Source organism: Saccharopolyspora sp. MMCC62, assembly GCF_057736575.1.
In genome coordinates this window covers 56333-111697 of the sequence record NZ_JBYKCM010000001.1, presented here as the reverse complement: position 1 = coordinate 111697, position 55365 = coordinate 56333, and the positions used below count along the sequence as shown (strand labels likewise).

The 55365-nt window shown below is 72.8% G+C and carries 54 protein-coding genes (1 of these 54 running past the window's edge); 21 read left to right on the top strand and 33 right to left on the bottom strand.

Annotated elements, in window-relative coordinates; all coding sequences use genetic code 11:
* Both AC29IT_RS00520 and AC29IT_RS00515 read right to left on the bottom strand, forming a co-directional pair.
* Window positions 1–812 carry the 5' portion of an MlaE family ABC transporter permease gene (locus AC29IT_RS00520; protein WP_358446117.1) on the bottom strand. Its footprint begins 49 nt before the window's first position, so 812 of the gene's 861 nt are visible here — the first part of the coding sequence; it begins with the start codon at window positions 810–812; its stop codon lies beyond the left edge, outside the window.
* Window positions 812–1618, bottom strand: coding sequence for an MlaE family ABC transporter permease (locus AC29IT_RS00515; protein WP_358446119.1), 807 nt, complete (start codon window positions 1616–1618; stop codon window positions 812–814). Before AC29IT_RS00515 ends, AC29IT_RS00520 begins: the two co-directional genes overlap by 1 nt.
* 96 nt (window positions 1619–1714) lie before the next feature.
* Here AC29IT_RS00515 and AC29IT_RS00510 point away from each other — a divergent pair, with 96 nt between their 5' ends.
* A complete protein-coding gene (locus AC29IT_RS00510; RefSeq protein WP_488217420.1) occupies window positions 1715–2320 on the top strand; it encodes a TetR/AcrR family transcriptional regulator in 606 nt (201 codons plus the stop codon).
* A 73-nt stretch (window positions 2321–2393) separates the two neighbouring features.
* On the opposite strand, the gene AC29IT_RS00505 is transcribed toward AC29IT_RS00510, so the two are convergent.
* Both AC29IT_RS00505 and AC29IT_RS00500 read right to left on the bottom strand, forming a co-directional pair.
* Complete coding sequence (locus AC29IT_RS00505) at window positions 2394–2840, bottom strand: FHA domain-containing protein (protein ID WP_358444294.1); 447 nt, start codon at window positions 2838–2840, stop codon at window positions 2394–2396.
* A gap of 290 nt (window positions 2841–3130) precedes the next feature.
* Window positions 3131–3445, bottom strand: a complete 315-nt coding sequence (locus AC29IT_RS00500) for a hypothetical protein (RefSeq protein WP_358444297.1) — start codon at window positions 3443–3445, stop codon at window positions 3131–3133.
* An 86-nt stretch (window positions 3446–3531) separates the two neighbouring features.
* On the opposite strand from AC29IT_RS00500, the gene AC29IT_RS00495 reads away from it, so the two are divergent.
* Both AC29IT_RS00495 and AC29IT_RS00490 read left to right on the top strand, forming a co-directional pair.
* The gene (locus AC29IT_RS00495) at window positions 3532–4248 is read left to right on the top strand and encodes a YqeB family protein (RefSeq protein WP_488217419.1); all 717 of its coding nucleotides are present in this window, start codon (window positions 3532–3534) and stop codon (window positions 4246–4248) included.
* Window positions 4248–4856, top strand: a complete 609-nt coding sequence (locus AC29IT_RS00490; protein WP_488217418.1) for a TetR/AcrR family transcriptional regulator — start codon at window positions 4248–4250, stop codon at window positions 4854–4856. The genes AC29IT_RS00495 and AC29IT_RS00490 overlap by 1 nt, the downstream gene beginning before the upstream one ends.
* Window positions 4857–5319: 463 nt before the next feature.
* Here AC29IT_RS00490 and AC29IT_RS00485 read toward each other — a convergent pair whose 3' ends face one another.
* Window positions 5320–6066 carry an SDR family oxidoreductase gene (locus AC29IT_RS00485; RefSeq protein ID WP_488217417.1) on the bottom strand — a complete coding sequence of 249 codons (747 nt, stop codon included), beginning with the start codon at window positions 6064–6066 and terminating at the stop codon, window positions 5320–5322.
* Window positions 6067–6258: 192 nt separating this feature from the next.
* Here AC29IT_RS00485 and AC29IT_RS00480 point away from each other — a divergent pair, with 192 nt between their 5' ends.
* Window positions 6259–7440, top strand: coding sequence for a glycoside hydrolase family 25 protein (locus AC29IT_RS00480; protein ID WP_488217416.1), 1182 nt, complete (start codon window positions 6259–6261; stop codon window positions 7438–7440).
* Between the two features lie 88 nt (window positions 7441–7528).
* Here AC29IT_RS00480 and AC29IT_RS00475 read toward each other — a convergent pair whose 3' ends face one another.
* The 3 genes from AC29IT_RS00475 to AC29IT_RS00465 form a co-directional block, all read right to left on the bottom strand.
* Entirely contained in the window at window positions 7529–10819 is a 3291-nt protein-coding gene (locus AC29IT_RS00475) for an arabinosyltransferase domain-containing protein (RefSeq protein WP_488217415.1), read from the bottom strand.
* 631 nt (window positions 10820–11450) lie between these two features.
* Entirely contained in the window at window positions 11451–13730 is a 2280-nt protein-coding gene (locus tag AC29IT_RS00470; RefSeq protein WP_488217414.1) for a molybdopterin-dependent oxidoreductase, read from the bottom strand.
* Between the two features lie 24 nt (window positions 13731–13754).
* The gene (locus AC29IT_RS00465; protein WP_488217413.1) at window positions 13755–15602 is read right to left on the bottom strand and encodes an AMP-dependent synthetase/ligase; all 1848 of its coding nucleotides are present in this window, start codon (window positions 15600–15602) and stop codon (window positions 13755–13757) included.
* 104 nt (window positions 15603–15706) lie between these two features.
* Between AC29IT_RS00465 and AC29IT_RS00460 the strand changes: the two genes are divergently transcribed.
* Window positions 15707–16798, top strand: a complete 1092-nt coding sequence (locus tag AC29IT_RS00460; RefSeq protein WP_488217412.1) for an AraC family transcriptional regulator — start codon at window positions 15707–15709, stop codon at window positions 16796–16798.
* 123 nt (window positions 16799–16921) lie between these two features.
* Here the strand turns inward: AC29IT_RS00460 and AC29IT_RS00455 are convergent, their stop codons facing one another.
* Both AC29IT_RS00455 and AC29IT_RS00450 read right to left on the bottom strand, forming a co-directional pair.
* Window positions 16922–18232: an MCE family protein gene (locus AC29IT_RS00455; RefSeq protein ID WP_488217411.1), complete on the bottom strand. Its 1311-nt coding sequence runs from the start codon at window positions 18230–18232 to the stop codon at window positions 16922–16924.
* A gap of 354 nt (window positions 18233–18586) precedes the next feature.
* Window positions 18587–18871, bottom strand: coding sequence for a hypothetical protein (locus AC29IT_RS00450; RefSeq protein ID WP_358444323.1), 285 nt, complete (start codon window positions 18869–18871; stop codon window positions 18587–18589).
* An 85-nt stretch (window positions 18872–18956) separates the two neighbouring features.
* Between AC29IT_RS00450 and AC29IT_RS00445 the strand changes: the two genes are divergently transcribed.
* The 3 genes from AC29IT_RS00445 to AC29IT_RS00435 all read left to right on the top strand — a co-directional run bounded on the left by AC29IT_RS00445 (window position 18957) and on the right by AC29IT_RS00435 (window position 21306).
* Window positions 18957–19193, top strand: coding sequence for a DUF397 domain-containing protein (locus AC29IT_RS00445; protein ID WP_358444326.1), 237 nt, complete (start codon window positions 18957–18959; stop codon window positions 19191–19193).
* Between the two features lie 150 nt (window positions 19194–19343).
* A complete protein-coding gene (locus AC29IT_RS00440; RefSeq protein WP_358444329.1) occupies window positions 19344–20204 on the top strand; it encodes a helix-turn-helix domain-containing protein in 861 nt (286 codons plus the stop codon).
* A 232-nt stretch (window positions 20205–20436) separates the two neighbouring features.
* Window positions 20437–21306: an SAM-dependent methyltransferase gene (locus AC29IT_RS00435; RefSeq protein WP_488217410.1), complete on the top strand. Its 870-nt coding sequence runs from the start codon at window positions 20437–20439 to the stop codon at window positions 21304–21306.
* A gap of 24 nt (window positions 21307–21330) precedes the next feature.
* Here the strand turns inward: AC29IT_RS00435 and AC29IT_RS00430 are convergent, their stop codons facing one another.
* The 5 genes from AC29IT_RS00430 to AC29IT_RS00410 form a co-directional block, all read right to left on the bottom strand.
* Entirely contained in the window at window positions 21331–22647 is a 1317-nt protein-coding gene (locus tag AC29IT_RS00430) for an LLM class flavin-dependent oxidoreductase (RefSeq protein ID WP_488217409.1), read from the bottom strand.
* A 13-nt stretch (window positions 22648–22660) separates the two neighbouring features.
* Entirely contained in the window at window positions 22661–23659 is a 999-nt protein-coding gene (locus AC29IT_RS00425) for an ABC transporter substrate-binding protein (RefSeq protein ID WP_488217408.1), read from the bottom strand.
* A gap of 107 nt (window positions 23660–23766) precedes the next feature.
* Window positions 23767–23844, bottom strand: a complete 78-nt coding sequence (locus tag AC29IT_RS00420; RefSeq protein ID WP_358444385.1) for a putative leader peptide — start codon at window positions 23842–23844, stop codon at window positions 23767–23769.
* Window positions 23845–23971: 127 nt separating this feature from the next.
* Window positions 23972–24385 carry a universal stress protein gene (locus tag AC29IT_RS00415; RefSeq protein ID WP_488217407.1) on the bottom strand — a complete coding sequence of 138 codons (414 nt, stop codon included), beginning with the start codon at window positions 24383–24385 and terminating at the stop codon, window positions 23972–23974.
* A 71-nt stretch (window positions 24386–24456) separates the two neighbouring features.
* Entirely contained in the window at window positions 24457–25236 is a 780-nt protein-coding gene (locus tag AC29IT_RS00410; protein ID WP_488217406.1) for an enoyl-CoA hydratase/isomerase family protein, read from the bottom strand.
* Window positions 25237–25752: 516 nt separating this feature from the next.
* Between AC29IT_RS00410 and AC29IT_RS00405 the strand changes: the two genes are divergently transcribed.
* Window positions 25753–26469 carry a dienelactone hydrolase family protein gene (locus AC29IT_RS00405; RefSeq protein ID WP_358444346.1) on the top strand — a complete coding sequence of 239 codons (717 nt, stop codon included), beginning with the start codon at window positions 25753–25755 and terminating at the stop codon, window positions 26467–26469.
* A 268-nt stretch (window positions 26470–26737) separates the two neighbouring features.
* On the opposite strand, the gene AC29IT_RS00400 is transcribed toward AC29IT_RS00405, so the two are convergent.
* The 7 genes from AC29IT_RS00400 to AC29IT_RS00370 all read right to left on the bottom strand — a co-directional run bounded on the left by AC29IT_RS00400 (window position 26738) and on the right by AC29IT_RS00370 (window position 34346).
* Window positions 26738–27658 (bottom strand): AEC family transporter, encoded by a 921-nt coding sequence (locus tag AC29IT_RS00400; RefSeq protein WP_358444349.1) that lies wholly within the window; start codon window positions 27656–27658, stop codon window positions 26738–26740.
* A gap of 316 nt (window positions 27659–27974) precedes the next feature.
* Window positions 27975–28913 (bottom strand): SAM-dependent methyltransferase, encoded by a 939-nt coding sequence (locus AC29IT_RS00395; RefSeq protein ID WP_358444352.1) that lies wholly within the window; start codon window positions 28911–28913, stop codon window positions 27975–27977.
* A gap of 142 nt (window positions 28914–29055) precedes the next feature.
* Window positions 29056–29859 carry an IclR family transcriptional regulator gene (locus AC29IT_RS00390; protein WP_358444355.1) on the bottom strand — a complete coding sequence of 268 codons (804 nt, stop codon included), beginning with the start codon at window positions 29857–29859 and terminating at the stop codon, window positions 29056–29058.
* Between the two features lie 136 nt (window positions 29860–29995).
* Window positions 29996–31300 carry an MFS transporter gene (locus AC29IT_RS00385; RefSeq protein WP_358444358.1) on the bottom strand — a complete coding sequence of 435 codons (1305 nt, stop codon included), beginning with the start codon at window positions 31298–31300 and terminating at the stop codon, window positions 29996–29998.
* A 147-nt stretch (window positions 31301–31447) separates the two neighbouring features.
* The gene (locus AC29IT_RS00380) at window positions 31448–32740 is read right to left on the bottom strand and encodes a glucarate dehydratase family protein (RefSeq protein ID WP_358444361.1); all 1293 of its coding nucleotides are present in this window, start codon (window positions 32738–32740) and stop codon (window positions 31448–31450) included.
* 13 nt (window positions 32741–32753) lie between these two features.
* Complete coding sequence (locus AC29IT_RS00375) at window positions 32754–33716, bottom strand: 5-dehydro-4-deoxyglucarate dehydratase (protein ID WP_488217405.1); 963 nt, start codon at window positions 33714–33716, stop codon at window positions 32754–32756.
* A gap of 480 nt (window positions 33717–34196) precedes the next feature.
* Window positions 34197–34346: a hypothetical protein gene (locus AC29IT_RS00370; RefSeq protein ID WP_488217404.1), complete on the bottom strand. Its 150-nt coding sequence runs from the start codon at window positions 34344–34346 to the stop codon at window positions 34197–34199.
* A gap of 182 nt (window positions 34347–34528) precedes the next feature.
* On the opposite strand from AC29IT_RS00370, the gene AC29IT_RS00365 reads away from it, so the two are divergent.
* Window positions 34529–35044, top strand: a complete 516-nt coding sequence (locus tag AC29IT_RS00365) for a substrate-binding domain-containing protein (RefSeq protein ID WP_488217898.1) — start codon at window positions 34529–34531, stop codon at window positions 35042–35044.
* Window positions 35045–35062: 18 nt separating this feature from the next.
* Here AC29IT_RS00365 and AC29IT_RS00360 read toward each other — a convergent pair whose 3' ends face one another.
* Window positions 35063–35692, bottom strand: coding sequence for a class I SAM-dependent methyltransferase (locus AC29IT_RS00360; RefSeq protein WP_488217403.1), 630 nt, complete (start codon window positions 35690–35692; stop codon window positions 35063–35065).
* A gap of 255 nt (window positions 35693–35947) precedes the next feature.
* Between AC29IT_RS00360 and AC29IT_RS00355 the strand changes: the two genes are divergently transcribed.
* A complete protein-coding gene (locus tag AC29IT_RS00355; protein ID WP_488217402.1) occupies window positions 35948–36481 on the top strand; it encodes an AAA family ATPase in 534 nt (177 codons plus the stop codon).
* On the opposite strand, the gene AC29IT_RS00350 is transcribed toward AC29IT_RS00355, so the two are convergent.
* Both AC29IT_RS00350 and AC29IT_RS00345 read right to left on the bottom strand, forming a co-directional pair.
* Window positions 36478–37002 carry a DinB family protein gene (locus tag AC29IT_RS00350; RefSeq protein WP_488217401.1) on the bottom strand — a complete coding sequence of 175 codons (525 nt, stop codon included), beginning with the start codon at window positions 37000–37002 and terminating at the stop codon, window positions 36478–36480. The genes AC29IT_RS00355 and AC29IT_RS00350 overlap by 4 nt on opposite strands.
* A gap of 110 nt (window positions 37003–37112) precedes the next feature.
* Window positions 37113–38057: a GlxA family transcriptional regulator gene (locus tag AC29IT_RS00345; RefSeq protein ID WP_358444379.1), complete on the bottom strand. Its 945-nt coding sequence runs from the start codon at window positions 38055–38057 to the stop codon at window positions 37113–37115.
* A 235-nt stretch (window positions 38058–38292) separates the two neighbouring features.
* Here AC29IT_RS00345 and AC29IT_RS00340 point away from each other — a divergent pair, with 235 nt between their 5' ends.
* Both AC29IT_RS00340 and AC29IT_RS00335 read left to right on the top strand, forming a co-directional pair.
* The gene (locus tag AC29IT_RS00340) at window positions 38293–38940 is read left to right on the top strand and encodes a DJ-1/PfpI family protein (RefSeq protein WP_488217400.1); all 648 of its coding nucleotides are present in this window, start codon (window positions 38293–38295) and stop codon (window positions 38938–38940) included.
* A gap of 86 nt (window positions 38941–39026) precedes the next feature.
* Complete coding sequence (locus tag AC29IT_RS00335) at window positions 39027–39242, top strand: DUF2277 domain-containing protein (RefSeq protein ID WP_358446991.1); 216 nt, start codon at window positions 39027–39029, stop codon at window positions 39240–39242.
* Between the two features lie 211 nt (window positions 39243–39453).
* On the opposite strand, the gene AC29IT_RS00330 is transcribed toward AC29IT_RS00335, so the two are convergent.
* Window positions 39454–39951, bottom strand: a complete 498-nt coding sequence (locus AC29IT_RS00330; RefSeq protein WP_488217399.1) for a methylated-DNA--[protein]-cysteine S-methyltransferase — start codon at window positions 39949–39951, stop codon at window positions 39454–39456.
* A 111-nt stretch (window positions 39952–40062) separates the two neighbouring features.
* Between AC29IT_RS00330 and AC29IT_RS00325 the strand changes: the two genes are divergently transcribed.
* Window positions 40063–40677, top strand: coding sequence for a TetR/AcrR family transcriptional regulator (locus AC29IT_RS00325; protein WP_488217398.1), 615 nt, complete (start codon window positions 40063–40065; stop codon window positions 40675–40677).
* A 414-nt stretch (window positions 40678–41091) separates the two neighbouring features.
* Window positions 41092–41760 (top strand): M15 family metallopeptidase, encoded by a 669-nt coding sequence (locus AC29IT_RS00320; RefSeq protein ID WP_488217397.1) that lies wholly within the window; start codon window positions 41092–41094, stop codon window positions 41758–41760.
* 94 nt (window positions 41761–41854) lie between these two features.
* On the opposite strand, the gene AC29IT_RS00315 is transcribed toward AC29IT_RS00320, so the two are convergent.
* Together AC29IT_RS00315 and AC29IT_RS00310 are read right to left on the bottom strand one after the other, a co-directional pair.
* Window positions 41855–43462, bottom strand: a complete 1608-nt coding sequence (locus AC29IT_RS00315; RefSeq protein WP_488217396.1) for a flavin-containing monooxygenase — start codon at window positions 43460–43462, stop codon at window positions 41855–41857.
* Between the two features lie 103 nt (window positions 43463–43565).
* Window positions 43566–43769: a hypothetical protein gene (locus tag AC29IT_RS00310; RefSeq protein ID WP_358446976.1), complete on the bottom strand. Its 204-nt coding sequence runs from the start codon at window positions 43767–43769 to the stop codon at window positions 43566–43568.
* Between the two features lie 207 nt (window positions 43770–43976).
* Here AC29IT_RS00310 and AC29IT_RS00305 point away from each other — a divergent pair, with 207 nt between their 5' ends.
* Complete coding sequence (locus AC29IT_RS00305; RefSeq protein WP_488217395.1) at window positions 43977–44897, top strand: polysaccharide pyruvyl transferase family protein; 921 nt, start codon at window positions 43977–43979, stop codon at window positions 44895–44897.
* Between the two features lie 234 nt (window positions 44898–45131).
* Here the strand turns inward: AC29IT_RS00305 and AC29IT_RS00300 are convergent, their stop codons facing one another.
* A complete protein-coding gene (locus tag AC29IT_RS00300) occupies window positions 45132–45662 on the bottom strand; it encodes a GNAT family N-acetyltransferase (RefSeq protein WP_488217394.1) in 531 nt (176 codons plus the stop codon).
* Window positions 45663–45903: 241 nt separating this feature from the next.
* Here AC29IT_RS00300 and paaI point away from each other — a divergent pair, with 241 nt between their 5' ends.
* The 3 genes from paaI to AC29IT_RS00285 are packed head-to-tail and all read left to right on the top strand — an operon-like array spanning window position 45904 to window position 48190.
* Window positions 45904–46296 carry a hydroxyphenylacetyl-CoA thioesterase PaaI gene (gene paaI / locus AC29IT_RS00295; protein ID WP_358447169.1) on the top strand — a complete coding sequence of 131 codons (393 nt, stop codon included), beginning with the start codon at window positions 45904–45906 and terminating at the stop codon, window positions 46294–46296.
* A complete protein-coding gene (gene paaK / locus AC29IT_RS00290) occupies window positions 46293–47591 on the top strand; it encodes a phenylacetate--CoA ligase PaaK (protein ID WP_488217393.1) in 1299 nt (432 codons plus the stop codon). The genes paaI and paaK overlap by 4 nt, the downstream gene beginning before the upstream one ends.
* Window positions 47588–48190 carry a TetR/AcrR family transcriptional regulator gene (locus AC29IT_RS00285; protein ID WP_358447137.1) on the top strand — a complete coding sequence of 201 codons (603 nt, stop codon included), beginning with the start codon at window positions 47588–47590 and terminating at the stop codon, window positions 48188–48190. Before paaK ends, AC29IT_RS00285 begins: the two co-directional genes overlap by 4 nt.
* An 8-nt stretch (window positions 48191–48198) precedes the next feature.
* On the opposite strand, the gene AC29IT_RS00280 is transcribed toward AC29IT_RS00285, so the two are convergent.
* Complete coding sequence (locus AC29IT_RS00280) at window positions 48199–49725, bottom strand: helix-turn-helix domain-containing protein (RefSeq protein ID WP_488217392.1); 1527 nt, start codon at window positions 49723–49725, stop codon at window positions 48199–48201.
* A gap of 395 nt (window positions 49726–50120) precedes the next feature.
* On the bottom strand, window positions 50121–51479 hold the full coding sequence (locus AC29IT_RS00275) for a CitMHS family transporter (RefSeq protein ID WP_358435890.1): 1359 nt from the start codon (window positions 51477–51479) through the stop codon (window positions 50121–50123).
* 201 nt (window positions 51480–51680) lie between these two features.
* Between AC29IT_RS00275 and AC29IT_RS00270 the strand changes: the two genes are divergently transcribed.
* Entirely contained in the window at window positions 51681–53321 is a 1641-nt protein-coding gene (locus tag AC29IT_RS00270) for a sensor histidine kinase (protein ID WP_488217391.1), read from the top strand.
* The gene (locus AC29IT_RS00265) at window positions 53318–53974 is read left to right on the top strand and encodes a response regulator (protein WP_358435886.1); all 657 of its coding nucleotides are present in this window, start codon (window positions 53318–53320) and stop codon (window positions 53972–53974) included. Before AC29IT_RS00270 ends, AC29IT_RS00265 begins: the two co-directional genes overlap by 4 nt.
* 42 nt (window positions 53975–54016) lie before the next feature.
* Here AC29IT_RS00265 and AC29IT_RS00260 read toward each other — a convergent pair whose 3' ends face one another.
* Both AC29IT_RS00260 and AC29IT_RS00255 read right to left on the bottom strand, forming a co-directional pair.
* The gene (locus tag AC29IT_RS00260; RefSeq protein WP_488217390.1) at window positions 54017–54409 is read right to left on the bottom strand and encodes a hypothetical protein; all 393 of its coding nucleotides are present in this window, start codon (window positions 54407–54409) and stop codon (window positions 54017–54019) included.
* A 152-nt stretch (window positions 54410–54561) separates the two neighbouring features.
* Window positions 54562–55311, bottom strand: coding sequence for a bestrophin-like domain (locus AC29IT_RS00255; RefSeq protein ID WP_488217389.1), 750 nt, complete (start codon window positions 55309–55311; stop codon window positions 54562–54564).
* Window positions 55312–55365: the final 54 nt, after the last annotated feature.

Genomic DNA, 55365 nt, shown 5'->3' with positions numbered 1-55365 from the left:
AGGGTCAGCACCATGTCGGTGAAGGTGATCGCCACGATGCTCGCCCGCAGCGCGCGCCCCGCGGCCCGGCCGACGCCTTCCGGCCCACCGGTCGCGTAGTAGCCGTAGAAGCAGTGCACCAGCGTCACCACCATCGCGAACACCACCGCCTTCACCAGCGACAGCACCACGTCCGACGGGCTCAGCAGCAGCTGGAAGTAGAAGTCGTAGGTGCCGCCGGACTGGCCCTGCACCACGACCACCGCGACCCGGGTCGCGAGGTAGGAGGCGAACAGCCCCACCAGGTACAGCGGCACCACCGAGAGGAACGCCGCCGCCATCCGGGTGCTGACCAGGAACGGCAGCGAGCGCACCGCCATCGATTCCAGCGCGTCGATCTCGTCGGAGATCCGCATCGCGCCGAGCTGCGCGGTGAACCCGGTGCCGACCTTCGCCGCCAGCGCCACCCCGGCCACCAGCGGGGCCAGCTCGCGGGTGTTCACCATCGCCGACATCAGCCCGGACATCGGCGTCAGCCCGATCAGGTCGAGCCCCCGGTAGCCCTCCATCCCGACCTGGGTGCTGGCCACGAAGGACATCGCGAAGACCACGCCGATGGTGCCGCCCCCGGCGAACAGCGAGGCCGAGCCGAAGCTGATCTCCGCGACCTGCCGCGCCACGTGCCTGCGGTAGCGCACCAGCGTCCGCGGCACCGCCGCCACCGCCCGTGCGTAGAAGGTGACCTGCGCGCCGAACCCGGCCAGCAGGTCGCCGAGCGCGCGCACCCGCCGGGCCGAACCGCGCCGCACCGCGCGCATCACCGGAACGGCCATCAGAACTCGCCCTTCGGCGGGAGCAGCAGCGGGTGCAGCTCGGTGAGCACCGTGTTCGCCACGAAGACCAGCACGAACGCCATCACCACGGCCTCGTTCACCGCCTCGCCCAGGCCGCCGGGACCGCCGCGCGCGGTGAGCCCCTTGAACGCGGAGACCAGCGCGGCCAGCACCGCGAACACCCCGGCCTTGACCTCGGCGACCAGGAACCCGCCCGGATCGGCGTAGGCGGTCAGCGTCGCGAGGAACCCGCCGGAGGAACCCCCCAGCAGCACGTGCACGAACAGCGTCGCGCCGATCCCGACGGCCATCACCACACCGTTGAGCAGCACCGTCACCACGACCGCGGCGAGCACCCTCGGCACCACCAGCCGTTCCACAGTAGACAGACCCATGACCTCCATGGCCTCGGTCTCCTCGCGCAGCTTGCGCGACCCCAGGTCGGCGCAGATCGCCGATCCACCCACCCCGGAGATCATCAGCGCGCACACCAGCGGCGCGGCCTGGCCCACCACCACGAACGCGACCACCGCGCCCGCGTAGCCCTCGGCACCGAGCTGCCCGGCCAGCGAACCGATGTTCACCGCCACCAGCACGCCCAGCGGGATCGTCATCAGCACCGCGGGCAGCGAGCTCACCGCCGCCAGGAACCAGCACTGCTCCAGGCATTCCCGCCAGGCCAGCCGACGGCCCAGCACGGCCCGCACCCCGGCGCGCGCCGTGCGCGCGGAGAACACCACCAGCAGTCCCGCCTGCGCGGCCGCGTCCGCGACCGGCCCCCGGGCGGGCGGTGTCTCCAGGGCCATCGTCGGCTCCCTCCGCAGTGCGACGCACCACTAGAACGAGTGTTGCGTACCATGCGTTACGCAACAAGTGTTCTGCTTTTCGGGGGAGGAACCGCAGTGCCCAAGAGGATTCGGGACCCGCAGGCGCGCGAGCACATCGTGGCGGCCGCCCGCAGGCTGCTCGCCGAGCGCGGCCTCGCGGCCACCACGGTGCGCGCGGTGGCCGCCGAGGCCGAAGTCTCCACCGGGTCGGTCACGCACTACTTCGAGGACAAGGCTGAGCTGATCGGCGCTGCGCTGCGGTACAACGGCGCGATCGCCACCCAGCGCCTCGTGGCGGCCGTCGGCAAGCGGCGCGGGCTGGACGCGGTGCAGCGCGCCACGCAGGGACTGCTGCCGGTGGACGAGGAACGGCTCACCTGCTGGCGGGTGTGGGTGGCGCTGTGGTCGCACCAGCAGGACGATCCGGCCGGAAATTTCGGGGAGGGCTACCAGGCGTGGCGCTCGCTGCTGCGCCACCACCTCGCCGAGGCGGTCGCGGACGGCGAGCTGCCGGACGGCCTCGACCTGCCGCACGAGATCAGCGTTCTGGAGACGCTCGTGGTCGGCACCGGGATGCTGGCGGGCTCGGACCGGCCGCCCCGCGATCGGCTGCGCAGGCGGGCGCGCCGCATCTTCACCGAGCACTTCGCCCGGCTGGCGCAGCAGAACACCGCGGCCTGAGCCCGGCGGGACAGCAGGAAGGGCCCGACCGGCGGTGGCGAGCGCACCGCCCGGCGGGCCCTGCGAGGCCGGGTCAGCTCCCGGCGCGGAAGGTGAACCGGACCTTGCCCACCCAGATCTCGTCGCCTTCGGCGAGCACCGCGCGGTCCACCACCTGCCGGTTCAGGTAGGTGCCGTTGAGCGAGCCCGCGTCGCGGATGGCGAAGTCGGCGCCCTCCCGGCGGATCTCGGTGTGGTAGCGCGACACGGTGACGTCACCGAGCACGATGTCGCAGTCGCGGTGCCTGCCCAGCACCGTCGTGTCGCGTTCGAGGGGGAACACCGCGCCCTGCTCCGGGCCGCGGGAGACCACCAGCGCCGCCGCACCCGTGCGGGGCCGCGGCGGCACCACCGCACCCGCCTCGTCGGCCCGCGGCGCGGGAACACCGACGGCGCGCTCGTCCTGCTGGGTCGGAACCGCTTCCCGGCCGGCCGGAGCCTCGGAACCAGGGCGGTAGGTGCCGAACGGGGATCGGATCATCGTAGCTTCTCCTTGCGCGGACCACTCAGCTCGTGCACGTCCCACTGTGGCCCCGGAGCCCCGGCCCGCGACCGGGCACTAGGTCCCGAACCGGCCGTGGCCTCCGGCACACCGCGTCACCGCACGACCTCGCACCGCGACCATCCGGGTGACCCACCGCACGCGATCCACCACCGCGCGCCAGGCCCGCCGGGATCCCGGGCGCGCGAAAAGGGGGCCGGTCTGCCGCCCCGACCACGGCAGACCGGCCCCCGCCGGCGTTCCCCGCTGCAGTACCGCCTCGTCCGGTCCTACGCGGGGTGCGCCTCGCTCACGTGCAGCGGTGTTCCCTGCATGCACGTGGTGGGCGCGCCGGGGTCCGGCCGGCCGCGCACCACCAGGTGCGCACCGGGCTTCACCACCGACGGATCGCCGCCGACCAGCAGGTACGGCGAGCGGCCCTGGCCGGGGAGCAGGAAGCAGCGCGGTTCCACGCCCGCTTCCACCCGGCCCGTCACGGTGATCTGCTCGGCACCGGGATCGGCGATCGCGGGCGTGGCCGCTCCCGCCATGCCCAGCACCGACACGAGCAGCATCCCTGCCGTTACCCACCGCGACGTCGTCATGGCGCCCATTGCACAAGGAAGTCCCCGGGAACGCCACTCGAGCACCCCGATCACGTTAAACCGAGCACTCGCTCTACTATTGAGCCATGACCTCGCACTCTCCCCCGGTATCCGGGAAGCCCGCGGTGGCGGTCGAGCCCGCGTGGCTGCGCTACGGCTCCGCGATCGGCCTGCCCGTGGTGGGCGCGGCGATCGGCTGGGCGCTGGTGCTCGCCGCGGGCTGGATCGCCGACCTGCCGTGGGCGCCGTTCCAGGGACCGTTCGAGCTGGTGGCCTCGCTGCCGCAGCCGCAGGGCACGCTGGCCGTGGCCGGGCTCGGCGCGCTGGCCGGGCTCGGGTTCCTGTCGCTGCTGGTGAACGACCGGCTGCGGGTGACCGTGTCCGCGGAGCGGGTCGAACTGCGGCGCGGGCTGCGCGATATCTCCACCGTCGAGGGCACGCGGGTGGACGCGGCGCTGTTCGACCACGGGACGCTGGTGCTGCTCGACGCGTCCGGCGACGAAGCGGCCCGGGCGCGCACCGACATCACCGCGGGCGCGCTGCGGGCGGCGTTCCGCGCGCACGGCTACCGCTGGCTCGACGCCGATCCGCACGACGACCAGTTCGAGCTGTGGGTGCCGGACACCCCCGACGTCGGCCCGCGCGCCGACGCGCTGCTGCGGGCGCGCGAGCACGCGCGGAAGAAGGGCCACCACGCGGAGGCCGACCAGCTGCGCGACGCGCTGGCCCGCGCCGGATTCCTGGTGCGGGACCGGAAGAAGCAGCAGTTCTGGCGCACGCGGCCGCGGCGGGACGCGGACTGATGCGCACGGTCGACCCGGTCCGCTACGCGGCCCGGCGCCGGAACATCGTCGAAGCGGCGGGCGACTGCTTCGCCCGCAAGGGATTCGACCGGACCACGACCGCGGACATCTGCACGGCGGCCGGGATCAGCTCCGGCAGCCTGTTCCACTACTTCCCGAACAAGCGCGCGGTGTTCCTGGCGATCTTCGAGCAGGACGGCCGGGACAACGCCGAGCAGCTGGAGCTGGCCGCGGCCGCCGCGGACCCGTGGTCGGGCCTGCTCGGGCTGGTGGACCACCTGGTGCGGCCGCTGGCGGATCCGGCCGCGGCGGGGCTGGTCGTGGAGCTGATCGCGCAGGCCGGGCGGGATGCGGAACTGGCCGAACTGGTCGTGCGCAACGACCGCGAGCTGCGCGCGGGCATCGCGGTCCTGCTGTCCCGAGCGGCCGAGCAGGGCCGCATCGACGGCTCGGTCGACCCGACGCAGGCCGCGCACTGGGTGCTGGGGCTGGCCGATGCCCTGTTCGCCCGAGCCGGCGTCGACGGCGACTTCGACGCGCAGGCCGAGCTGCCCACCCTCAAGACCATCCTCGCCCGCTACCTCGGAGCGGCGGACCGGATCGGCTGAACCTCCCGGTGGCGCTGCGCGTCAGCGGTTCGGCGCACTCGCGGTGCGAACCGAGGTGCCGAGCACCGGCCCCGACCCCGTAGTGCGGATGCCGCAGCGGCGGGGGCGGCCCTGCCGTCACGACGGCCGCCGTCCCGGCATCGGCGCAGCTCGGCTCACCTGGGGTTGCACCTTCCCGCAGCGTCGTGTGGTCCGGCGAACCCACCTCCCGGCGCATCGAGGAAAGGTCCCCGCGCATGCACTCGTCCTGCACACCACCCCGCCAGGTCGAGATCGGCGACGCGGCGGCCTTCGTCGGCACCACACCCCGGGCCGTCCGCCACCACCACGAAATCGGCCTGCTCAGCGATTTCCCCACCAGGACGGCGGTGTCGCCGCGCGCCGGACGTGCATCGGAAATCGATCCCGCGGCGGGGGACGCCGCGGTCCCGCCGCCCGCCCCGAAGCGGGGCGAGCCGCGAGCTCACTCCTCGAAGAGCGGACCGCGGTGGACCTTGTGCTGGGCCGCCTGGGCCAAGGGGCGCAGCACCAGCTGGTCGATGTTGACGTGCAGCGGCTGCGCCACCGCCATCGCGATCACCCCGGCGACGTCGGCGGCGGTCAGCGGCCGGTCCACGTCGGCGTACACGGCGGCGGCCTTGTCGGGGTCGCCGCGGAAGCGGTTGAGCGAGAACTCGTCGGTGTGCACCATGCCGGGCTGGATCTCGATGACCCGCACCGGCTGCCCAGCGAGTTCGAGGCGCAGCGTCTCGGTCAGCGCGTGCTGCCCGTGCTTGGCGGCGCTGTACCCGGCGCCGCCCTCGTAGTTGACGAAGGCCGCGGTGGAGGTGAGGTTGACGATGGTGCCGCCGCCCCCGGCGCGCAGCAGCGGCAGCAGCGCCTGGGTGACGTGCAGGGTGCCGAGCACGTTGACCTCGTACATGCGCCGCCAGTCCGCGGGATCGCCGCCCTCGACGGAGTCGGAACCCCAGGCGCCGCCCGCGTTGTTGAGCAGCACGTCGCACGCGTCGAGCTCGGCGGCGAAGGCCGCGACCGAGTCCGCGTCGGTGACGTCGAGCGGCAGCGCGCGGCCGCCGATCTCCTCGGCGAGCGCGGCGAGGCGGTCCTGCCTGCGCGCGGCCACGACGACGTGGAACCCGTCCGCGGCCAGGCGGCGGGCGGTGGCCGCGCCGATTCCGCTGCTGGCCCCGGTCACCACGGCGGTCTGCATCACACGATCTCCCCTGCTCGAAGCCGGCCTGCAGATCAACCCTAGGAGGCGGTGCCGACCGGGCGCGCAGCGGGCCCGTCCGTCCGGTTTTTCCCAAAGACCCACTTCCGGACCCAAGATCGGCTACCGTGAGTAGCAGTCCACTCCATCCACGGCGAGTTCCGCGCACCACCCGCCGTCGACTTACGCGAGGTGAGGCCGGCCGTGCTCTACGGCATCGACATCTCCCACCACCAGGGCGCGTTCGACCTGGGCCGCACACGGGCCGAGGGGTTCGAGTTCGCCTTCCTGAAAGCGACCGAGGGGAGCTCCTTCGTCGACAGCAGGTTCGGCGCCAACCTCGCCAACGCACGGGCCGCCGGGCTGCTCACCGCCGCTTACCACTACCAGCGCGCCGATTCGAGCGCGGCCTCGCAGGCAGGGCACATCGTGAACACGGTGCCCGCCGACGTCCCGGTGATCCTGGACGTGGAGGACGGCGGGGGCGGCGCGGACCTGACGCGCGACATCATCGGGCGGCTACTGGCCGCCGGGTATCGATCACCGCTGCTGTACCTGCCGCGCTGGTACTGGGAGCAGATCGGCTCGCCGTCGCTGGCCGGGCTACCACCGCTGTGGTACTCGCGGTACGCCAGCAACGAGGGCGGGTACGCCAGCGAGATCTACGAGCGCTACCGGGACTTCTACGACGCGCAGTGGGGCGGGTACGGCGGTCTCGGCGTCGCGGTCCTGCAGTTCACCAGCTCCGCCACCGTCGCAGGGCACCGGCCCGTCGACGCGAACGCGTTCCGCGGTACCCGCGAAGAGCTCGCGGGGCTGCTCAGCTCAGCTACTCCGGAGGACGACTTGACTCCCGAACAGGCGCAGAAGCTCAACGAGATCCACCACGAGCTGTTCGGCCCGCGCGGGCCGCAGGGCCAGATCGTGGGCTGGGGCACCGAGGCGGGCAACCACACCGCCATCGGGCTGCTGGTGCACATGTTCAACGCGCTGCTGGGGCCGCGGCCGTCGCGGGTGCCGGGCGCCGAGCACATCCAGGTGCCCGCGGTGGACGCGATCCGGGACACCAACGGGGTGGTGTACCAGCTCCCGGCGATGATCAACGCGGGGGCGACGGGTGATCCGCAGGCGGTGGCGGAGGCGCTGCGGCCGGTGGTCTCGGAGGTCGCGGGTCCGGCGATCCGCGAATCGGTGACCGAGGTGTTCGGGGCGGACGACCCGGCCCGCACCGAGGCGCTGGTGCTGGCGATCTCCACCAAGCTCGCCGCCCGGCAGGCCGCGCCGCAGCAGATCCCGGCGCAGACCCCGCCGCAGGCCGCGGCCCAGCAGCCGCCGGCCCAGCAAACTCCGGCCCAGCAACCTCCGACGCAGTGACCGCCGCGCCGAGCCGAGCGATCGGCGCGGCGGCGGGAACGACGGCGGCCCACCACCCCGGTCGGGGCGGTGGGCCGCGCTACGTCTCCTACTGGTCGTCGTCCCCGGTGTCCAGCGGCCGGATGTCGTTGCGGTCGTCCGAGCTCGGCACGTCTCCGGGCAGCGAGACGGTGCGCGGCAGGATGCCCGGGGTCCAGTCGCCCCAGTGCGTCTCCTTGTGCACCTGCATCGCGGATTCGGCGGGCAGCGCGCCCGGCTCGTACGGGTCCACCGCGTACAGCGAGCCCCAGTCCCGGTAGAGGTCGTTCTTCAGGTACGTCGGCAGTTCCCGCATGCTGGCCGCCACGTTGAGCCAGCCGAACGGCCCGCCCGCGTCCGGCGAGGACCAGCCCTGGCCGGTGGCCCGCACGGTCTCACCGCCCGCGACCCGGAACCGCGGCATCTCCGAGATGCCGTGGTGCAGCCCGGAGATCTGCAGGCACGGGTGCACCAGCGTCGCGGGCCACTCCACGTAGGCGGGGCTGTCCCCGACGACGTCGGTCATGTTCGTCAGCTGCGGCGCGCGCGGCGCGCTGACCGCCTGCCAGCCGCGCGCGGACACCGACTGGTCGACGGCGACGACGCGCATCTTCGTGGTGCCCTGCGCGTCGCCGTCCACGACGAGCCGGTGGTCCCGCCAGGCGGGGCCGCCCGCCTGCAGCAGGTAGCGGCGGGCGGTGATCTGGAAGCCCTGCGGGGTGTCCTTGCCGAATTCGACGGCCAGCGAGTTCGCGCCGCCTTCGATCCCGGCCATGGCGAGCACGATCGGCACTTCACCGGTCGCGGCGCGTTCGGGCACGTCGTACCACTGGGTGCGCAGCTCGCCGGTGCCCTGCCGGGTGAAGCTGCCCCAGACCGGGGCGTTGTCGCCGCCGAACTGGTAGGGCGGCCGCCACTCGTCGGCGGCGGTGCCGCCCTGCAGGGCGGGAGTGCCGTCGCGGGTGAACCCGGTGAGCTTCGCCCCGAGGTACTCCTGCGGGGTCTCCTCCCCTTCGAGGCGCTTGGACGGCACCGGCACGTCCGGCGAGAACGCCGGGGCCGGGTTCGTCGGCTGGTCCTGGGAGACCTTGAGCATCCCGGCCTGCGGGTTCGTCTCCACGTACACGTAGTCGGAGAGACCGCAGCTGCCGCCGGGGGTGAGCTGCTTGATGTTGTCGGCGCCCATGCTGTAGCCGCCTTCGCGCTCCTGGATCGCCTTCCCGAACGCGGCGAGCTCGCCGAGGATGAGCAGCGCGCAGATCAGCGACAGCGGCGCGGTGCCCAGCCGCAGCGCGCGGCTGCGGTGCTCGACGCCGTTGGGCGGGGCGAGGCTGCGGTCCCCGCGCAGGTGCTCCACGAGGGCGACGATCGCGGCGATGGCGGCGACGGCGAGCAGGATCGTGCTGGCGTTGCGCCCGTTGACGGCGGGCGGCATGTCGTACCAGGGCACGCCCCAGCCGGAGACGTACCACCAGGCGTTCGGCCCGGTCGCGGAGAACGCCGAGATCACCATCAGCCCGGAGAAGAACGCGGCCCGGTTGCGCCGGGACCGCAGCACGGTGGTGCTGGTGGCGAGCGCGGTGAGCGCGGCGACGGCCCCGCCGACGGCGGCGAAGATCCCGAAGTGGTGAGTGTGTTTGGTCTGGGTGAGCGCGAGCGCCACGAACGACATGGCCGCTACCGCCAGCAACCGGCGGCTGGGTCCGAGGGCGGCGCCGCGGATCCGGTTGCGCCGCAGCAGCACGACCGCGCAGGTCGCCAGGCACAGCATCACCAGCAGCACCGGGAACCGGCGGGTCAGCGAGCCGTCCGGGATCTGGCTGAACAGCATGTTGTAGCGGTTGAGCTCCTGGTACCACTTCTCGCTCGGCCCCAGGTCGATCTTCAGCTCGGTCGCGTCCATGATGGACTGCCAGGTCTGGTCCCAGATCAGCCAGGTCAGGATCACGAAGCCGGACGCGGAGATCGGGGCGAGCACCGGGAGCCAGCCGAACTCCCGCGCGCGCCGCAACACCAGCTTGATCAGCGGTTTGAGCCCGGCGATGAACGGCAGCACCGCGACGATGCCGTGCGGTCCGGCACCGACGGCGAGCGCGGCCAGCACCAGCCCGAGCGCGGCGGGCAGCAGCCTGCTGGTCGCGATGGCGCGTTCCACGGCGCACAGCGCGAGCAGCGAGAACACCACGATGACCGGCTCGGAGCGCAGCCCGTTGTTGTAGGGCAGCCAGAACGCGAGGAACACCGCGGCCGCGGCCCACCCGGCGGCGTTGCTGCGCCGCACCTGCTGGCCGAGCCGCGGGAGCACTTCCCGGCTGATCAGCAGCCAGCTGGTGCAGCCCATCAGCAGCGCGGGCAGCCGCACCCAGGGGATCGCGGTGGAGACCTGCACCCACAGCGCGTAGACCTCGTAGAACCAGCCCCACGGCGCTTCGGGGTTGGCGAACCAGCGGTAGTAGTTGCTGACGTACCCGGCGGATTCGCGGGCCCGCGCGATGGCCATCGTGTAGCCGTCGTCGGAGCTCATCGCCCCGATCAGCCACCAGATGGCGAGCGAACCGAGCACCGCCACGTCGCGGGCGGTCGGCTTCCACCAGCCGGGCTGCACCCAGCGCGGGGGACGACGTCCGGCGCGGGCGTCCAGCCGCCGCAGGCAGAGCACGGCGCCGATGAACGCCAGGACGGCCAGCACGCTCACGACGATCTTCAGCGCGGTCGGCGAGCTCTCGAAGCGGTTGTCCACGCGGGCTTCGAAGCGCAGTCCGGCGACGTCGTCGGCTCGGGCGTTGAGGTCGGAGTAGATGCCGGTGACCTGCGGCCGGTGGTCCCCGGCGATGTTGGTGAGCCAGCGGTCCTCGCCGAACCCGGCCTTGAACCCGATGGCGTCGTTGTGCAGCGCGAGGGTGCAGTCCCCGGCGGGGATGGCCATCGTGTTGACCTGCCGCCCCTGCGACAGCAGCGTGATCCGCCCCTGGTCGACGGTGAGGGTCATCCCGGTGAGCCGGCCGTTGTCGGAGTTCGGCGGGTTGGTGCTCAGCAGGTTCGCCGGTCCGTCGGTGCGCGCGTCGAGGCTGCGGGCGGAGACGCAGGGGATGTCGGCGTCCAGCCACACCGGCGCGAAGGTGGTCAGCGGGGCGGCGACCGAGGTGGTGCCGCTGGCGGTGGGCCAGCGCAGCGTGGTGATGTCGTGGTGCACCGGCAGGAACGGGACGGAGAGCGACAGCACCGTGCCGAGCACGCCGAGCACGGTCGCGATCAGCTTCAGCCGTCGGAGCCGCCGGTCGGGGCGCGGCCGAGCCGGTTCCGCGGACGGCGCGGATTCCGCCGCCGCGTGATCGGTGTCGTCTTTCTCCGCATTGAGCACGCCCCGGAGAATAGCGGTCGTGGTCATCACGACGACGCAGCATCAACGTCCGTGTTGGGGTCGCCACACCGGTTAACGACACGGCTGAGGGAATGAGCGGCGGAACTCAGGTTCCTCTCAGTGTCCTGTGATCTTCCGGTTATCAAAGAGAGGCCGAACGTCCAGTTCAGACGGTCGCCGGGCCGGTACCTGCGGTGGTGTGCGGCGGGGAGAATCCGACCGGTTCCAGCGGTGTCGCTCGATCGGGTTGTTCCAGCGGAAATCCGGATTCTCGACGAGTTCGTTACCCGAGTTCCACGACGCTAATCGCATTCCGCCCCCGCGGATCAGGGAGCTCGCCCGGACCGCGGATTGTGCCCGCGGCCTCGGCCCCGAGACGCCGCACAGGTTCCCGAGACCTGTCACGCCCAGCCCCCACCACCTCTCTCCGAACCCGAAGCGGATCTCGTACTTCTCCTGTCAGCGGCGAAGCCGCTGAGCCACCGACCACGCACGCAGGTCGACCACCCGCGGGTTCTCTCGCGAGGACAGCGTTTTCGCCCGTGGCGGAGAGCCACCGGTGAGAACGATCCCGCAGCGAGCCGCTGAGAGGTTCCGCCGCCCCCGGATCGAGGCGAGCCGGGAAAAAGAGTCAGACCAGGCGAGGCGGACGGTGGCAGTGGAGCGGCGGGAGTTCGCCGGTCCAGCGTTCGACCTGCACCCTGGCCTGCTGCCCGGCGCAGCCCTGCGACAGCGGCGAGGTCGGGCGGTCGGCGGTGAGCACGTTCGGATTGCCGTGCACGCACCACGATCCGCCGGGCTGCGCGGGATCGTCGACGGGGTCGTACCAGGCGCCGGTGGCGAGCACCGCGATTCCGGGCGATACCTCGTCGGTGATCAGCGCCCCGGCGAGGCAGGCACCGAGCTCGTTGAACACCCGAACCACCACACCGGTGGTGATCCCGCGCTCCGCGGCGTCCGCCGGGTGCAGCCGGACCGGTTCCCGCCCGTCGATCTTCGCGGCGCGGCTGACGGCACCGACATCGCCCTGGCCGTGCAGCCGGTTCCGCGGCTGGTGCGCGATCAGCCGCAGCGGGAACCGGTCGTCGACGAGGCCGTCGGTCGGTTCCCGCCACACCGGGTGGCCGGGCAGCCCGGCCGCGGCGATGGACGCCGGGCACAGCTCGATGCGACCGCTGGGGGTGGGCAGCGGGCTGCCGCCGGGGTCGGCGCGGAACTCGGCGAACGGGGTGGTGCGCGGCGGGACGGGCAGTTCGAGCTCCCCGGCGCGCCAGAACTCGGTGAACGGCGGCACCCGGTGGCCGTCCGCGGCGAGCCGCTCGCGCCACCGCTCGTAGAGGTGCGCCAGCCACTCCCGCGTCCCGCGGCCTTCGGTGAACCGGGCGCGGGCGCCGAGCCGGTCGGCGAGGTCGGCGAACACGGCGTGGTCGTCGCGCGCCTCCTCGTACGGCTCCAGCACCCGGCGCATCGCGATCAGGTGGGTGTCGCGCCGACCCGCGCCGAGGTCCTCCCGTTCGAGGGTCGTCGTCACCGGCAGCACCACGTCGGCGTGCCGGGCGGTGGCGGTCCAGTGCGGCTCGTGCACGATCACCGCGTCCGGCCGGGCGAAGGCGCGGCGCAGCCGGTTGAGGTCCTGGTGGTGGTGGAACGGGTTGCCGCCCGCCCAGTACACGGCCCGCACGTCCGGGTACCGGTAGCGGCCGCCGTCGTAGTCGAACTCCTCCCCCGGGTGCAGCAGCAGGTCGGCGATGCGGGCGACGGGGATGAAGTCCGGCACCGGGTTGGTGCCCTGCGGCAGCGTCGGCAGCGGCAGCAGCGGCCCGGTGTCGCCGACGTCGCCGATGGAGCCGTAGCCGTGGCCGAACCCGCCGCCGGGCAGGCCGATGCCGCCGAGCATCGCGGCCAGCACCAGCCCGGCCCACACCGGTTGTTCGCCGTGCTCGCTGCGTTGCAGCGACCAGCTCACCGTGATCAGGGTGCGGCCCGCGGCCATCCGCCGGGCCAGGGCTCGGATGTCCGCGGCGGGGATGCCGCACAGCGCACTCGCCCAGTCGGCGTCGCGTTCCGGGCGTCCGGGGCCGCCGCGCAGCGAGCGGGCGAACTCGTCGAAGCCGGTGGTGCAGCGGTCCAGGAATCCGGTGTCGTGCAGCCCTTCGTCGAGCAGCGTGTGCGCGAGCCCCAGCATCAGCGCCACGTCGGTCGCCGGCCGCACCCGGATCCATTCGGAGCGTCGGCCCGGCGGCACGTCGCCGCCGAGCGGCGAGATCACGGCCAGCTCGGGGCCGTCCCAGTCGGCGAGCGCCGCCGCGGTGGCGTGCCGGGTCACCCCACCTGGGGTGACGGAGGCGTTCTTCGGCGCCAGTCCGCCGAACGCGACCACCAGGTCGGTGTGCCGCCGGAGCACGTCCCACCCGTCGGCGCCGCGCAGCAGCGGATCGGCATCGCCCACCAGGTGCGGCAGCAGCACCGCGGAGGTGCCGAAGCTGTAGGTCCCCCGCGAGGAGGTGTAGCCGCCGGTGGCGTTGAGGAACCGGTGCAGCTGGCTCTGCGCGTGGTGGAACCGGCCCGCGCTGGCCCAGCCGTAGGAGCCGCCGTACACGGCCCGGTCGCCGTGCCGCTCGCGGATCCGGCGCAGTTCGGCGGCGACGAGGTCGAGCGCGGTGTCCCAGCCGACCTCGACGAACTCCTCGCGGCCGCGGCCGCGCGACGGCCCGGGCCCGTGTTCGAGCCAGCCGCGCCGGACGGCGGGCCGGGCGATGCGCGTCTCGTGCCGCGCGGTGCCGGGAACGTTGCCGAGCAGCTCCGACGGGGCCGGGTCGGCGGGGTGCGGCGCTACCTCCACCGCACCGTCGGCGCCGCGGCGCGCCAGGTAGGCCCCCCAGTGCGACGTCGTGCCCAGCCATCCGTCCATCCCGCCAACATAGGCGGCACGCGGTCAGCGCTCGTAGAGGGCGTCCAGGTGCTGCTGGTTCTGCTTGACGACGACGGCGCGCCGGATCTTGCGGGTGGGGGTGAGCTCGCCGCCGTCCTCGGTCCAGTCGGTGGGTGCGAATTCCCAGGCCCGGACCTGCTCGACCCGGGCGAGCCTCGTGTTCGCGACCGCCACCGCGGCGTCGATCTCCGCGCGCAGCTTGAGGTCCGCGAGCAGTTCCGCGCGCGGGGCGTTGCGGGGCAGCTCGTTCGCCTCGGCCCACTCGCGCAGCGCGCCGAGTTCCGGCGCCAGCAGCGCCACCAGGTACGGCCTGCCATCGCCGTGCACCAGCGCCTGCTCGATCAGCGGGTGCTCCACCAGCAGCGATTCCACCACGACCGGGCTGATGTTCTTGCCGCCCGCGGTGATGATGAGCTCCTTCTGCCGCCCGGTGATCCGCAGCGTCCCGTCCGGGTCCATGGAGCCGAGGTCACCGGTGCGCAGGAAACCGTCCATGGTGAACAGTTCGCGGTCGTCGTCGGGCAGGTTGTGGTAGCCGGACGCGCACAGCGGGCCGCGCACCAGCACCTCCCCTTCGCGGGTCAGCCGCAGTTCCACGCCGGGCATCGCGGTGCCGACCGTGCCGGGCTTGCGCGGGTCGTCGGGCCGGTGCATCACCGCGGCCCCGCAGGTCTCGGACAGGCCGTACACGCCGGTGAGCCCCATGCCGAGGCCGGCGAAGAACCGCTCCAGACCCGGCGGCAGCGGGGCCGCTCCGACCGCGCGCACCGCGCACCGGTCCAGGCCGAGCGCCACCGGGATGCGGTGCAGCACCGCGCGGTGCGCCAGCCGCGCCAGCAGCTTCTCGGTGGCGGTGGAATCCGCTTCGGCCGCGGTCAGCGCCGCGCGCAACGCCCAGCCGCCGAGCTTGCCGCGCACCCCGTCCTGCTCGGCGAGCCGGTTCTCGATACCGGTGCGCAACCGGTCCCACACCTGCGGGACGCCGAACAGGATGGTCGGGCGCACCTGCGCGAGGCGTTGCGGCAGCTGCTTGATCTCCGGGCAGAAGTGCGTTTCACCGCCGCAGCGCAGCGGCAGGTACACCGACAGCACGCGTTCGGCGATGTGCGCCAGCGGCAGGTAGGACAGGCTCACCACCTGCTCGGGCAGCCCGGCGGCGCGCACCAGCGCTTCCACCTCGTAGAGCAGCGCGCGGTGGCTGAGTTCGACGCCCTTGGACGGGCCGGTGGTGCCGGAGGTGTAGATCAGCACCGCGATGTCGTGCGGGTCGGGTCCCCGTTCCTCCTGCGCGGCCGGGTCGTCGTGCAGGAATTCGCCGTCGTCGACGGCTTCCCCGAGTTCCAGCAGCTCGTCCCAGCTCATGATCCGGCCGTCGAACCCGGGCGGCCGGGCGTCGCCGACCTCGCCGAGGGTGATGACCACGCCGAGTTCGGTCGGTTCCCCCAGCACGGGCAGCCAGCGCCGCCACGCGTCCTCGCCTTCGATCAAGGCGACCTTCGCGCCGGAATCGACCACGACGTGCCGGATCTGCTCGGGCGCCAGCGTCGCGTACAGCGTGGTGGTGGTCGCGCCGAGCGTCGCCGCGCCCAGGTCGGCGAGGATGTGCTCGGGCCGGTTGCTCGCCATCAGGGCCACCACGTCGCCGGGCAGCACGCCGAGGGAGCGCAGCGCGGCGGCGATGCTCAACGCCCGCCCGTGCACCTGGGACCAGGTCCAGCTCTGCTCGGCGGTGGCGAACGCGAGCGAGTCCGGGCTGGTCCGCGCGATGTCCGCGAGCAGTCCGGGGACGGTGCGCCCGGCTATGGCCGCCTCGATCTCCGCTCGTTCGGCTTCGACCTCGGTCGCGGTCATGCTCTCCTCCACCTGGCGTAGGCGTGTCGTCCGTCACGATCACGTTAGGCCGGAACGGGGGTGGGGCTATGACGTCCGCGGTCACGTGATTGATACTTCCGGACATGCCGCATCGTCGCGACGTAAATCACAACACCGGCCCGTCCCCCGCGGCGGCCGTTCCCGACCCCGTCGTGCAGGACTGGGATTTCCCCCGCAGTTCGATCAGCGCCCTGCTGCTCACCAGGTTCGCCGCCGAGCACGGCATCCCGGCGGGCGTGGCCCTCGCCGGAACCGGGCTCACCGAGCCGGAATTGGAGGATCCGGACCTGTCCGTGGACGCGCACCAGGAGCTGCGGGTCGTGCGGAACCTGGTGCAGGCGCTGCCGGAGGTGCCGGACCTCGGCATGCGCGCCGGCTTGCAGTACCACCTGACCGCCTACGGGATCCTCGGCTTCGCGTTCATCAGCAGCCCAACCGTGCAGGACGGCATGGCGGTGGCGCTGCGCTACCTGGAGCTGAGCTTCGCGTTCTGCATCCCGCGGGTCCGCTTCGTCGGCGAGGAGCTGCACGTCGAGCTGGACGCGGCGGCGATCCCGGCGGACGTGCGGAACTTCCTCATCGCCCGCGACCTGTCCGCGATCCACACCATCATGGTGGAGCTGCTGCCCGCACCGATCCCGGTGCAGCGCATCGAGCTGAGCCTGCCGGAGCCGCCGAACACCGCGGAGCTGGGCGAGTTCTTCGGCGTGGTGCCGAAGTTCGGGCTGGGGCAGGACGTGATCGTGCTGGACCCGGCGTTCCTGGGGCGCCCGCTCCCGCAGGCGAACGAGCAGACCCTGGCGATGTGCGAGGCGCAGTGCCGCGACCTGCTCGCGGGCCGCCGGGAGCGCACCGGGTTCGCCAAGCAGGTGCGGGACCAGATGCTCGGCCCGGACGGGGTGCGGCTGGGCATGGAGGACGTGGCGCGCAAGCTGCACACCACGGCGCGCACCCTGCACCGCAAGCTCAACGCCGAGGGGACCAGCTTCCAGTCGGTGCGCGACGAGGTCCGCGCCGCACTGGCCGAGGGGATGCTGCGCGACGGTGCGATGTCGGTGGACGACATCGCGATCCGCCTCGGCTACGCGGAGGCGGCCAGCTTCATCCACGCGTTCAAGCGGTGGACCGGGACCACGCCGATGAGCTACGCGCGACGGCGCGGAGCGGAGCGGTAGACCGAAATTCGGCCCGGTGCCCGGACATCCCGCCGCCGGCCGACGGCCCCTGCGTCGAGCCCGCCCGCCGAGCCGGGATTCCGCTCCCGGCACCGGCGAGGTCGATCCCGCCGAACGGGACGGTCAGCCGTAGTCCACTTCGGCTCCGCGCAGCACCGGGCCCACCAGCAGCGATCCCCACTCCGGCATGGTGTTCGCCGGTACGCCCATCGAGGGCGCCAGCGCCAGCGCCACCGTCGCCCGCTCCCGCGGCGAGTTGATCGCGCCGAGGCCGTGCGAGCCGGACCCGGCCGAACCGGTGGCGGGCGGATCTCCTGCGGCGGGCGGGGCGGAACCGTCCTGGATCGGGCCGTCCGGCGGGTACTGCGGCCGCGTCCCGTCCGGGTAGTCGTAGCAGCGCGGGCCGCGCTCGTCGCCGTAGACCGGTTCGTCCCGGCCCGCCACGTACTCGCCGCGCGGTGCCACCACTTCGAGGGTGATGTGCGCGCCCGGTTCGTCCGTGCCGACGCCGAACACGTCGTCCACCCGCGGGACGGTGTCGGCGAGGGTGCGCAGCAGGCACGGGAATTCCGGCGAGTACTTGGCGAGCAGGTCCGCGGTCGGCCTGCTGGACGCGCCGAAGCGGATCAGGTCGTCCCCGTTGGTCTCCAGGAACCCGGTCGCGTCGTTCGACGTGGTCGTCAGCTGCGCGGTGAGCCCGCGCAGGTTCTCCTGCTGGTCCACCAGCGTCCGCGAGGTCTGCGACAGATCACCCAACGCCGCCAGCACATCCGGCGCCGCCTGCTCGTAGGTCTCCGCCACCCCCACCAACTGCCGCAGGTTCTCCTGCAACTGCGGCAACGACGGGTTCAACCCCGCCACGTACTCGTTCAACCGCGAGATCGTGTCCCCGATCGACTCACCACGACCGTCCAACGCCTGGCTCAACGAATTCAACGTCACCGCCAGATCATCCGGATGGATCGCCTCCAACACCGGCATCGTGTCCGCCAGCACCGTCTCCAGCTCCACCGACGCCGCCGTCCGGTCCTGCGAGATCACATCACCCGAAGCCAACCGCACCGACGACGCCTGATCCGGCACGTCCAACGACACGTACCGCTCCCCGAACAACGTCCGCGGCAACAACCGCGCCGACACGTTCGCAGGCAACAACCGCGCCTTGTCCGGCTCCAACGCCAAGTGCAGCTCGGCACCGCCCGGGGTCGCCCGCACGTCCTCCACCCGGCCCACGGTCATGCCGCGGACCTTCACCTCGGATTCGGGGCCCAGCTGGTTCCCGCTGGACGCGGCGACCAGCACCACGTCCACGCTCGGCCGGAACACGCCCTGGTACGTCGCCACCGTCGTGCTGAGGAACAGCGCGGCGCACAGCAGCAGGGCCAACCCCAGTAATCTGCGCCGCACCGTCGCATTGGTGCTGCTCTCGCTCATCGGACCGCCGTCGTCTCGAACCCGGAACAATTCGACGTGGCCCGGCGCGGTCGGCGCGCAGCTGCGCATCGCTCCCGCGGGGCCCTCGTCGTGGCGTTCCCCCGGACGGAAGACGACCGGAAGCGCCGGACAGGGCAAGAGATTAGAGCGCCGGAGTGACGTGCACCATGAGAACCCCGGTCATCCGATTGACCATTCCGGACAGATCATTTTGCCGCCTGGCGGTCGCGGCCCCGGAGATCACCGCGGAGGGATCTCGACGGGGCCTGCGGCGAGTTCGGGGTGGCGCGCCCGATCCGGCGGATCGGCCGCGGCAGGAGCCACGAAGGCCGAGGGGGTCCGGTTCGCCGCCGGTCAGCCGGCGGAGTCCTCCAGCTGCCGCGATCCGACCGGCAGCGAGGCGACGCAGGAGACGCAGGGCATGCAGCCGCCGGCCGGGACATCGGCTATGGCGTCCCGCCGCAGCCCCAGCCCGCAGGCCGTGCGGGCGACACCGGCGTCCCAATCGACCGAGACGATCGCGTGCGCCTGGCGCAGCGACACGCGGTGGTGCCTGCGCAACACCCACACGCGCTGCTCGGTGGCAGCGGCGGGCTCGCGCCGGAGTTCGGTGGAGCTGTTGGCAACGCTGGGCATCATTGCTCCCTCCTGTGCTTGAGATTAATCCTACTCAAGGATTAATCTCGTTGTCGAGCTGAACTGAACAGTGCGGAGGGAGCGCCCAGTGCAAGCACCGGACCCGGACCTGATGACCTCGTATTTCCCCCGGCACGGCTGGTTCGCCGCGAACCGCTGCGGCCCGAACGGCGGCAACTGCGTCGAGGTCAACCACCCTGCAGCAGGCGGACCCGTCGGTGTCCGCGACAGCAAGAACATCGACGACGGAGTCCTGGTCTTCGACGCCGCACGCTGGCGTTCGTTCCTGACCACGACCCGCACCGGTGCGTTCGACCTGCCATGATCACCATCGGTACCATCGGCCGCATCGATTATTCCCCTTCCGGGTGAAATCTCGATCTGGCCGGTCACCACCGGGCAGCACGCCATCGGGGACTCGCTCGGCTAAGATGATCTGCTTGTCGAGACCCCGAACGTAGAGCGGAGATTCCGAGTGCCGAGCACGGTGACGTCGCGGCGCAGACAGCTCGGCAACGAGATCCGCCGAGCGCGCACGGCGGTCGGGATGACCCAGCAAGAGGTCGCCGATCTGCTGGGCTGCAGGCAGGGCAAGGTCAACAAGATCGAGTCCGGCGCGGTGGCGGTCAAGCAGGCCGAGCTCAAGCAGATGCTGGAGGCGTTCCAGTGCAGCGACGCCCAGGCCGAGCTGATGCTGGACCTGGCCCGGTCGAGCACCGGGCAGCGCGGCCAGTGGTCCGGGTACCGGTCCGCGGTGCCGCACTGGTTCCGCACCTTCACCGACCTGGAGCCCGCGGCGGGCGAGATCCTCAGCTGGCACGGCGAGCGGATCCCCGGCCCGCTGCAGTCCGAGCACTACATGCTCACCCAGTTCAGCGAGGACCGAGCCACGGATCTGACCTCGCTGGTGCGCAACCGCCAGGACCGCAAGCAGGTCTTCGACCTGGACCGGCCGCCCTACTACCGGTTCGTGATCGGTGAGGCCGCGTTCCGCCGGATGCCCGGCGGGCCGAGCCCGTCGGTGGCGCTGGACCAGGTGGAGCACCTGCTGGCGCTGAGCGAGCGGTACTCGCGGGTGTTCGTGCACGTGCTGCCGTTCGACGTGCGGCTGGCCTTCACGCCGAACGACTTCACGATCATGCGCTTCCCGGACGCCACCAAGGACTTCGTGTTCATCGAGCACGCCGCCGGTGGGGTTTACCTCGACGACGAAGGGGACTTCGAACTGTTCGTGGACGCGTGGGACCGCATCCGCGGTGCCGCGCTCGAACTCAACGACTCGGTGGACTTCCTGCAGGAATTGGCCGCCGAATTCCGTTCCAAGCTGACTTTCTGACGCTTTTCCGACCGAACCGGATCGGCGGGGGGACACAGCCCTCCCGTCCAGGTCTTGCTGCCGTGCGAACCCTTTCCCGGACCGCTCGGCCGATTCCGCGCGTTCAGGTGCCCGCAGGCCGCTGACCACGGACATCGGTGTCGAAACGATCTGACGACCCCCGCTCACTGCGAGCAGTCGAGGGGTTACGATTCGCTGCAAGATCACCCGGTTGCGACAAAGGACCATGCGAATGAGCGATCTTGATGAAGACCCGTTCCCCCCGCAGCACGCGGATTTGACCAAGCCGAGCGTCGCCCGGGTGTACGACTGGTACCTCGGTGGCAACGCGAACTGGGCCATCGACCGGGAATTCGGCCAGCACGTCGTCGACCAATACCCGTTGTTACGCCCGATCGCGATCAGCAATCGGCTGTTCCTGCACCGAGCGGTCCGGCACCTGGTGTCCCGCGGCGTGCACCAGTTCATCGACATCGGTTCCGGGGTGCCCACGATGGGCAACACGCACTCGGTGGCCGACGAGGTCGAGCCCGGTTCGAAGGTCGTCTACGTCGACCACGAACCGGTCGCGGTGGCGCACTCCCAGGTGCTGCTGGAGAAGCACGGCGACCCGGAGCGGCACGCCGCGATCAACGCGGACTTCCGCAACCCGGACCGGCTGTGGCAGAAGGCCATCGAGACCGGCGTGCTCGACCTGGAGCAGCCGATCGCGGTGCTGCTGATCGCGGTGCTGCACGTCCAGCAGCCCGGACCGGACGGCGAGGACATCTCGCCGCAGGTGATGAAGCGGTACCGGGAGCTGCTGCCGCCCGGCTCGTTCCTCGCGCTGTCGCACCTCACCGACGACGGGGTTCCGTCCGAACTGGACGAGCAGCTGGTCGGCATCAAGCAGATGTACGACAACTCCTCCAGCCCGGTGATCTGGCGCAGCCAGCAGGAGATCCGCGCGCTGTTCGGCGACTTCGAGATGCTCGAACCGGGCATGGCCTGGACGACCGACTGGCACCCGGAGGACAGCAGCCCGAACCACTCGCCGAAGCTGGACTTCAGCCAGTCCGGCGAGTCGGCGATCTGGGCCGGCGTCGGCCGCAAGCCCTTCTGATCCGCTGGACCGCCTCGGCGCCGGTCAAGGACGCCCGACGCCGAGGTGGTCGCGCAGGGTACGCCCCGCGTACTCGGTGCGGAATAATCCCCTGCGCTGCAGTTCCGGGACCACCTGCTCGAAGAAATCCGTGACCCCGCCCGGCACGTACGGCGGCATCAGCACGAACCCGTCGCAGGCGCCCGCCTCGAACCAGCGCTGGAACTCGTCGGCGATCGTCGCGGGAGAGCCGGCGACCAGCGGGAACGACAGCGTCGCCGCGTACTCGGCACCCAGCTCGCCGAGGGTGATCCCGCGGTCGATCGCGTCGGCGATGACGTGCTGGAAGCGGCCCCTGCTGCCGCGGATCCCGTCCCGGACGTCCGGCACCGGTCCGTGGACCGGGAACCGGGACAGGTCGAGGTTCATGCTCGCGGACATGAAGGTGAGGCCCGCGATGGGCAGCACCAGCGACCGCAGCTCCCGCTCCACCTCCCGCGCCTGCTCGTCCGTCTCGCCGACGACGGGCATGATGCCGGGCAGCACCCGCACCTCGTGCTCGCCGCGGCCCGCCTCCCGCACCTGCTGCTTGAAGCCGCGGTAGAACTCCACCCCGCGCTCCAGCGTCGGCGCGACCGCGAAGACCAGGTCGGCGTTCGCGGCGGCGAGGCGCCGGAACACCCCGGACGCCCCGGCCTGGACGATCACCGGCCGCCCCTGGGGCGCGCGGGGCACGGTGAGCGGGCCGCGGACCTGGAACCACTCCCCCGCGTGGTCGGCGTAGCGGACCTTGCTCGCGTCGGCGAACCGCCCGGACTCCTGGTCCGCGACGACCGCGTCCTCGTCCCAGGTGTCCCACAGCGTCCGCACCGCGGTGAGGAATTCGGCGGCCCGCTCGTACCGCTCCTGGTGCCCGAGGTGTTCGGCGCGGCCGAAGTTGCGCGCTTCCCCATCGCTGACCGAGGTCACCGCGTTCCACCCGGCCCGCCCGCCGCTGAGGTGGTCGAGGCTGGCGAACATCCGGGCCACGTGGAACGGCTCCGAGTACGTGGTGGACGCGGTCGCGGCCAGCCCGATCCGCTCGGTCACCGCGGACAGCGCGGAGAGCAGCACGATCGGATCGAGGTGGGTGTTCGGCCGGTGTTCGAGCACCGCGCCGAAGTCGCCGCCGTGGATGTCGTCCACGGCGAGCTTGTCCGCGATGAACAGCAGGTCCAGCTTGGCCCGTTCGGCGGCTCCGGCGAGCCGCCGGTACAGCGCGAGGCCGTGCTCGCCGGGCGGCACCGCGCGCGGATGCCGCCAGCCGCCGGCGTGGATGCCGTGGTCGTCCAGGTAGAGCGCGAGGTGCAGCCGCCGGGTCATCGCCGCCGCCCGCTCAGTACAGGCCGCGGTCGACGTGCTCGCCGATCACCAGGTGTTGGCGCAGCACCCCGAATTCGAGGTAGTCGTCGGCGACCTCCTGCAGCTGGCCGATCACCTGGTCGTCGACGGGTCCGCCGGTGCGCTGCGAGCGGTCCGAGACGAGCCGGGCGACGTTCGGCGGCCGGTGGCTGAGATCGCCGTAGATCCGCGCGTTCTCCGCCGGGTTGTCCCGCGCCCAGGCGAGGGCCTCGTTGTAGCGGCCGAGGAAGTCGCGGAGGGCGGCGCGGCGGCCCGGGTCGTCGAGCGCGTCCTGGTAGGCGTTGATGAAGCTGAGCCCGTGGGCGAGGCCGGTCGCGTCGCGCAGCACGGTCGCGCCCTGGTCGAGCTGGGCGGCGGCGGTGTACGGGTCCCAGGTGGACCAGGCGTCGATGGCGCCGGAGCTGAGCGCGGCGCTGGCGTTGACCGGTTCGAGGAAGCTGATCCGCACGTCGTCCGCGGACAGCCCGGCTTCGCGCAGCGCGCTCAGCAGCAGGTAGTGGCCGACGCTGCCCGGCGTGGTGGGCGAGACGGTCTTGCCGCGCAGGTCGGCGACCGTGCGGATCGGCGAACCCGGCGGCACCACGATCGCCAGCCCGTACTGCTGCACCGACCGCGTCGCCGAGACGATCTTGATGTCGGCGCCGGAGCCGAGGGCGTTGAGCGTCGGCGCGTCCCCGGCCAGGCCGATGTCGACGGCGCCGCTGCGCAGGGCCTCCAGCAGCGGTGCGGCGGCGGCGAACTGGGACCAGCGCACCTCGTACTGCTTGCCGTCGAGCACACCGGCGGCCTCGACCAGCGACTGCTGGATGCCCGCCTGGTCGCCGATGGTGAGCGTGACCTTGGTCAGGTCGACGCTGCCGTCCTCGCGGACCGCGGGATTCCCGCCGCAGGCGGCCGCGGCGAGCGGGCTCAGGGCGAGCGGGGCGGCGGCGAGCTTGGTCAGGAAGGAGCGCCGCGTGGAGCGGGTCGGCATGGGACCTCCAGCGAGGGGCGCGGCCGCGCAGTGGCCGGGCACGAGGTGAGCAGCATTCGTCCGCGCAGGGCGGGAGAACCGGTGGAACCGGGAGGGGAAGGGCCGGGTCAGCGGGGACAGAGCGCCGACGCCACCCGCGACAGGTCCACATGACCCCGGGTGGTGAGCATCGGCCGCTGCGGCATGTCCGAACGCTAGCCAGGGCGCCGCCGGGGTGTAAACCCAATCCAACAGGTTGGGAATGCGATCACCGTCACCGCGGTGGACGGGCCGCTCAGCCGCTCAGCCGCTCAAACCGCTCAGCACGAGCGATCACCGGTGCTCGCGGACCACCACGACGGGGCAGCGCGCGTGCTGCACGCAGTGCTGGCCGACAGAGCCGAGCAGCGCACCGGTGAACCCGCCGTGCCCGCGGCTCCCGACGACCAGCAGGTCCGCGTCCGCGGCCGCGTCGAGCAGCGCCTTCGCCGGGCCGCCCTGCACCACGACGCGCTCCACGGGCACCCGGGAGTCCCCGGCCACCTCGTGCACCACGTCCTGCAGGGTCCGCGCGGTGCGGTGCCCGGCGTCGTCCGGCGCCCAGCCGTAGATGGGCGAGAGATCCCAGGCCATCAGCGCGGTGATCACACCGCCCGCGAGGTCCGCGTGCCACAGCGCCCAGCGCAGCGCGGCGCGGGACGACGCGGAGCCGTCCACTCCGGCCACGATCCGGTAGGTCTCGGTCATGCGCGTCCTCCCCCGCTGCCGGTCCACCGTCCCGCAGGAGCCGGGTGGTCGCATCGCGGCGCCCGCGGTGGCTACTCGCCGAAGTCGGGGGTCTCCTTCGCGAAGAAGGCGCGGACGCCCTCGCGCGCCTCCGCGGAGGTGAACGCCTCGTCGCTGGCGGCCAGCGAGCGCCGCAGCACCTCCTCGTCCGGTTCGCCCGCGGTGGCGTCGATCAGCGACTTCACCAGCCGCAGCGAGTTCCGCGGCCGCCGCACCAGGACCGCCGCCCGCTCCCGCGCCGCCGCGAGCGCCCCGCCGCGCTCCACCACCTCGTCGAGCAGTCCCCAGGACAGCGCGGTGTCCGCGTCGACGGGGTCGCCGAAGAACATCAGCTGCTTCGCCCGCGCCCGCCCGACCCGCCGCGTCACCCGGTAGGTGCCGCCGCTGCCGGGGAACAGGCCGAGCTTGATCTCCGGCAGGCCCAGCCGCACCTGCGGTTCCGCGATGATCAGGTCGCAGCAGACCGCGAGCTCCAGACCGCCGCCGTAGGCGAGTCCGCCGAGCGCGGCGATCGTCGGCACCGGCAGCCGTTCCAGCCGGGTGAACACCTCGTTCTGCCTGCGCAGCTTCCGCTCCACGACCGCGCCGGGGTGCATCAGGTCGGGGAACTCGCCGATGTCCGAACCGGCGCAGAACGCCCGCTCACCCGCCCCGGTGAGGATCACGGCGCGCGCCCCGTCCCGTTCCACCGCGTCCAGCGCGGCGTCGAGGGCCCGGGTCAGCTCCAGGGTCACCAGGTTCATCGGCGGGTCGTCCACGGTCAGCAGGGCGATCCCGGAGTCGATTTCGTACCGGAGCGGTTCAGGTGCCACGACGCGTCGTCCTCCCGTTCGGATGCTGCCCGCCCATCGTGGATCACCCCACCGCCGGCCCGCCCACCGGTTCCGCCACGACCGCCGGCCCTGCGCACCGGGTCCTGTCGTCCGCTCGCCGGCGGCGACCACCCGGGCAACCGGCGCCGCGGATTCCCCGCCGCGACCACGGCGCTCTCGCGCGCGGCGGACGCCACCGGTGAACGGACCCGCAGCGAGCGACCGGGACTCCGCCACCCCGCTCGAACCGGGAGTCGGGAACCACGCGGTTCACTGCCTGTCGCTGGACTGCCCGGCGGGTCGTGTCGGTCTCCTGTCAGCGGCGAAGCCGCTGAGCAGCGACCACGCACGCACCCGGCACCGCAGCGGGTTCTCAGCCGCTTCCTCGCGAGGACGGCGTTGTCGCCTGTGGCGGAGCCACCGGTGAAAACGATCCCGCAGCGAGGAAGCAGCTGAGGTTCCGCCACCCGAGCACTACGCAGCAGAAGACGCGAGACAAGTGGTTAGGGTGGGCGCATGGCTGAGGAGAGCACCGGGGAGTACGTATCCGTCGGGCGGTCGCGCGCCTACCTGGCGCGACCGGAGGTGGACGCGGGCGGCGCGATGCTGCTGCTGCCGATGCTCACCGGCATCGGCGAGCAGGTGCGCGAGTTCGCCGCCGACCTGGCCGCGGCCGGGGTCACCGCGCTGTCCTGGGACCCGTGGGACGGGCCGAGCGCCGACGACACCGAGCGCGACGAACTGGTGCGGCTGATGGGCGAGCTGGACGACGAGAAGGCGCTCGCCGAGCAGCAGCGGCTGCTCTCGCACCTGTTCAACGAACTCGGCGCGCAGCGGGTCGGGGTGATCGGCTGGTGCCTCGGCGGCCGGTTCGCGCTGCTGCTCGGGGCGCGGGACCGGCGGCTCGCGAACGTGGTGGCCTACCACCCGACGGTGCCGATCCCGCCCGCGCCGAACCACGCGCTGGACGCCGCCGAGCACGCCGCGCGCATCGAGGCGCCGGTGATGATGCACTACCCGGGCGCGGACGACCTGGTGCCGCGGGAGAGCTTCGACGCGCTCAACGCGGCGCTGACCGGCCGCGAGCGGGGCGCGAGCATCGTGCACACCTATCCGGGTGCCGAGCACGGCTTCAGCGCCCGCGCCCGCCAGGAGAACCCGGTGAACGCCGAGGCCTACCTGCACTCCTGGCCGCAGACGTTGAGCTTCGTCCGGACGACCACTCTGCGGTGATCTTTCCACTTCTGCTGCGGAGCACTCTGGTGGCGGAACCCTCAGCGGTCCTGTCCATGCACCTGCCCGGCGGGTCGTTGTTCGTTTCCGGTCAGCGGCGAAGCCGCTGAGCTGCCGACCACCCGGGCGACATGACCACCCGCGGGTTCGCAGCGGCTTCCTCACGAGGACAGCGATGTCGCCGGACATGCATCGGAAATCGATCCCGCAGCGAGGAAGCCGCCGAGGTTCCGCCACTCGACCCACTTCGCAAGCGAAGTGGGGATGTTCAGCCGAGCAGCAGCGCGACGACTCCGATGACGGGCGCGGCGAGGATGGTGGACAGCAGCACCGATTCCCGGGCCAGCACCACCGAGGTCTCGTAGCGGGCCGCGTAGGTGAACAGGTTCTGCGCGGCGGGCAGCGCCGAGGTGACGACGACGGCGAACAGCTGCGCGTCCGGCAGGTCGAAGACGAACCGGCCGAGCGCCCAGGCGACCAGCGGCTGCACCACGGACTTCAGCGCGACGGAGAAGAACACCACGCGCTTCTCCGGGCTGCGGCCGGGCAGGCTGGCGCCGCGCAGCGAGATGCCGAACGCCAGCAGCACGCCGGGCACGGCCATCCCGCCGAGCAGGTTGATCGGGTCGAACACGGCGTCGGGGACGTGCAGCCCGGTGGCGGCGACGGCGACGCCGCTGAGCGAGCCGAGCACCACGGGGTTGCGGAACGGCGTGGTGAGCCGCGCCGTCCAGGAGCTGTGCGCGCCGGGCCGCGAGAGGTCCAGCACGGCGAGCGCGATCGGGGTGACGACGAGCTGCTGCAGCAGCAGCACGGGCGCGACCAGCGAGGCGTCGCCGAGCACGTACACCGCGATCGGGATGCCGAGGTTGCCGGAGTTGACGTAGCTGGAGCACAGCGCGCCGATGGTGGTGCGCCCGACGCCCCAGCCGCGGACCACCCCGGCGGCGACGAACAGCCCGGCGGCGACGAAGGTGCTCAGCGCGGTGATCAGCAGCGGCAGCGAGACGATGACGGACAGGTCGGCGCGGGCGAGGGTGGTGAACAGCAACGCCGGGGTGCCGATGGAGAACGCCAGCCTGCTCAGCACCTCCTGGCCGTGGTCGCCGAGCGAGCCGCGCAGCGCCACCAGGTAGCCGACGGCGATGATGGCGCCGATCACGGCGAACCCGGTGAGCACTCCGGTCACGTCGGGTCCGATCGGCGGACGGGGGCGGTTCCCCGTCGCCCGGCGCGGTGCGCGCGGCTCATCGGTGCCCACTCCGATCTTCGGCAGAACGCGTCCGGCCGCACGAGGGAGGGGCGGGGGACGCCGGTCGGGGCGCCCGCCGGTCGTGCTCGCGGGCGCCGCCATGCGGATCAGACGATAGTCGACCGGACGGCGGACGAGCACCTCCGCGGGCGATGACATATGTCATGCCGCGGGACGTGCGCGCCGGAAGACGCCCACATGATGGGAAATCTGCGTCCCGCAACACTCCACAGAGGACTCATTCGCACCGGGCTCAGCGGAGTTCGGCGACTCCGCACCACGTTTCGGACGCCTCCGGCGCCGGATCGCCGGGCGCGGGCGGCGGGCCGTGCCACTGCGGGGTCCACACCACGCCGGGCTCCACCAGTCGCCAGCCGTCGAACACGGCGCGCACCGCCGCGCGATCGCGGTGGGTGACCTCGGTGCCGGAGGCGGCCAGCACCTCGCGCAGTTCCCGGGAGGCGTCGGGCTGGTGGTCCTGGGTGGTGTGCGAGACGACCAGGAAACTGCCGCGCGAGCAGTGCTCCCGGTAGGCCCGCAGCACCTCGGTGATGCCGTCCGCGTCGCTGACGTAGTGCAGCACCGCGACCATGAGCACGGCCACCGGCCGGTCGAAGTCCAGCAGCCGCCGGGTCGGTTCCGCCGCGAGCACCGTCCGCGGGTCCCGCACGTCGGCCTGCACCATCGCGGCGTGCTCGTTGCCGCGCAGCAGCTGGCGGGTGTGCGCGGCGGCGACGGGCTCGTTGTCCACGTACACCACGCGGGCCTCGGGGTTCCGGGCCTGCGCGATCTCGTGCGTGTTCCCGCGGGTGGGGATGCCGGAGCCGAGGTCGAGGAACTGGTCGATGCCCTCGTCGACGCAGAACTCCACGGCGCGGCGCAGGAAGGCGCGGTTGGCGCGGGCGACGGCGGGGCCGCTGGGCATCACCGCGAACACCTGGTCGGCGACCTCGCGGTCGATCTTGAAGTTGTGGTCGCCGTTGAGGGCGTAGTCGTACATGCGGGCCGCGTTGGCGTGCTTCACGTCCACTCCGGGGATCGATTCGAGCGAGAACCCGGGGTCGATCCGCGGGCCGCCGGACTCGTCGGGAGCGCGCGGCGGGACCGCGATCCAGGACGCCTCCGCCCCGACTCCGGTCGTGACCGGATCGGTGCCGGTCCGGTCCGCGTCGTTCCGCCCGTTCCGCCCCATCGAACTCTCCCCTCGAGCCCGGTCCCCTGGTCGAGCTCCCGCTCCCGAGCGTGGCGAGGCGCGGGCCCGGCCCGCAAGAGCCGCTCGGCGGAACCCGGTGCGCTCCTTCGGCGGAGTCGTGATCACTCCACTGTGGACGGCGTCAGCGCCAGGACACCTGCGAGGTGGGCCAGCGCAGCGCGGCGCGTTCGATCTCGTCGCGGGCCCGCAGCATCCGCTGCACCGCGCGCTGCTCGAACTCCGGGGTGAGCCGGGCGGTCGGCACCGAGCAGCTGATCGCGTCCTGCACCGGGTTGTCGTAGCGCAGCGCGACGCCGATGCAATGCACGCCCACGTTGCTCTCCTCGACCTCCACGGCGTAGCCGCGGTCGCGGGTGGCGGCCAGGTCCCGGCGCAGGCCGGCGCGGTCCAGCGTCGAATCGGTGAACCGCGGCAGCGGATCCGGCAGCAGCGCCTCGACTTCGGCGTCCGGGCGCTCGGCCAGCAGCGCCTTGCCCAGCGCGGTGGCGCTGGCGGGCAACCGGCGGCCGACCCGGCTGAACGGGCGCAGGTGGTGCTTGGACTCGCGGGTCAGCAGATACACCACGTCGGCACCGTCGAGCCGCGCGAGGTGCACGGTCTCGCCGAGGTCGGCGACCAGCTCGTCCAGGTGCGGCGTGATCTCGGCGACCCGCAGGTCACCGTCGATGTAGGAGGTGCCGACCAGCAGCGCCCGCACCCCGATCCCGTACAGCGAGCCGGTGGCGTCGGTGCGCACCCAGCCGCGGGCGACCAGCGTCTGCAGCAGGGCGTAGAGGCTGCTGCGCGGCACCTGGGTGCGCTCGGCCAGGTCGCGGAGGTTCACCGGTTCGCCGTCGAGGCCGCCCAGCACTTCCAGGACCTCCACCGTCCGGGCCGCCGATTTGACGTCCCGCACGCCCCGCTGCCCGTCCGCCATGCCACTCATCTCGCGCTCCCGCGACCGGAAAACCCCCGGCCACCATGCCTTTTCCGCTGAGCAACACGGTACACACCGGGCGCTCGGCGGCCCGTCGAAGGCCCCGCGCCCCGGGCGTCCGGCGCGAGGACGCCCGGGGTTCGGGTCAACGGGCGGCGCGGCGCCCGCCGATCAGGGTGGCGAGCGCGGCGGCGAGCAGCGAGGCCACCGACAGCCCGTAGAGCCCATAAGTGGTGGAGCCGGTGGTCTCCTCCAGGAAGCCGATCGCGGTGGGGGCGACGAAACCGCCGAGGTTGCCCAGCGAGTTCACCAGCGCGATGCCCGGCGCGACGATCTTGGCCTCCAGCCCCTGCTGCGCGATGGGCCAGAAGATCGACGCCGAGCACTTGAACCCGACCGCGGCCACGCACATCGCCGCCACCCCGAACCACGGGGTGCCGAGCGTGGCCAGGAAGGTGCCGATCGCGGCCACCACCAGTGCCACCGAGACGTACGGCCGGCGGACGCCGGTGCGGTCGGTGAACCGGCCCATCAGGTACATCGCGGCGATCGCGCACGCCCACGGCACCGCGCTGACCAGGCCGACGCCGAAGTCGGGCAGCCCGGCGATGCCGTCGACCAGGCTCGGCAGCCAGAACGTGATCGTGTACCCGGTCAACGAGACGGCGAAGAAGATGAAGCACAGCAGCAGCACCTGCGGGTTCAGCAGCAGGCGGGTCTTCGACACCCGCTCCCCCGCCGCCGCCCGGTGCGCGTCGTCGGCGGCGACGGCCGCGGCCAGCGCCGACTTCTCCTCGGTGCTCAGCCACTTCGCGTCGCCGATCCGGGAGACGAGCAGGAACGCCGCCGCGACGCCGATCAGCACCGAGAGCACGCCCTGCGCCAGGAACATCCACTTCCAGCCGGCCAGCCCGGCGACGCCGTCGAGCTCCAGCAGCGCGCCGGTGATCGGCCCGGTGACCACGTAGGCCCCCGCCGAACCACCCAGGAAGATCGCGACGGCGCGCCCCCGGTACCGGTCCGGCAACCAGCGGGTGAAGTAGTACAGGACGCCCGGGAAGAACCCGGCCTCGGCGACGCCGAGCAGGAACCGCATCGCGTAGAAGGTGGTGGTGTCGGTGATGAACGCCATCGCGAACACCACCACGCCCCAGCTGATCATGATGCGGGTGAGCCAGACGCGGGCGCCGAAGCGCTCCAGCAGCACGTTGCTGGGCACTTCGAACAGCGCGTAGGCCACGAAGAACAGCCCCGCCCCGAGCCCGTAGGCCGCAGCGCCGATGCCGAGATCGGCTTCGAGGTCGTGGCGCACGAACCCGATGTTCGTGCGATCCATCTGGTTCACGACCAGCATGACCACCAGCAGCGGGACCACGCGCCGGAAGAACTTGCCGACCGCGCCGCGCAGCACGGGATCGTCCGAAGTGGACTCCGTCGGTACCGTCACCATCGACGCCTCCGAGTGCAGGGAAGAACCACCGCCCACCGCGACACTCGCACGGCAGGTCCTGTCGTATTCCTGTCAGCGGCGAAGCCGCTGACCGAACGGCCACGCACGCCACCGGCCCACCAACGCAACGGGAGAGCCGGAAAACCATCACCAGACCGGGAAAGCGGGGGCTTGCCAGTCGGGGTGGACCCGCCGCATCGCCGCCGCGTCGTCCCGGTCGCGCACGTCGCTGTCGAGCCAGCGCCGGTGCAGCCGCCGCAGCGACTCCCGGTCGAGTTCGACGCCCAGCCCTGGCGCGTCGGTGACCTCGACGCAGCCGTCGCGGAAGGTGTGCGGGACGGTGATGACGTCCTCGGTCTGCCAGGGCCGGTGCGTGTCGCAGGCGTGGTCGAGGTCGGGGATGGTGGCGGCCACCTGCGTCATCGCGGCGAGGCTGATGCCCAGGTGGGTGTTGGAGTGCATGGACAGCTGCTTGCCGTAGGTGCGGCAGATCGCGGCGAGGTCCTGGGTGGCGCGCAGCCCGCCCCAGTAGTGGTGGTCGGAGAGCACGACCTGCACGGCGTCGGCGGCGAACGCGGCGGGCACCTCGTCGAGGGCGGTGACGCACATGTTGGTGGCCAGCGGCAGCTTGGTGCGGGCGGCGACCTGCGCCATCTGCTCGGTGCCCGCGGTGGGGTCCTCCAGGTACTCGGCGACGCCTTCCAGCTCGGCGGCGACCTCCAGGCTGGTCTGGACGGACCAGGCGCCGTTCGGGTCGAGCCGCAGGGGCGCGTCGGGGAAGGCTTCGTGCAGCGCGTGGATCGCGGCGATCTCCTGCTCCGGCGCGAACGCGCCGCCCTTGAGCTTGAAGGAGCGGAACCCGTACCGGTCGGCGAACCGCCGCGCCTGCGCGACGACGCCTGCCGGGTCGAGCGCGGCGCCCCAGTCGTCCTCGGGTTCGCCGGGCAGCGGGTGCGCGGCCCAGCGGTAGAACAGGTAGCCGCTGTACTCGACGCGGTCCCGGACCTTGCCGCCGAGCAGCGCGTGCACGGGTAACCCGGTCTCGTGGCCGAGGGCGTCGAGCAGCGCCACTTCGAACGCGGACACGACGCTGTGCACCAGCTTCACCTCGGTGCGCGCGCCGCGGAGGCCTTCGGCGACGACGGTGTTGTCGATCTGGGCGATGTCGACCTCGGCGGCCGTGGCGGCGACCCGGGCGAACAGGTCGTTGCGGGCCGTCAGCGGGCGTCCGACGAGCTCCGGGCCGAAGGCTTGGGCGATCTTGAGGTAGTCGGTGTCGCCGTAGGTCTCGCCGATGCCGCTCACCCCGTTCTCGGTGACGACCTCGACGATGGTGCGCGGCGTGTAGGGCTGGTGCACGCCCTGCACGTTCAGCAGCGGCGGGTCGCTGATCAGGATGGGGGTGACGCGGACCTCGGCGATGCGGGTGCTCTCGGGCATGGGGTCTCCCTGCTCAGTCCTGGTCGACGAGCGCGCGGCCCGTCCCGATCAGCTTCTCGAGGTCGGCGAGGTCGGCGGATCCGGGATCGACCAGCGGGGCGCGCACCGGCCCGACGGGCAGGCCGCGCAACCGGGCGCCCGCCTTGACCAGTGCCACGGCGTAGCCGGCCCGGCGGTCGCGGAGTTCGACGAGCGGGAAGTAGAACTCGCGCAGCAGTTCCTCCACTCGTGCGCGGTCCCCGCCGCGCAGCGCGCGGAAGAAGGCCTTCGCAATCTCCGGGGCGAACGCGTGCACCGCGGAGGAGTAGGCGGTGATGCCGATGGCGGAGTAGGCGCGGGCCTGCATCTCGGCGGTGGCGGCACCGTTGAAGAACAGGAAGTCCGCCGGGGTGCTGAGCTTGAGGCGCTGCAGCGCGTCGAAGTCGCTGTGGCCGTCCTTGAGGCCGATGACCGTGGGGATCTCGGCGAGCCGGGCGGCGGCCGCCGGACCGAACCGGACCTGGTCGCGCTGGTAGGCGATCAGCGGCAGCGGGGTGTGCTCGGCGACGCGGCGCACCTGCTCGACCACGCCGTCCTGCGGAGCCGTGACGAGGTAGTGCGGCAGCAGCAGTCCGGCGTCGGCGCCCGCGTCGACGGCGCGTTCGGCGAACTGCCGCGCCTGCGCCCAGCCGTAGCCGAGGCCGGCGAGCACCGGGATGCGCCCGGCGGCGGCCTCGACCGCGGTGCGCACGACGGCGGAGTACTCGTCCTGCGTCAGCGAGAAGAACTCACCGGTGCCGCAGGCGATGAAGAACGCGGCGGGCGCGGCGTCGACCTGGCCCCGGAGGTAGATCCGGAGCGCGGCGAGGTCGAGTTCGCCGGCGGCGGTGAACGGGGTGAGGGGGAAGGACAGCACGCCGGTGTCCATCCGTTCGCGGAGGTGGGCGGCGAACCTACCGGGGTCGGGTGGCGAGGTACCGAGCGGAGCCGAAGCCATGCGCATCTCGTCTTCATATGTAGACTGCGATTCCTCTTGTAGATGAGATTAGGAATCGGCCCCACCGCTGTCAACGCCCCCGGTGGACCACCGGTGAACCGTTCCCGAACGATCGCCGCACCCGGACCCGGCCGCGCCGGCCGCCCCTGGCTTCGGCCGCGGAAGCGCACTTCCCCGCGCGACGGGAACCGGCACGCCCGGCTTCGACCGGTCCTGGGAGACCGCGCCGGCCGCGCTCGGCCTCGTGGTGCCGATCGTGCTCGCGCGCTACGAATTCGCTTCCGCCGGCCGCACACGGCTCGGCTACCGGGTGCAGCCGGACACCACCGCCACCGACGCAGCGCAGCCCGACCGCGACGGGCTCGACCCCGGCGGGTTCCAAGCCCTCCAGCTGTCCCACCGAAGGCGCCGCGCGCACCGCGCCCTCGTTCGTGCGGCCGCGCGTCGGGGAAGACGGGGCACCGACATCGGCCCCGCCGGCTACGCGGTGCTCGTCGGCGACGAGGTCGGCATCCGGGTGCGGTTCTCCGGCCGCACCATCGCGGGCATGGTGATCACCGAGCTCAGCAGCGAATTCCGGCGCCCGTCCTTCGGGCCGGATTCCGGGCGGCGCGTCGACCGGGACGTCATCGAACCGCCCGAGGTGCCGCTCGACCGCGGCGCGCACTACGAGGTGCCGGTGATGCTGGACCGCGCAGCAGGATCGGACGGCTCAACAGGATCGGAGGGCGCAGCAGGATCGGACGCCGCGCCGGAGGTCGGCGGCGGCATCGAGGACGGCACCGGCGCCATCCGAGCCGGTACCGGGGGAGATCACCGACTGGCGGCAGCTGGACGGCGCCGAGCTGCCGGTGCGGCTGGTGAGCCGCGAGCGGCGGTCCGGCACCCGGAAGGTCTTCGAACGCCGCCTGCTCGGCGCGGGAGACGAACGGGCGCCGGGGAACTCCGCCGACTGCACGGAAATCCGGCCCGAGGAGGCGCCGGACGTGGTGCACTGCGAACGCGGCGACACCGGCCAGGTGCTGGACGCGGTGCGCCGCATGCCCGGCGCTCTCGGCTGCGCGGCGGGCCGGGTCGAGGGCGACGACCGGGTGCTGCCGGTCCGCATCGACGGCGTGCCCGCCACCCGGAAGACCGTCGTCGACGGCGCCCATCCCTGCTGGGAGAACGAATTCGCCTGCACCTACGAGGAACCGCGGCCCGGCTCGCTCGTGTCGAGCTTCCTGGAGTTCCTGCGTTCCCCGGCGGGCGGCGCGATCCTGCGGCACGAGGGCGACGTCCCCTGCGCCGACCTGGACCGGCCGTCCCGCTGCGCTCCCGAACGATGATCAGTCCACTACGGATCGCTACCGGCGGCGGATCCGGGCCAGGTGCGCGGCGGAATCGACCACCGCGCCGTCGGCGACGTCCAGGCGGCGGGCGTTGTCCCCGGAGGCGATGCCGCGGTACGACACCCGGCGCACCTCCTCGACGTCCCAGCCATCGGTGAACGCGGCGGCGAAGTCGTCCCGGTGCACCGTCGGCCCGATGCTCTCCGCCACGTCGGCCAGCGCCAGCACGTGCACCACCGAACCCGGTTCGGTCACCGCGCGCAGCGAACGGGCGTAGGCGCTGCGGTCCGCCGGTCCGAACACGTGGAACAGGGCGCTGTCCAGCACCACGTCGAACCGCCGGTTCTCCTGGAGCCGCAACGCGTCCGCGAGCTCGAAGCGCGCGTCCACACCGCGCCGGGCGGCGTTCGCCCACGCCCGTTCCAGCGCGTTCGGGGACGAATCCGCGCCCAGCACGTCGTAGCCGTGGCCGGCCAGCAGGATCGTGTGCTCCCCCGTCCCGCAGCCGAGGTCCAGTACCGCGCCCCGGAAGCCACCGGAGCGCTCCAGCTCCACCACCGCGGGCTGCGGTTCCCCGATCACCCACGGCGGATCACCCGCCGCGTAGAACTCGTCGAACGTCGCGATCGGCACCGTGTTCTCCATCTCGAACCCCTTCGGTCGCAGCGGAATTCCGGTGGATCGGGCGGCACCCGCGGCAGCGGGCAGGGCGGTGGAGCCCGCCGCGCGGTGCCGCCCGATCCGGAACGGACGCTAGGAGTTCGAGCGCGCTCGAAGTCAAGGGCGCGCCGCTATGCTGGCGGCACGCAGCCGCGCCGCGCGCCCGCTGCGTTCTCCCGGCTCCGCGCGGACGGCTCCTGTCCCGGGCCGACCCCACCCGCACCGCCCAGGAGGTTCCGCATGTCCGCACCGCGCCGCGTCGTCGTCACCGGCGGCCCGGGTTCCGGGAAGAGCACGCTGCTCGATCGGCTCGGCGCCGCCGGGTGGGCCCGGTCCGAGGAGGCCGGTCGCGGCGTGATCCGCGACCAGCTCGCCATCGGCGGCGACGGGCTGCCGTGGGTCGATCCGGCGCTGTTCGCGGAACTGATGCTGTGCTGGGAGCTGCGCGAGCACCGGGCCGCGCGGGACGGCGTGACGTTCTTCGACCGCGGCCTGCCGGACATCGCCGGTTACCTGCGCGTCGAAGGCCTCCCGGTGCCCGCGCACGTGCACGCCGCGGCCCGGGACCTGCGGTACTCGGGCCCGGTGTTCCTCGCGCCGCCGTGGCCGGCGATCTACCGGACCGACGCCGAGCGCAGGCAGTCCCCCGAGCTCGCACGCCGCACCTGCGAGGTGCTCGCCGACACCTACGCCGACTACGGCTACGAGCTCGTGGCACTACCCCTGGCACCGGTCGAGGAGCGGGCGCGGTTCGTGCTGGACGCGCTCGGCTAGCTCCGCTCGATGCCGAAGTCGGCGGCGAGCTGGCGGGTGGTGCTGGCGCCGTCGATCGCCTCCCGGATCAGGTCGGCGTGCCCGCCGTGCTGCGCGGTCTCCCGCAGCAGGTGCCCGAGCACGCGGCGAGCGGTCCACTGCGCGTCCGGCGGGAACCACGGCGCCGCGGGCAGCGGCAGCGCCACGCCCAGGTCCGGCAGGTCGGCCGCCGCGCGGTCGGTGTCCTCCGCGGCCTGCCGGTAGTCGTCGATGAGGTCGGCCAGCGCATCATCCGGCCCCATCCGCAGGCTGTCCGGGTCGGCCCCGCCGAGCTGCTCCGGGTCGGGCTGCGAGCGCAGCACCCGCGTCCACTCCCGCTCCACGGCGGCGAGGTGCTTGAGCAGCCCGCCGAGGGTGAGCTCGCTCGTGGTGGTGCGCCGCGCCGCGGCGGCGTCGTTGAGCCCGCGCACCGTGATCAGCAGCGCGTGCCGCTGCTCGCCCAGCAGCCCCAGCAGGTCGTCCCGCTCGTCCGTTCCCGTCATCCTCGACGCCCCTCTCCCGGTTGATCGTTCCCGGAACGCTAATCCACACCCCCGACAGCCATCCATCGCACCAGGTGGGCGCCCCGTTCACCCGGTGACGGCGGGCCGGATCAGGCCGCACCGCGGAAGGTGCGGCGGTAGCGGGCGGGGCTGGTCCCGACGAGCCGCTTGAACCGGTCCCGGAACGTCGTCGGCGAGGTGAACCCGACCTGCTCGGCGATGCGCTCCACCGGGTGCCCGGTGGTCTCCAGCAGGTGCTGCGCCCGCCGCAGCCGCGCCCGGTGCAGCCACTGCAGCGGGGTGGTGCCGGTCTGCTCGCGGAACCGCCGGTTGAGGGTGCGGCTGCTGAGCGCGGCGCGCCCGGCGATGTCCGCCAAGGTCAGCGGCAGGTGCAGGTTGTCCTCCAGCCAGTGCAGCAGCGGCTGGACGCTGGCGCCGTCGGGGGCCGGTGGCTCGTGCGCGATGAACTGGGCCTGCCCGCCGTCGCGCTCCAGCGGCATCACCGCGAGCCGCGCCGCGTCGGCCGCCACCGCCGAACCGTGGTCGCACCGGATCAGGTGCAGGCACAGGTCCAGCCCGGCGGCCGCCCCGGCCGAGGTGAGCACGTCCCCTTCGTCGACGTAGAGCACGTCCGGATCGACCTCGACCGCCGGGAACCTGCGGGCGAGCTCGGCGGTGCCGCCCCAGTGCGTGGTGGCGCGCCGCCCGTTGAGCAGCCCGGCGGCGGCGAGCACGAACGCTCCGGTGCAGATGGACGCGATCCGGGCCCCGCGCGCCGCCGCCTCCCGCAACGCCGCCAGCGCCTCCTCCGGAACGGGGCGGTCCACGACGGACTGCCCCGGTACGACGACGGTGTCCGCATCGCGCAGCCCGTCCAGGCCCCACGGCGCGCGGATCGAGAACGGTCCCGCGCTCACCTCGCCGTCCACCGCGCACACCCGCACCTGGTAGCCGGGCGATCCGTCGGCGAGCAGCACCCACCGGAAGGTGTCCACCGGGATGGACAGGTCGAACGGCACGACCGGATCGAGGGCGAGCACGGCGACGAGGTGCATGGCGGGACCTGTTCACGAGGAGGGCGACGGCGGGGACGGCGGGGACGGCGGGGACGGCGGGGACGGCGGGGACGGCGGGGACGGCGGGGACGGCTCCACTGCTACCACCAGGTCGGGCGCGCTGGCCAGAATTCGGCACAAGCTGTCGTTTTCGCCACGGGCGAGTGGGCGGCCCGCGCTCCTACCGTCGGTTCCGCGGCGGCGACCGCCCCGCACCCTGACCCGAGGAGCGCCCGTGCACGCGCAGTTCGCCCTGTTCGACGGCTTCGACCCGCTCGACGTCCTGGGCCCGTACGAAACGCTGCTGGCCGGATCGGCCGCGGCGGGCGGCCGCATCACCGCCGAGTTCGCCGCGGCGGACGGGCCGCGCGAGGTGCCGTCCGGGGTCCCCGGCGTCGCCCTGCGCGCCACCGCCACCGTCGACCCCGAACGGGCCGACCTGCTGGTGGTGCCCGGTGCCGCCCCCGGCCCGGCGGACGGCCCGGTCGCCGAGGCGATCACCGAGGTGCTGGTGGAGGCGGCGCGCTCCCCGCTCGGCCCGCTGCTCGCGGCGGCCGTGCACCGGCCCGGCACCGCGGTAGCCACCGTGTGCGGCGGATCGGTGCTGCTCGGCATGACCGGAGCGCTCGTCGGCCGCCACGCCACCACGAACCGGATGGGGCTCGCCGACTTCGCCCGCACCGGCGCCGAGGTCGTCGACGCGCGGCTCGTGGAGGACGGCGACCTGCTCACCGCCGGCGGCGTCACCTCGGGCGTGGACCTGGGTCTGCTCCTGCTGGAACGCGAGGTGGGGCCGCTGGTGGCGCGCGCCGTCGAGGACCTCTTCCACCACGAGCGCCGCGGTACGGTCTGGCGCGCCGACGGCCCCGTCCCCGCCAGGTGATCGCCGTCCCGGAACCGCACGCCCCGCCGCGCCACCCGGCGTCGCGGCCTTGGCCGGATGCCGGTCGGCGGAGGACCATCCGGAGCATGTGCCGAAGCATCAAGACCCTCCGCCCGCCGTACGCGGAGCAGGTGACCGAGCAGGACGTGCGCGCGGCCGCGCTGCAGTACGTGCGCAAGATCTCGGGGTTCCGCGCGCCCGCCGCGCACAACGCCGCGGCGTTCGAGCGAGCGGTCGACCAGGTGGAACGAGCGACCGCCGAACTGCTCGACTCCCTCCAGATCCGAGGCTCCCACCCCTGACCTGGTTCAACTGCCTGTCAGCGGCGAAGCCGCTGAGCCGCCGACCACCAGAGCAACTCGCACCGCCACGGGTTCTCAGCGGCTTCCTCGCGAGGACAGCGTTTTCTCCTGTGGCGGAGCCACCGGTGAAAACGATCCCGCAGCGAGGAAGCCGCTGAGGTTCCGCCACCCGCCCCGAGCAACAGGAGCGGTGCGATCCCCGTCAGGGTGGTCAGAACAAGCGCCCCGCGGTTTCCGGCGGAGGTTCTTCGAGGGCCAGCAGGTAGCGCTTGCGGTCCAGGCCTCCGGCGTAGCCGGTGAGGCTGCCGTCGGCGCCGATCACCCGGTGGCAGGGCACGATCACCGGCAGCGGGTTCTGCCCGTTGGCCGCGCCCACGGCCTGCGAGTAGCCCACGTCGCCGAGCCGCCGCGCCAGCGCCCCGTAGGTGGTCGTCTCGCCGTACGGGATCTCCTCCAGCAGCGTCCACACGCGCAGCTGGAACGGTTCGCCGCGAGGTGCGAGCGGCAGGTCGAACCGGGTGCGCCGCCCGTCGAAGTACTCGGCGAACTGCCGCTCGGCCGCCGCGAACAGGTCGGTGTCGGCGGGCTCGCCGAGGTCCTCCCGGCGGTGCCTGCCGCCCGCGAAGTGCACCGCGGACAGCGCGTCGTCCCGGGCGATGAGGGTCAGCTCGCCGAGCGGTGTGCCGATCACCGCGTGCACCGTGCTCATGGCCTGCTCCCGTCTCGCGTGTCGGTACCACTATGCAGACGCTCGGGGCGGCGCGGACGTGAGGGGCGCACGCAGCTCGAATGGAAAATTCCTGCTGGAATAATCATGCCCATGACGACGGCACCACCCGCACGCCCGGCGAAGCGCGGCCGCCCCGGCTACGACCTGGACTCCCTGCTGGCGGTGGCGGTGGAGCTGTTCAACGAACGCGGCTACGACAGCACCAGCATGGAGGACCTCTCCCGCAAGCTCGGCATCAGCAAGTCCGCGATCTACCACCACGTGCCCAGCAAGCAGGACCTGCTCCGGCTGGCCACCGAGCACGCACTGGACGGCCTGTTCGCCACCGCCGCCGAGGCGCGGGAGCAGGACGCGCGAGCGGTCGCCCGGCTGGAGCACCTGGTGCGCGGCAGCGTGCTCGTGCTGGTGGACCGGCTGCCGTTCGTCACCCTGCTGCTGCGGGTGCGCGGCAACACCCCGGTGGAGCGGGCGGCGCTGGAGCGGCGCCGCGAGTTCGACCAGCTGGTGACCGACCTGGTCACCGAGGCGGTCGCCGACGGGGACCTGCGCGCCGACCTCGACCCGGCGACCGTGGGACGGCTGCTGTTCGGCATGGTCAACTCGCTGTCCGAGTGGTACCGCCCACGCGGCGGGGTGGGGGCCGCGGAGCTCGCGGACACCGTGGTGGCGATGGCCTTCGCCGGGCTGCGGGCGCACCGGGGCTGACGTCGCCGTTCCGGACGGGGATCGGACCGCCTCGCCGGCACCGGACGGGGTTCCGGCCGCCTCGCCGCCACCGGACGCCCCCGGAGGCGGAGGCCGCGCACGGTCACGGCCTCCGCTCTCCACCAGGTGGGGCCGCGGCGACAGCACCGGTTCCGGGGCTGGGGGCCGTCTGCGAATGCTCCCGCCGGAGCACCGTCGCGCCATCGGAATGCGTCCGCTTCGGGGCCGGACTGCGGTCTCCGGATTCCGCGACCACTGATCCCACAACGTGATCGTGTCCCGGGCACTGTCCATTCGCAACACAAGACCACCCGAATGCTCCCCGATCGTGGGGAAAACGCCCCTCCTGGCACTCGATTCCGCGCCCGTTCACCCGCACACTCGACGGGGAACCGGCAGGAGGAGGGTTCGGCCATGCGGCAGTCCCGCGGATCGGCACCGCACCGGTGGCTCATCGCAGCGGTGGCGGGGGCGCTGGTCGCGTGCGGGAATCCGCAGCCGCCCGCGGGCGAACCGGCGCCGCGGTTCACCTCCGAGGTGCGGCCGGTGGACGCCGCCCGGCTCGGCGCCAGCTGGCACCCGGGCTGCCCCGTCAGCCCGGACCGGCTGCGGCTGCTGCGGTTGAGCCACGTGGGCATGGACGGGCAGCAGCACATCGGGGAGCTCGTGGTGCACGAGGACCGGGTGCGGCAGACGGTCGACGCGTTCGCCCGGCTGCACGCGCTGCGGTTCCCCATCGAGCGGATGCGCCCCGCGGGGGACTTCCCCGGCGCCGAGGACGAGACGTCGATGCGCGCGAACAACACCTCCGCGTTCAACTGCCGCGGGATCTCCGGCAGCGGCTCGTGGTCGCAGCACGCCTACGGGCGAGCGGTGGACGTGAACCCGCTGCTCAACCCGTACCTGAGCTCGGAGGGCGACCTGCAGCCCGCCACCGCGGGGCCGTACCTGGACCGCTCCCGCCGCGATCCGGGGCTGCTGCACGACGGGGACGCGGCGGTGCGGGTGTTCACCGACGCGGGCTGGACCTGGGGTGGTTCCTGGCACGATCCGAAGGACTACCAGCACTTCGAGCTGCCGTGACCGCCGATCTCCGGCCGCGAGTGAACGCGTCCGGGGCGCGGCCGCCGGGTGCCGCCCGGAACGGGGAGAACCCGCGCCGGCCGGGGGAATCCGCTCAGACCGGGGTGAAACCGCGGTACCCGGTGGCCGCGACCTCCTCGCAGATCTGCTCGTACACGTCGAGTCCTGCGACGTAGGGCATGAAGACCCGGGGTTTCCCGGGCACGTTCGCGCCCACGTACCAGGAATCCGCCTGCGGGAACAAGGTTTCCTCGGCGACCTCGCGGACGTGCGCCACCCAGCCGCGCTGCGCCTGCTCGGTGGCCTCGATGCCGCGGAAGCCGCCGTCGCGCACATGTTTCAAGCAGCGGGCGGTCCACTGCACGTGCTGCTCGATGGCGCAGACCATGTTCGTCAGCACCGACGGACTGCCTGGACCGGTGATCAGGAACAGGTTCGGGAAACCGGCGACGGCGAGCCCGAGGTAGGTCACCGGCCCGTCCCGCCAGGCGTCGGCGAGCGCGGTCCCGTCCCGGCCGCGCACGTCGATCCGGTTCAGCGCCCCGGTCATCGCGTCGAACCCGGTGGCCAGCACCAGCGCGTCCAGCTCGTGCTCCGCTCCCCCGGCCCGCACCCCGGCCGGGGTCACCGCCTCCAGCGGGTGCTCCGCCAGGTCGACGAGGGTGACGTGGTCCTGGTCGTAGGTCTCGAAGTAGCCGGTGTGCAGGCAGAGCCGCTTGGAGCCGATCGGATGCCCGCCGGGCAGCAGCCGCCGCGCGGTCGCCTCGTCCCGAACGGCGGCGCGGACCTTGCCGCGGACGAAACCGGCGAGCTCGTCGTTGGCGCGCTGGTCGGCCATGACGTCGGCGAACGCGCCGAGCAGGCCGAACCCGCCGTCGTGCCACCGCCGCTCGTACTCCGCCTTGCGGCGCCGCGGGTCGACGTCGAAGGTGTTCTGCTCGTTGTCCTCCCGGTGCATTCCGCCGGCGCTGGCCCGGTTGGCGGCGCGCCGCTGCGGGTAGGTCGCCTTGACTCGGCGCAGCCGCTCCGGGTCAAGCGGGCCGTTGCGGGCGGGCACCGCGAAGTTCGGCGTCCGCTGGAACACGGTCAGCGCTGCCGCGCGCAGCGCCAGCTCCGGGATCGCCTGGATCGCCGAGGAACCGGTGCCGACCACCCCGACCCGCATCCCGCCGAAGTCCACATAGGACTCTGGCCAGGACCCGGTGTGGTAGGTGGGGCCGCGGAAGTCGGCCAGCCCGGGCAGGTCCGGTGCCCGCGGCACCGACAGGCACCCGGTCGCCATGACGCAGAATCGCGCCACCAGCGGCGGACGTCCGGTCGCGCGCACAGTCCAGCACGCGCCGCCCGGATCGAAGCGGACCGAGGTCACCCGGGCCCCGAACTCGATGTCGCGGCGCAGGTCGAACCGGTCGGCGACGTGCCGCAGGTAGCGCAGGATCTCCGGTTGGGCCGCGTAGCGCTCCGACCAGTCCCATTCCTGGTCCAGTTCCGGGGAGAACGAGTACGAGTAGTCCACGCTCTCCACGTCGCACCGCGCCCCGGGATACCGGTTCCAGTACCAGGTTCCGCCGACGTCCGACCCGGCTTCCAGCACTCGCGCGGTGAATCCGCGGGACCGCAGCTCGTGCAGCGCGTACAGGCCGCTGAATCCGGCGCCGACCACCACGACGTCGACGTCCGGTTCCGCTGCCGCAGTGCCCATCGCCGCCCCCGCTCGCACGCGGTTCTCCGCTTCGCAGCGGGGAATCTAGTGCAGCGGCGGGGACGGTGACGAGAGAAGTCACCGAGGTGGCCGAGCGCCCGGGTCAGGCCGCGGACGGACCTCCGGATCGCGCCTGCGGCACGCCCCCGCCCCTGCCCTCGTCCGGGTCGAGGCCGAGCATGTCGAGCAGTTCGGCCAGCTGGGCGGCGTCGCGCGCGTGGTGCGCGGTGGCGCGCACCGCCCGCGACCGCTCCTGCGGCGTCGGCTCGTGCGCGTCGGCCTGCTGTGGTGTGGGTCGTGCCTGCATTCGCCCGTCCTCCCCCGAGTGGTTCCGTGCGGTCGCCGATACTGCCACCCGCACCGCAGGGCGACACGGCCGAAAGTCCCTGCTCGCGCGGGCCGGGACGCGGGTCGCCTGGAGGTGCCCGAGTGGGGGAACCCTCGTGCCGCGCGTGGTTGAACCGGCCCGGGACCGGGCACTTCCGGAGGGCGGGATCGTCGACGAGGAGCTCACGTGCGTGTCCTGATCACGGGTTGGCCCAGCTTCCTGCACTCCGAGTTCTCCGCGGGCGACGTGGCGGCCATGCGGCGGGTGGCGGATGCGCTCGGCACGTCGGGCATCCCGCACGACCTCGCGTGGAGCCCGGTGCTGATCCCCGGGTCGCTCACCCTGGACGACGCGGATCCGGGCGACTACACGGATCTCGTGTTCGTCAGCGGCCCGGCGCACGGCAGGCAGGTGGAGGAGCTGCACCAGCGGTACGCGCGGTGCAGGCGCATCGCGGTCGGCGTCACGGTCATCGACGAGCAGGCGCCCGCGGTGCGCGGTTTCCACCACGTGCTCGCCAGGGACCGGCCGCGGGTTCCGGCGGCGCGGGATCTGGCGGCGAGCGGTTCGATCAGCCCGACCCCGGTGGCGGCGATCGTGGTGTCCCACGGGCGCCGCGAGTACGGGCCGCTGCGCAGGCACGACGGCGTGCACCGGTACCTGCTGAACTGGATCGGGCGGACCGAGTGCGCGCCGATGGTGGTGGACCTGCGGCTGGACCGGGTGAACGCGCGGCTGTGCTCGACGGCCGACCAGTTCGCCACGCTGCTCGGGCGGGCGGACGTGGTGGTGACGTCCCGGCTGCACGGCCTGGTGTTCGCGCTGGCGCAGGGGATCCCGGCGATCGCGGTGGACCCGGTGGGCGGCGGCGGGAAGGTCTCGGCGCAGGGCGCGGCGTGGCGGTGGCCCGCGGTGCTGTCCTCCGAGGAGCTCTACGACGGCGGCGACGGGCAGGCGGGCGCGCTGCTGGACCGCTGGTGGCAGTGGTGCCTGGGCCCGGAGGGCAGGGAGCTGGCCGCCGACCGCGCCGCCCAGGCGGCGGAAGCCGGCCGCCACCAGCTCTCCGACTTGATCGAACACCTCCGCGCCACGACCCCCGCCGAATGACCGATCAGGAAACCCCGTCCGCACCACTGAGCGCGGCACTCCGCGATCAGTGACGTTGTCCTGTCGGCGGCGAAGCCGCTGAGCAGCCGCTCCAGCACCCGGCACCGCCGCGGGTTCTCAGCGCTTTCCTCGCGAGGACGGCGATTTCTCCTGTGGCGGACCCACCGGTGAAATCGATTCCGCAGCGAGGAAGGCGCCGAGGTTCCGCCACCCCACCCAGTCCGAAACGAGGCGTCAGCCCAAGTCGCCAGGCCGGATCCGGTAGACGCCCAGGGGACGGTCGTAGTACTTGGTGGTCTCCCCCACCCATTCCATCCCGAGCCGCTGCGCGGTGGCGTGCGCGCGGTCGTTGGCGGGGTCGACGACGGCGAACAGTTCGATCGCTTCGTGCTCGAACGCCCAGCGGATGAGCGCGCCGGTCGCTTCGGAGGCGTAGCCGTACCCCCAGGCGTTGGGCCGCAGGTGCCAGGCGACTTCGACGTCTTCGTAGTGCGGTGGCAGCGGCCGGAGCTCGGCGCCGCCGATGATCTCGCCGGTGTCGCGGTGCTCGTAGGCCCACCGGCCGAGCGGGGGCGGGAGTTCGCGCTGTTCGTCGATCCACTGGGCCAGCACCCTGCGCATGGCGGCGAGGTCGGCCACGCGCGGCATGGAGGGGACCAGCCAGTCGGTGACGGTGGTGGTGCCGTAGACCGCGAAGGCACCGTCGACGTCGTCGGGCCGCCACTCCCGCAGCAGCACCCGTTCGGTCACCGGCATCGCCACCATGCGGGAAACGCTACTGCTTGAGCTCCGGCTCGTCCTGCCAGCACGCACCGGAACCACCGGGTTCCGCACTCGAAGGTCCACTGTGGACCGGATTTGGCGGCGCGCATCGCCGGGAGGCGCGGGTTGACATCGCGACGGCCGCCGCCAACACTGCGAGCAGAATAACCGACTGTTCGGTCAGTACAGAGGTGGTGGAGCCCCGGTGAGCAGGGTGGAACCCGTCGCGGACGCGGCACGAACGATGTTCGACGAGGACACCGCGTCCCGGGAACTCGGCATCGAACTGGAGTCCGCCGCCGAGGGCCGGGCGAGCGCGCGGATGACGATCACCCGCTCGATGGTCAACGGCCACGGCATCGCGCACGGCGGTTACGTGTTCCTGCTCGCCGACACCGCGTTCGCCTGCGCCTGCAACAGCCACGGTCCCGTGACCGTCGCGGCCGGAGCCGAGATCAACTTCATCGCGCCGGCGCACGAAGGCGATAGGCTGCACGCCGAAGCGACCGAGCGCACCCGCTACGGCCGCAGCGGGATCTACGACATCACCGTGCGCCGCGAGCACGACGCGGTGGTGATCGCCGAATTCCGCGGGCGCAGCAGGACGATCGACGGCCGGAGAGGGCAACGCGCATGACCGGAACGACCACCGCGGCCGACGAGACCGCCCCGATCGAGGTGGACGAGCTCCGCGCCCGCCAGCTGGACCGGCTGCGGTGGACGCTGCGGCACGCCTACCGCAACGTTCCCTTCTACCGCGCCAAGTTCGACGCCGCCGGGGTGCACCCGGACGACTGCCGCGAACTGGCCGACCTCGCGAAGTTCCCCGTCACCACCAAGGAGGACCTGCGCGCGAACTACCCGTTCGGCATGTTCGCGGTGCCGCGCGAGCAGGTCAGCCGGGTGCACGCCTCCAGCGGGACCACCGGGCAGCCCACCGTCGTCGGCTACACCCGGCACGACCTGGACGTGTGGGCGGAGGTGGTGAGCCGCTCGATCCGCGCCGCGGGCGGGCGACCCGGCGACCTGGTGCACATCTCCTACGGCTACGGCCTGTTCACCGGCGGGCTCGGCGCGCACTACGGCGCGGAGAAGCTCGGTTGCACCGTGGTCCCGGCCTCCGGCGGGATGAGCGCGCGGCAGGCGCAGCTGATCCGCGACTTCCGGCCCGACCTGATCATGGTGACGCCGACGTACATGCTCGCCCTCGTCGACGAGCTGCGCCGCCAGGGCATCGACCCGCGGGACACCGGGCTGCGCGCCGGGATCTTCGGCGCCGAACCGTGGACCGAGGAGATGCGCGGCGAGCTGGAGCGGGCCCTGGACATCGACGCGGTGGACATCTACGGGTTGTCCGAGGTGATGGGTCCCGGTGTCGCCGCCGAGTTCGCCGAGACCAAGGACGGCCTGCACATCTGGGAGGACCACTTCTACCCCGAGGTGATCGACCCGGTGCTGGGCGGGACGCTGCCCGACGGCGACGCCGGTGAGCTGCTGTTCACCTCGCTGACCAAGGAGGCGCTGCCGATCATCCGGTACCGCACCCGGGACCTCACCCGGCTGCTGCCCGGCACCGCGCAGCCCGCGATGCGCCGGATGGAGCGGATCACCGGCCGCAGCGACGACCTGATCATCCTGCGCGGGGTGAACGTCTTCCCCACCCAGGTCGAGGAACTGGTGCTGCGCGCCGACGGGCTGTCCCCGCACTTCCAGATCACCCTGTCCCGCCGCGGCAGGATGGACCACATGACCATCACCGCCGAGGCCGCCGAGGACTGCGCACCCGGGCTGCGCGCCGCCGCACCGGAGTCGCTGGCCCGCGCGGTCAAGGACGCCATCGGCATCACCGCGGAGGTCGTGGTGGCCGATCCGGGGACGCTGGAGCGGTCCGTCGGCAAGCTGCGCCGGGTGCTGGACCGGCGCGGCGCATGACGGCCCGCGGCCGGGGCAGGCCCGGGCACGACCTGGACTCGCTGCTGCGCATCGCCGCGGTCGTCTTCCACGAGCGCGGCTACGACGGCACCAGCATGGACGTGCTCGCGCAGCGGCTCGGCATCACCAAGTCCGCGATCTACCACCACGTCTCCGGCAAGGAAGAGCTGCTGCGGCGCACCGTGGACCGGGCGCTGGACGCGCTGCTGGCGGTGACCGCCGAACCGGAGTCCCAGCGGGGCCCGGCGATCGACCGGCTGCGGCACGTGGTGCGGCGCAGCGTGCACGTGCTCGTCGCCGAGCAGCCGTTCGTGACCGTGCTGCTGCGGGTCCGCGGCAACAGCGAGGTGGAGCGGGACGCGCTGGCCCGGCGCCGCGAGATCGACGCGTTCCTCGGGAAGCTGGTGGCCGAAGCCGAACGGGACGGCAGCCTGCGCCCCGACCTGGACCCGGCGCTGACCAGCCGGCTGCTGTTCGGCACCGTGAACTCGATCATCGAGTGGTACCGGCCGCAGCCGGGCCTGGATGCCGAGCAGCTCGCCGAGGCCGTCGTCCGGCTCACCTTCGACGGGTTGCGGAACCCGCCCGCTCAGCCCTGACCGACCGCTCAGCCCTGACCGACCGGGAGCCCGTCGGCCAGCCGCATCGCGAAGTGCAGTTCGTAGCGCACCGACGGGCCGTGCAGCAGGGAGCGCTCCAGGACCCGCTCGATGCGCACGATCCGCTTGCGCACTGCGGGCACCGAGAGCTCCAGCTCCTCGGCCGCCGGCTCCAACCGGGCGCCGGCGTCCAGCCAGGCGCGCAAGGTCGGCAGCAGGTGCGGTTCGGCCGCGCGCAGCGGCTCCAGCTGGCGGGCCGCCCACGCGAGCACTTCGGGCCGCTGCAGCAGGTCCGGCAGCTCGTCCGGTTCCGGTTCTCCCGGTTCTTCCGGGAGTTCCGGGAGTTCCGGGAGTTCCGCCGAGCGGGCGGCCAGGTGCAAGGCCAGGTGCAGCCGGGCCTGCGTGGGCAGGTCCCGCACGTCGCAGTCCAGCAGCCGCTCCAGCTGCGCGAGCCGGGCGCCGAGCGTGTTGCGGTGGATCTTGAGCTGGCGCGCGCCGCCGGTGCCGAAGTTCAGCCACGCCCCCAGGGTCAGCTCCAGCGCCGCCGCGTCCGGGTCCTGCACGCGGGCCGGTTCGAACGCGCGCAGCGGGGCCAGCACCTGCTCGGCCCACCGCTCGCCCGCCACGCCGACCACGGCGGCCAGGCTCTCCTGGAACGCGAACATCTCGAACGAGCCCGCCCCGCCGCGGGCGGCCGCCAGTGCGTGGAACGCCTGCTCGTAGCCGACGGCGACCTCGCGCAGCGCGACCACCCGGCTCGCGCCCACCCGGATCCGGTCCGGACCCGCCACCACGTCCCGCACCAGGTCCGCCACCGAGTCCGCCGGCCGGTGGTGCTGGTGCTCGCCGGCGGGGACCAGCACGATCAGGTGCTTGACGTACACCGGGCAATGCACGATCCACGCCCGGTGGCCGGTGATCCGCGCGATCCGCGCGGCCAGCGAATCCCGGTCGACCTTGCCCGCTTCGATGACGTAGACGGTGAGGAACGCGGGCAGCCGCGGGCTGAGCGCGCTCGCGACCCGCTGCGCGCTGTCCGGGTGCCCCAGCATCAGCAGGTGCAGCACGGATTCGCGGACGGCGGTCGCAGCCGCGGCCACCCGCCGGGACTGCTGCCGGGCGGTGTCGGCCTGCCACCGCAGGGACAGCAGCCGGGAGGCGTCGGCGAGGAGGCGGTCCACCCCGGCGGTTCCGGTGGCGGGCAGCGACACCACCAGCACCGGGGATTCCGGTCCCGCGTCCAGCGCCTGCGCGCAGAGCATCCGGTCGCCGCGGTGCACCGCGGCCGAGCGCACGTGCCCGGACCGGATGCGGTCGAGGTCCTCGGCGATCGCGGCGAACGCCTCCGGGGGAGGTTCCGGCGCGGGCACGACCGGTTCGCCGCCCGCGTCCAGCAGCACCGCCCGGCCGCGCACGGTCTCCGCGACGCGGCGCACCAGCAGCCGGAGCCCGTCGGGGGCCAGCGCGTCCTGGTGCAGGCGGCGCAGCCGGTCGGCGTCGAGGTCGGGCTCGGTGGAGGGGGTCCGCTGCGGCACGGGCGCCGAGCCTATCGGGCACGGGCACCGGTCCGGGGCGGGTCGGGAGATTCCGGCCCTGGACGGCCCAGCACCTCACCGGAATATGCCGTTTCGAAACCTGTCACTCGATTCAGCAAATTCTTACTGCTTCGGCCAACGACTGGGCGAACTGAAACTTCCCCGCCGAGTCGATCAAGCCCTACTGTTGGTGCCTTCCAAGGGGGCATCGAGTTCGGGCGACCTGGGGGCGCCCGAACTCGGTAACGATCGGTCGCGCCGCCGCTCGGCGGCGCGCCTTCGGACTTCGCGCGGCGGCCGGGCTCCTCCCCGGACCCGGCCGCCGCGCGGAGGTTCGACGCGGGACCGGCCCGCCCGCCCGGCGGGACGAACGGGCCGCTCACCTCGCGCGCCGGTCAGTGGATGGCGATCAGGCCCAGGGCGAAGCCCGCGGCGATCACCACCAGCGACACCAGCAGCGCCCACTTGATCGCGAACCGGTGCTGGTCGCCCAGGTCCACCTTCGCCAACCCGATCAGCACGTACATCGCGGGCACCAGCGGGCTCAGCATGTGGATCGGCTGGCCCAGCAGCGACGCCCGCGCCACCTCCATCGCCGAGATCCCGTGCTGCGCGGCCGTCTCCGCCAGGATCGGCACCACGCCGAAGTAGAACGCGTCGTTGCTCATGAAGAACGTGAACGGGATGCTCAGCACCGCGATCACCACGCTGAAGTACGGGAACAGCGCGTCCGGCATGCCGTGCAGCAGGTACTGCGCCATCTGCTCGATCATCCCGGTGCCCGAGAGCACCCCGGTGAACACGGCCGCCGCGAACACCATCGACACCACCGCGACCACGCTGTCGGCGTGCGAGGCGATGCGCGCCGCCTGCTCCTTGATGCTCGGGTAGTTCACGATCAGCGCGATCCCGGTGCCGATCATGAACAGCACCGCGATCGGCAGCACCCCGGAGATCAGCGCCACCAGCAGCGCCACCGTCAACGCGGCGTTGAACCAGATCAGCCGCGGCCGCAGGCTCTCCCGGTCCGGGTGCAGCACGTCGAAGTCGCCACCGTCCTCGGCATCGGCACCACCGGTGCCCACCGGACCACCACCGCCGCCCGCGCCGACCCCGGCCAGCGCCGGCTCCGCGGCGCGCACCCGCAGCTTCGCCCGCTCCCGCAGTCCCAGCACGTAGGCGATGACGAACACGGTCACCAGCCCCGCGCCCAGCGCCGGGATCATCGGCACGAACATCTCCTGCGGGTCCAGCCGCAGCACGCTCGCCGCCCGCGCCGCCGGGCCGCCCCACGGCACGATGTTCAGGATCGCGTTCGTCATGCACGCCAACCCGGTCATCAGCACCGGGCTCACCCCGAGCTTGCGGTAGATCGGCAGCAGCGCCGACACCGTGATCATGAAGGTGGTGGTGCCGTCGCCGTCCAGCGACACCACGGCGACCAGCGCCACCGTCCCCATGATCAGCTTCAGCGGGTCGTCGCCGGTGAGCCGGACGACCGCCCGCGCCACCGGGTCGAACAACCCCGCGTCGATCATGATGCCGAAGTAGAGGATGGCGAACATCAGCATCGCCGCGGTCGGCGCCAGCGACGTGATGCCGTCGGTGACCATCTCCCCCAGGTCCGGGGCGAAGCCCGCGATCACCGCGAAGATCGCCGGGATCACGATCAGCGCCACCATCGGCGCCAGCCGCTTGCTCATCACCAGGTAGAGGAAGACCGACACCATCGCCAAACCGAGCAACGCGATCACCGCACTACCCCCCTCCGAACCACGACGTGGCCCACGTAACACCGTTGTTCCATTGCGCGGAACCGTAGGTGCCGCACGCCCGTGACGGGAGGGTTAACGACCTTGTACGCCTAGCCCGCGTTGCGCGCGTTCTGCTCGTTCTGCGCCCCCGCACCCGCGCCACGGCCCCGACCGGCCGAAACGGCTGGGTAGGGTCGCGACATGTCCCGCCGCCCCATGCGGTTCGCCCGGCAGGTGCTCGCGCTGCAGATCGGGCTCGTCGTCCTGATCACCGGCGTGGGTTTCGCGCTCGCCGCGACCCTGCTCGACCGCAGCCTCGTCGACCAGTACGGGCAGCGCGCCCTCGGCGTCGCCCGCTCGGTCGCCGCCGACGACGACCTCGCCGCCGCCGTCGCCGACCCCGCCCGGCACCCGCGCGTGGCTACCAAGGCCGAACGCGCCCGCACCGCCACCGGAGCGCTGTTCATCGTCATCACCGACGACCGCGGCGTGCGGCTCGCCCACCCCGACCCCGCGCAGATCGGCGACCCCGTCAGCACCGATCCGCAGGCACTCGCCGGGCGCGACGTGGTCGACGTGCAGCGCGGCACCCTCGGCTGGTCCGCGCGCGGCAAGGTCCCGCTGCGCACCACCGACGGGCGCATCGTCGGGCAGGTCAGCGTCGGGTTCGACGCCCGGCAGATCCACACCGCCTTCCTGCGGCTGCTCGGCACCTCCGCCGCGGTCGCCGCGGGCGCCCTGCTGCTCGGCATCGCCGGATCGGCGCTGCTCACCAGGCTGCTCAAGCGCCGCACCCTCGGCCTCGAACCGCACGAGCTCACCGAACTCGTCCGGCAGCGGGAAGCGGTGCTCTACGGCATCGGCGAAGGCGTGCTCGCCGTGGACGCACGGGGCCGGATCACCTTCGGCAACGGCGAGGCCGAACGGCTCCTCGGCCGCCGCGTCGAACCCGGCACCCCGGTGCGCGAGCTCGACCTGCCGCCGCGGTTGCGGGCGGCGCTGCTCGACCACCGCCCGGTCGACAACCTCATCACCGTCACCGCCGACCGGGTCCTCGTCGCGCACCACCGGCCGGTGCACCGCGACGGGACCGACCTCGGCGGCGTCGTCACCCTCCGGGACCGCACCGACCTGGACAAGCTCACCCGCGAACTCGAATCGGTCCGCGGTACCGCCGACGTGCTGCGCGCCCAGCGCCACGAGTTCACCAACCGGCTGCACGCGCTGTCCGGGCTGCTGCAGACCGGGCACCGGCAGGAAGCGGAGGACTACCTGCAGGCCCTGTTCAGCGGCAGCATCGCCGGTCTCGGCCCCGCCGCCGACGCGGTGCGCGACTCGCACCTGGTGTCCTTCCTCGGCGCGAAGAAGGCCGCCGCCGCGGAGAAGGACGTGGCCCTGGAGCTCGGCGAGACCAGCTGGGTCGCCACCGCCGTCACCTCTCCCGTCGAAGTCACCACCGTGCTCGGCAACCTCGTCGACAACGCCTGCGAGGCGGCCCGCGCCGGCGGCAGGCGGCCCGCCCGGGTGGACGTGGACCTGCTCTCCGACGGCACCGCGCTGCACCTGTCCGTGCTCGACACCGGGGACGGCGTGCCCGCCGCACTGCGCGCGGACCTGTTCACCGAGGGCAGCACCACCAAAGACGGCGACGGCCACGGCATCGGGCTGGCCCTCGCCCAGCAGGCGGCGCGCGCGCTCGGCGGCGAGGTCCGGCTCGCCGACCCCGGCGGCGACGAGCACGGCGCGCTGTTCGTCGCCAGGCTGCCCGGTGCGCTCGCAGGCGGCTCGCCCGCCGATCCCACCAGCAATGCCGACACCGCCGAACAGGAGGCGAACCGATGATCCGGGTCCTCGTCGTCGAAGACGACTTCCGCGTCGCGCAGGTGCACGCCGAGTTCACCGACCGGGTGCGCGGCTTCCGCACCGTCGGCGTCGCGCACTCCGCCGCCGAAGCCCGCGACCTCATCGCCGAGCACCGGCCCGAGCTGGTGCTGCTGGACAACTACCTGCCGGACGGCCCGGGCGTCGCGCTGCTCGCCGAACTCGACGTCGACGCGATCATGCTCACCGCCGCCTCCGACCCGGTCACCGTCCGCGCCGCGCTGGCCGCCGGAGCGCTGAACTACCTGGTGAAGCCGTTCACCGCGCAGCAGCTCCAGGAACGGTTGACCGCCTACGCGCACTTCCGCTCCCGGCTGCCCGCGGGCGGCGATCCGGTGGACCAGGCCGAGATCGACCGGGCGATGCGCTCGCTGCGCGAAGGGGACCGGCCCAGCGCGCCGAAGGGGCAGTCCAGCATCACCACGAAGCTGATCACCGATGCGCTGCGCGCCGCCGACGGGCCGCGCTCCGCCTCCGAGATCGCCGACGAGCTCGGCATCGCCCGGGCCACCGCGCAGCGCTACCTCGCCGGACTCGCCCAGGACGGCAAGGCGATGATGACGTTGCGGTACGGGGCGAGCGGCAGGCCGGAGCACCAGTACGAGCCCTGCTGAACCCGGCGGCCGGCCGCGATCGTCCCGGACGAGCCCGCGGAGTCAGCGCCGAGACGAGTGCATGTGGTGCAGCCGCATCGTGCGCAGCACGTCCTGCAGGGTGCAGCGGGCCGGGTCCGGTAGGCGGGCGCGCTCGCACGCGCGCACCGCGGCCGCCCGATCCACGCCGAGGGCGTGCAGCCAGCGGATCAGGTCGTCCCGGGGCATCGTCCCCGGCCCCGCGGCGAGGACCGTGCGCAGCACCGGGGTGAGCATCCGGTCGAACGCGGCCTCGCCCTGCTCGAACAGCACGGCCTCGCACGCCTGGTGGAATCGTTCCCGCCCGTTCCCCGTTCGGGATCCGGCGGCACCCGCCACGTGTTCGAACAACCAGCGCAGGGAGTTCCGCACCTCCCCCGGTTCCGCGGCGGCATCGCCTTGGAATTCGCGCGCCACGCGATCGGCCTCCGCCGCCCAGAACGAACGGGGCGGCACGATCCCGCCGGAATTGCGCGAACCCGAACGCGCGCCGCGTCGACGGTTCAGCACGACGTGCACCACGACCCCCCACCGCTTGACCGCACCTGGATCCGCCCGATTCGGGCTGCTCATTCTGCCGGACTCGAACCGGCGGGCAACGATTCCAGGAACGTGCGGAATGAATCCGCATCGACTCCGAATGGACCGTGCAACGGATGCATCAGTTGCACCGAGAGGTAGAGGGTGAATCCCAGCGTCAAGGTGAGCAGCACCATCGTCGCGATGTTGGCCGGCCGGGCGCTCAACCCCACCAGCAGCGGGAACACGATCATCAGCACGCCGCCGAGCACGCTGCCCGCGAGCAGCACCACGTTGAACCGCTGGTCGTCGGTGGAGATGTCGACCCGCTCCCGGTGCGACTCGTCGATCTTGCGCAGGTCGGTGAGCACCTGCTCGCGGGCGGACTTGAGCACCTCGGTGTCCGCGGGCAGCGCGATCGCCTCCGCCCGCATCCCGTCGATCAGCCGGTCCACCTGCTCGTCCGGCCGCCCCTGATCCAAGGCGGGCCACTCGTGCTCGGCGACCCGCGCCGCGTACTGCTCGGTCAGCGAGCGCAGCGCGGTGGCCTGCTCCGCGGGCACCACGGCGACCTGCCAGTGCACGTCGCTGAGCGCGTTGACCTCCTGCTGAGCCGCCTTCTCCACGTCGTCGCCGTTCTGCCAGGCGAACACGATGTAGAACGCGAGGACCACGGTGAACAGCGCGTTCAGCACGCCGCCGACGAACGATTGCGAGTCCGAGTCGGAGCCGCCCGCCGCGACCGCTTCGCGGCGAGCGCTCACCAGCGTCACCGCGGCCACCGCCACAGTGATCAGCACGAGTACCAGAAAGCCGAGGAAGATCACGAGATATCCGTTTCTGACTGCGCGGAC

Coding starts and splice junctions, on each gene's coding strand:
- AC29IT_RS00470 (WP_488217414.1), bottom strand. CDS start 13,730: ATGGACGGATGGCTGGGCACGACGTCGCACTGGGGGGCCTACCTGGCG.
- AC29IT_RS00395 (WP_358444352.1), bottom strand. CDS start 28,913: ATGGGGCGGAACGGGCGGAACGACGCGGACCGGACCGGCACCGATCCG.
- AC29IT_RS00285 (WP_358447137.1), top strand. CDS start 47,588: ATGACGGCCCGCGGCCGGGGCAGGCCCGGGCACGACCTGGACTCGCTG.
- AC29IT_RS00300 (WP_488217394.1), bottom strand. CDS start 45,662: ATGGTGGCGATGCCGGTGACCGAACGGGTGCTGCTGCGGGAGTGGCGG.
- AC29IT_RS00515 (WP_358446119.1), bottom strand. CDS start 1,618: ATGGCCCTGGAGACACCGCCCGCCCGGGGGCCGGTCGCGGACGCGGCC.
- AC29IT_RS00375 (WP_488217405.1), bottom strand. CDS start 33,716: ATGGCTTCGGCTCCGCTCGGTACCTCGCCACCCGACCCCGGTAGGTTC.
- AC29IT_RS00380 (WP_358444361.1), bottom strand. CDS start 32,740: ATGCCCGAGAGCACCCGCATCGCCGAGGTCCGCGTCACCCCCATCCTG.
- AC29IT_RS00355 (WP_488217402.1), top strand. CDS start 35,948: ATGTCCGCACCGCGCCGCGTCGTCGTCACCGGCGGCCCGGGTTCCGGG.
- AC29IT_RS00505 (WP_358444294.1), bottom strand. CDS start 2,840: ATGATCCGATCCCCGTTCGGCACCTACCGCCCTGGTTCCGAGGCTCCG.
- AC29IT_RS00430 (WP_488217409.1), bottom strand. CDS start 22,647: ATGACCCGGCGGCTGCACCTCGCGCTCTACCTGGACGACCACGGCATC.
- AC29IT_RS00310 (WP_358446976.1), bottom strand. CDS start 43,769: ATGCAGGCACGACCCACACCACAGCAGGCCGACGCGCACGAGCCGACG.
- AC29IT_RS00495 (WP_488217419.1), top strand. CDS start 3,532: ATGACCTCGCACTCTCCCCCGGTATCCGGGAAGCCCGCGGTGGCGGTC.
- AC29IT_RS00465 (WP_488217413.1), bottom strand. CDS start 15,602: ATGACCGCGACCGAGGTCGAAGCCGAACGAGCGGAGATCGAGGCGGCC.
- paaI (WP_358447169.1), top strand. CDS start 45,904: ATGTTCGACGAGGACACCGCGTCCCGGGAACTCGGCATCGAACTGGAG.
- AC29IT_RS00450 (WP_358444323.1), bottom strand. CDS start 18,871: ATGATGCCCAGCGTTGCCAACAGCTCCACCGAACTCCGGCGCGAGCCC.
- AC29IT_RS00485 (WP_488217417.1), bottom strand. CDS start 6,066: ATGCAGACCGCCGTGGTGACCGGGGCCAGCAGCGGAATCGGCGCGGCC.
- AC29IT_RS00270 (WP_488217391.1), top strand. CDS start 51,681: ATGTCCCGCCGCCCCATGCGGTTCGCCCGGCAGGTGCTCGCGCTGCAG.
- AC29IT_RS00350 (WP_488217401.1), bottom strand. CDS start 37,002: ATGACGGGAACGGACGAGCGGGACGACCTGCTGGGGCTGCTGGGCGAG.
- AC29IT_RS00325 (WP_488217398.1), top strand. CDS start 40,063: ATGACGACGGCACCACCCGCACGCCCGGCGAAGCGCGGCCGCCCCGGC.
- AC29IT_RS00360 (WP_488217403.1), bottom strand. CDS start 35,692: ATGGAGAACACGGTGCCGATCGCGACGTTCGACGAGTTCTACGCGGCG.
- AC29IT_RS00385 (WP_358444358.1), bottom strand. CDS start 31,300: ATGGTGACGGTACCGACGGAGTCCACTTCGGACGATCCCGTGCTGCGC.
- AC29IT_RS00315 (WP_488217396.1), bottom strand. CDS start 43,462: ATGGGCACTGCGGCAGCGGAACCGGACGTCGACGTCGTGGTGGTCGGC.
- AC29IT_RS00490 (WP_488217418.1), top strand. CDS start 4,248: ATGCGCACGGTCGACCCGGTCCGCTACGCGGCCCGGCGCCGGAACATC.
- AC29IT_RS00500 (WP_358444297.1), bottom strand. CDS start 3,445: ATGACGACGTCGCGGTGGGTAACGGCAGGGATGCTGCTCGTGTCGGTG.
- AC29IT_RS00345 (WP_358444379.1), bottom strand. CDS start 38,057: ATGCACCTCGTCGCCGTGCTCGCCCTCGATCCGGTCGTGCCGTTCGAC.
- AC29IT_RS00320 (WP_488217397.1), top strand. CDS start 41,092: ATGCGGCAGTCCCGCGGATCGGCACCGCACCGGTGGCTCATCGCAGCG.
- AC29IT_RS00370 (WP_488217404.1), bottom strand. CDS start 34,346: ATGACGTCCCGGTCGACGCGCCGCCCGGAATCCGGCCCGAAGGACGGG.
- AC29IT_RS00420 (WP_358444385.1), bottom strand. CDS start 23,844: ATGCCGCAGCGGCCGATGCTCACCACCCGGGGTCATGTGGACCTGTCG.
- AC29IT_RS00455 (WP_488217411.1), bottom strand. CDS start 18,232: ATGAGCGAGAGCAGCACCAATGCGACGGTGCGGCGCAGATTACTGGGG.
- AC29IT_RS00335 (WP_358446991.1), top strand. CDS start 39,027: ATGTGCCGAAGCATCAAGACCCTCCGCCCGCCGTACGCGGAGCAGGTG.
- AC29IT_RS00460 (WP_488217412.1), top strand. CDS start 15,707: ATGCCGCATCGTCGCGACGTAAATCACAACACCGGCCCGTCCCCCGCG.
- AC29IT_RS00330 (WP_488217399.1), bottom strand. CDS start 39,951: ATGAGCACGGTGCACGCGGTGATCGGCACACCGCTCGGCGAGCTGACC.
- AC29IT_RS00265 (WP_358435886.1), top strand. CDS start 53,318: ATGATCCGGGTCCTCGTCGTCGAAGACGACTTCCGCGTCGCGCAGGTG.
- paaK (WP_488217393.1), top strand. CDS start 46,293: ATGACCGGAACGACCACCGCGGCCGACGAGACCGCCCCGATCGAGGTG.
- AC29IT_RS00390 (WP_358444355.1), bottom strand. CDS start 29,859: ATGAGTGGCATGGCGGACGGGCAGCGGGGCGTGCGGGACGTCAAATCG.
- AC29IT_RS00415 (WP_488217407.1), bottom strand. CDS start 24,385: ATGACCGAGACCTACCGGATCGTGGCCGGAGTGGACGGCTCCGCGTCG.
- AC29IT_RS00425 (WP_488217408.1), bottom strand. CDS start 23,659: ATGCCGACCCGCTCCACGCGGCGCTCCTTCCTGACCAAGCTCGCCGCC.
- AC29IT_RS00435 (WP_488217410.1), top strand. CDS start 20,437: ATGAGCGATCTTGATGAAGACCCGTTCCCCCCGCAGCACGCGGATTTG.
- AC29IT_RS00405 (WP_358444346.1), top strand. CDS start 25,753: ATGGCTGAGGAGAGCACCGGGGAGTACGTATCCGTCGGGCGGTCGCGC.